The following is a 56,812-nucleotide window of genomic DNA, read 5'->3' as shown; positions in this document are numbered from 1 at the left end:
TCGCCGCGACCACGGTCTTGGCGACCAGTAGCACCTGGTCCCGCTCGCTCCCGGCTCCCCGCACCGCGCGCCGCAGATAGTCGGCTTGCTCTGTGGCCGCCGACCAGATCCTTCGTACCGCTTCCATCCCTCTGGGCAAGATCGACCACCTCCGATGCGCGCCTGCCCCGTCAGCTGCGCTCAACGCTCAAATCCGGGTCGCAAAGGGCCTCCAGCCTTCAGGGAGCCGCGAGGGGAGGCTCGGACCCTTTGCGGTCCTGCTCGATCTCGGCCCGCTCCTCCGCGATCTCCCGGGTCAGGAAGAAGTTCAGGAAGGTTCGTATCGCCGCGATGGCAGCCAACTGCCGATCTCCTTAAAGCTGGGGGCGACGGCGGTGCGCATCACAGCACCCGCGAGCTGGAACTCCAGTCCCAGAACGAGGGAGCGCCCAGGCTCAACCGGATCTTGTTGAACTCACCGATGAGCGATCGCCTGCGCAGACCGGTCGAGGCGAAGCGGGCGAACGCCTACAGCGCACCGGTGAAGATGATCAGTGCGCCGGCGGCCTCGACCAAACGGACGAGCCATCCGATCAGCTCCTGGACCCCGGACTCGGACAGTAGCTCTATGGGCAGCGTCATCGCGCCCGTCTACCCGGCCGCAGCCGTTGCACGGGCGATCCGGGGCACGAGACTCAGCGTGTCGTTGCCGTGGCGCAGGACGACGTGGTCGTGTTCGTAGGCCACCACGCAGGACGTGGGCGATTGGCCGGCCCAGACCAGGAATCTTGAGAGGCGAATCAGGGCTTCTCAGCTCGACGTGCGGTCTGAGAAATGTTGGGCCAATTTGGTCTGATCCTCCGAAGATCGACGCTCAATCGGCTGGGGCGCACGGGTCAGGGCAGGTGCCGTACCTCAAGCAATCGCTGCGGCTCGCCGGCGAGCCGCAGCGAGACCGGAGGTACGGTGCCCAGTACTGCTCTTTCTCTGACCACGCTGCCCGGCGGCCTGGTGGCTCTGCCGGGCGTTTACCAGCCGCAGGCGGACACCAGGCTGCTCGCCGCGGCACTCGCCCATGAGGACCTCGGGTTCCATACTGAGATCTTGGAGATCGGTACGGGTACCGGCGCCCTGGCGCTGCACGCCGCGACCAGGGGTGCCCGGGTCACGGCGGTCGACGTGTCCTGGCCCGCGGTGGCCACGGCCCGGCTGAACGCCTGGCTTCATCGTCTTCCGCTACGTGTTCTGCACGGGGATTTCGAGGCTCGCACCGCGGGACGGCGCTTCGACGTCGTCTTCTCGAACCCCCCGTACGTCCCCGCCCCGGACAACCGACTGCCTTCGCAGGGGCCGGAACGGGCCTGGGACGCCGGACTCGACGGGCGCGCCGTCATCGACCGGATCTGCGCGGACGCCCCGGCCCTGCTGCGGCCGGCCGGCATCCTGCTCATGGTGCACTCGGGGATGTGCGGTGCCGAGAAGACCCTCGACCGGCTGGCGGGGGCGGGGCTGGCTGCTGAAGTCACGGCGACGGCATCCGTGCCCTGGGGCCCCGTCCTGCGGTCGCGACGATCCTGGCTGGAACAGCAGGGCCTGGCGGCCGAGGCCGAGGAGCGGGAAGAGCTGGTGGTCATACGTGCCCAGCGTCCCTGACCCATCCCGGTGCCCGGTCCCCATCACTGCCGAGGTCTGCCGGGTGTCCGTCGAACCGCAGGGCCCCGTGCTGGTCGAGGGCCCCGTCGAGGTTGTCCTGGACGACGGGACGGTGGCCCGGTCCGACCGCTTCATGGTCGCGCTGTGCACCTGCCGCCGCAGTCGCACGTACCCCTGGTGCGACACCAGCCACCGACGCCGCGAGAGGACCGCGACGCCGCCCGAGGTCAGGAACCCGTGATGACCCCACCCAGCCCGACCGTCACCGACGCCACCACCACGGCAGGCGCCGCCGGCCCGCGCCTCGTCGCGGGCCGGCGGCGGTGTACGCGCCCGGGGCCGTCCTGAAGGCGGACGGAAATCGCCGCTCCTGCCGTCTCAGCACCGCTGTGGCTGCGGGAGCGAGGGAGTTCGCACGGCGAGCAGGACGACGTCGTCCTCGGGCGCCGGTTGTGCCAGCCGGTTACTGATCCGGCGTAGCACCTCATCCAAGGGGCGGTTCCCGTGGCGGGCGAGCAGGGCGACGAGTTGCGCGACGGCGGTGTCCATGTCGTGGCCGCGGCGTTCGACGAGCCCGTCGGTGTACAGCAGGAGCGTCGAGCCCGGAAGCAAGGGCCGCTGGTGCTCCGTGCGGTCGAACGGCCCGAGCGACGGGTGGAGCAGTACGTCGTGTTCGAGCAACTGGGCCACATTCCCATCCGGAGTGCGGAGCAGGGGCGGCGGGTGACCCGCGTTGGACCAGGTCAGCGTCCAGTCGTGGCTGCCGTCGACGGGGTCGAGGCGGGCGTGCACCAGGGTGCCGCTGGTCTCCATGGGCAGGACCGAGCAGGCGGCGTCGAGGGCGGTCAGTGCGGTGGCGGGACTGTAGGGGGGATGGTCGAGGGTTGCCTGTCGAAGCATGCTGCGGACCTGGCCCATGATCGTGGCGGCGTGCATGTCGTGTCCGGTGATGTCGCCCACTGTGATGATGAGCGCTGGCGTCTCGCCGTCGGAGGCGGGGGCAAGGGGCAGGTGATAGGCGTCGTACCAGTCTCCGCCGATCATGTGGTCGTCCGCAGCCGGCTGGTACAGGGCGCTGATCTCGATGTGGTCGGTGAGGGGGAGGTCAGTGAGCATGGCGGCCTGGAGTTCCCGGGCGACGGAGATCCGCTCGTCCAGGTACAGGGCGCGTTCCACCGCCTGTGCGACGTATCCGGACGCGGCGGTGAGGGTGGCCCGCTCGGTGACGCCCACCTCGTGCCGCTTGGCCCAGCAGATCGCCAGGACACCCAGAAGCGCGCGACTGCCCCAGAGCGGCAGGCACAGCACCGTGGTGAAGCCCATGCGGTCGAAGAAGCGAACCGCCTCGGTGCCGTAGTCGGCAACCATCGCCTCTCGGTCGGGAACGAAAACCGCCCTCCGTTCTTTCATGGCCCGGGTGCTCGGGAACGCCGCGTCCACGGACAACGTGAGAACGCCCCGTTCCACCGCGTTCTCGATATCCGGGTCGGCAACCCGGTGCAGTTCGTCCTTGTCAGCGACCAGCAGACCTACGTACGACGGCTTCCCGACGCCGACGAACAGGTCCCGCACTCGTCGCCGGACGTCCTCCAACCCCGACGTCTGGGCCAGCTCCTCCGAGGCCCTCAGCAGCAGCTCGGCATGGTCCATCCCGGCCTGGGCTTGTCGTTCCAGACGCTGCGCATCGCTTCTGGCTTGCTCGGCGGCTGCCCGCGCGGTCTCCAGCACCTGTTGCGCGGACCGGCTCTTCGCCGACAGGACGCGCAGACGCAGCTCGGCAGAGCATGCCGCGGCCAGATCCTCCAGGTCGGACAACTCGCTCGGTTCCCAGGCCCGCGGTTCGTGGCCGATGGCACACAGAGAGCCCACGACGAGTCCCTCGGCGTCGGTCAGCGGCATTCCCGCGTATGCGATGACCCCGAGGTCCGTGACGGCCGGATGGGTGCGGAGCCGATCGTCCGCGCGGGCGTCCGGCACCACCAAGGGCTGCCCGCAGGCCACCACGTACCGGCAGAGCGAATGAGACAACGGCAGTGCGCGCCTTTCCGCCCAGGGCTCTCTCAGGCCGACCAGTCCGGGCAGGATCTGCCGGTCCTCCGCGACCAGAGAAACGAAGGCCACCGGCACGTGGAGCAGTCGGGAAACCAGCCGGGCGAACCGGTCCATCCCGGTATCGGAGGCAGCCGTCAGTCCGGCCCACCGCAATGCCCGCTGCTGGGCGGCGCTGCCTGCGTCAGCCTCCGTTGCTCGGCCCTGCTCAGGCATGTGCCCTCCGGTCCTGCTCGTCCCGAGGCCCTCAACGGCATCGTAGGGCAGCTGCGGGCTGCCGGTCGCGTCATGCCGGCGGCGGCAAGCACGGGAGGTGCCTGTGGGCCGACTGCCGGCTGCTCGGACGGGTAGACGCGAGGCAGTGGGGTGAGTCGGAAGCGGCCCGCTCCAGCCTTTCGGCGAAGGGCTTCCGTATGTGTGCCTTGGTGACCGTGCCGATCCGCAGCGTCGGCCCGGTACAGGCCGGCCTGCCGCTGGCGAGCAGCCGGATGACGATGGGCGTCGAGGAGGAGTTCCTGCTCGTGGACCGGCGCACGGGTATGCCCATGGCCCGGGGACCTCGCGTCGTTGAAGCCGCGGCGCCGCTCCTGGGCGAACAGGCGCAGACGGAGTTCTTCGGACCACAGGTCGAGGTGTGTACCCGTCCCACGGCGACACTGGCCGTGCTGAGGTCCGAACTGGCCTTGCTGCGGAGGGTGATGGCCGAGGCCGCGGCCGGCGAGGGGTGCCTGCTCGTCGCCACCGGCACTCCCGCCGTCCCGCCGGGGCGCCCGCTGACGGTGACCCCCGGCGAGCGCTACGAGCGGATGGCCGCCCGGTGGTCCTCCCTGGCGGGTGGGTACGACGGAATGGTGTGTGGTTGCCACATCCACGTCGGTGTGTCGGGACACGCCCAGGCGCTCGCGCTGGCCAACCACATGCGCCCTTGGCTGCCGACGCTCCAGGCGATCGCCGCCAATTCCCCGTTCTCCCTGGGCCGGGACACCGGCTGGGCCAGTCACCGTTCGGTCGAGTGGGCACGGTGGCCGGGCGTCGGCCCCGCGCCCCTGCTCGACGAAGCCGGTTACGAGCAGCTCGCCGGCCGCCTGGTCCGCACCGGCACCCTGCTGGACCGCCGGATGATCTACTGGCACGCCCGCCCGTCCGAGCACGTACCGACGCTGGAGATCCGCGTCTGTGACGTCACCGCCGACCTCGACGTGGTCGTGCTGCTCACCGCCCTCGTGCGAGGCCTGGCCACCTCACTGCTGCCGGACATCGGCAACGGACGGCCGCCCCGACCGGACTCGACACGACCTCTTAGGTGGACGGTGGGACGATGAGAAGACCAACGGCAGACGCGCCGGCACCGATGCGCGCCTTTCCCGAACAAGACAGCAGGCCAGGCCATGACTAAGCAGCCGAAGCCGTCCCAGCCGAAGCACGGCAAGGGACCGAGCCCCCACGAGGGCACCAAGCAGCACGGTTGGTCTCCTGACGTGGACGAGACCCGTCAGCAGAAGAACCCGAGCGCCCATCGTTCCTTCCACCCGGACACGTACGCCCCGGACAAGGGCCCCGGACGTACGGTCTCCAAGGAAGAAGCCGGGAACCCCCACGGCAAGCCGACAAAGAGCCACGGCACACGAGGTGAGGACCAGGGCAAGGGCTCCGAGGAGAAGGGCATGCACGACTTGGGCCCCCGCGGTCGGTCCCAGCGGCCCAGCGGAACGAAGGATGCGTCGGCCACGACGGGCGTGGACCCCCAGGATCCGCCTGGCAAGCGCAGCGCCGGGTAGCGCCGCTCGACATGGCCGGCGAGTGCGCCGTGCACTGTGAAGCCGCACTTCCCCTCTAGCGCTGAGATCGCGCTGTCGACGGCACGAGGCGGCTGCGGTAGTCCTCCGAGTCCGATCGTCTGTTACCCGAGAAGGACCTGCTCATGGCCGTACGAAACCAGCTCATTCACCGTTTGCCACCGGCCGTCTGGACGGTACTCGCCGACCCGAGCTGCTACGGGGAGTGGGTGGTGGGACCCTCCGAGTCCACGCCACTTGATCAGGCCTGGCCCGAAGTCGGCTCCCAGCTCCTCTACACCGTGCGCCTGGGCCCGTGGTCGACTGAAGGGGTCACAACAGTCAGGCACCAGGTGGCAGGCCGTGAGCTTGAACTGGAGGCGGCTTTCAAGGCTTTGGGCACGGCGAGGATCTTCCTACAGCTCCGGCCGTGGGGCGAGGAGACCTTGGTCGTGTGCGACGAGCACCCCCTGCGCGGCTTGGGCGGAGCTCTTCACAACCCCGCCGTCGAGGCCCTGCTGCAGCTTCGGCACAGGGGGATGCTGGCCCGCTTGGCCAAGATCGTGGAGCACCGCGACCAGGCCGAGCACGCTTGACGGGCGATGACCGCGAGAACCTGTCGGTGCGGCACCGGCGAAGTGCGCCGGTGCGATGGCTGCGATTGACTTGGCTCTTGCCTTTGTGGAGGCGGACATTGGGCGTGACGCAGCGATGATGGTGGCTCGTTACGTGGTCGTCTTTCTGCGCCGCTCGGGTGGGCAGTCGCAGTTCAGCGCCCAGATGCGAGCCCAGATCGCAGAGCGTCCGGTGTTGCGCGAGGTTCAGCAGTTGATTGCCGATCACCCCGACGCGGACCTGTCCGTGGAGCCGTCGGCTCGCCGGGCGAACCTGCGAGCAGCAGCGCGCCTTGGCCGATGGACGGCGACGCAAGCAGCTCCAGCTCATCGGCGCGCCACATCACAGGCTCGCCGGGCTCGCGCCACGCCAGGCCCTGGTACCAGTCAGGCATCGCGACTCCTTGCAGGACGGCGGCGACCCCGGTCCCGTTCCAGCCCTGCGGGCCGATCCGCTCGGATCCCCGCCGCTCGATGCGCACCCACCCGCCTCGCTCCGTACGGCTGCCCAAGGAACGGCGCTTGCGTACCAGCGCCTGCCGATCCAACCGCACGTGCAGAGCCTTCTCCACCCGCTCCAGCACGTCTTCTACCGGCTGTCGGCGCAGATCAACCTGGGCAGCAACGGGTGGGGATCCAGTCAAGACGACCTCCCGGCGGACGGATGGCCGTAGCAGGAACAGGCTCGCCGGTGGGATCGGCCGTCGCTGCAGTGTGGGCGTCAACTGATGCCCCATCAATGAGCGTTGACGGCTTCCAGCCCATCCCGAATTCCGAGCCGCCCGGGCTGTGACCCGTGGGCAGGCCGGACACCCTGCGGTCCTCCGCAGCGTCAGTCCGACGCGGCGGTGAAATGACATGCCGTCAGAACGTTTACATCTAGTCCGGGGTTGCGTTCAATTTTCGAGTCTGGAACTGTCACTCGAGTAACTCACCCCCCTCACAGCGGACTTCGGAGCGCACGCCCCCGGGCTTCACTGCCCGGCGCCTTGCCTCGGCGCGGCGATACGGACGAAGTGCCTCCCTTTGCGTGCTCTCTGCTCGCGGCTACGGCCCACGGAGGGCACCAGCCGCTTCATCAGGACAAACTGGGAGACCAGGCAACAGTGAAACGCACGAGCACCCTCGCCCTGACCGCAGCACTGCTCGCTTCATCCGCCCCGCTCGGCCTCGCCACCATGGGAGCCGGTACGGCGCACGCCGCATCCCGCACGTACTTCGTCAGCCCCAGCGGCAACGACAGCAACTCGGGCACGTCCACCCAAGCTCCCTTCCGGACCCTCCAGAAGGCCGCGGACAGCGTCGAGCCGGGTGACACCGTCTCGATCATGAACGGCACGTACTCCGAGCGTTCTGCGGGGTCGAACGTGCTGACCATCAAGCGCTCCGGCCGCGCCGGAGCCCCCATTACCTTCACCGCCCATCCCGGCCACCGTCCGGTGATCCACCCGGTGAAGGCGTGGAACGGCATCGGCGTCTACGGCGCCTCCTACATCTCCATCAAAAACCTAGAGGTCAAGGGCAACAACGGGGCCCTCACTCTGGCCGGAGCTGAACGGGAATCGAAGAAGGGCGACCCCACCTACAACACCAACTGCATCTCCCTGGAACGGGACCGGTCCACGGGTGCGCTGTCGCACCACGTCGAGGTGACCGGCAACGAGGTGCACGGTTGCGCCGGCGGCGGCATATCGGCCATCGACTCCGACCACGTGACCATCTCCGGCAACCACGTGCATGGGAACTCCTGGTACGCGGTGTACGGAACCAGTGGCATCTCCGTCCTCACCCCGCGCGACGTAGGCGGCGGCGACGCCGGTACGTACAAGATCCGCATCACCGGCAACCGCGTCCACGACAACGAGACCAAGATCAAATGGGAGAAGTGCGGCTGCTACTCCGACGGCAACGGCATCATCATCGACACCCTCAAGGGCGACGCCGATCACCCCGCCTACAACGGACGCGTACTGGTCGCCAACAACCTCTCCTACGACAACGGCGGCTCCGGCATCCACTCCTACAAGAGCCAGCACGTCGACATCGTCCACAACACGGCCTACGGGAACGGGCGCAGCACCCGCATGGAGAGCTACGCCAACATTTTCGCCCATGACAGTACCGATGTGCGGCTGCTCAACAACATCGCGTACGGCCGGCCGGGGCAAGCGACGAACAGCAAGTCCCGCAATGTGGACGTCACCTACGACTACAACGTCTACTTCGGCGGTAAGGCCCCCGAGGTCCAGGGCCCGAACGATGTCATCGCCGATCCGAAGTTCGCCAAGGCGGGCACCGGGGCGGACGCGGACTTCCGGCTGAGCGAGGGCTCCCCGGCCGCCGGCTCTGGTACACCGTTCGCCGCCGTCACCACCGACTTCACCGGAGCCCGCCGAGCCGTTGGCACGCCCGACCGGGGCGCCTACGGTTTCGGCGCCAAGAGCAGCGACGTCCCGGGAAGTGCCTCCGACGCCTCCTCCCCCGGTCGGCAAGAGGACACCCCCGCCGGGAGCGGCCAGTCCGCCGGAAGTGACCCCGCCACCTCACCGGGCGGGCAAGCCGGCGACGGCACCGATGGCGTCTCTGGGCTGAAGCCGCACAGCGGAAGCGGTCCGCTCGCAGAGACGGGCGGCTCCAACCCGGCACTGCCGCTCGGCATCGCGGCGGTGGTCCTCGCCCTCGGCGGCGGGCTCCTCTTCGTGGCGCGGCGCAAGCGCTCCTGATTCCTGCGGATCACTCGGAGCGCCAGGACGTGGTGCCGGCCCCGCCGCCTCTCCAGGGGTCGGCACCACCGCGCCCGCCGGACCCGCACTCACGAGCCCGGTTCGCCGAACGGACTTCGGCCCCTGGCAGACTGGCCACTATGGCGGCGGCAAGGCACCGGATCGAAGTGGCGGCACTCACAGGTGATCCTGTACCCGACCCCCCGCGCGTTGCCTGGCGCAAACAGATGAGGCAGCGCGTATTGGACGCCGCTCGCGACCTCACGTGCGAAGCCGGCTGGGACCAGGTCAGCCTCTTGGCCGTCGCTGTCCGCGCCGAAGTGTCGCGCCCGTCGGTGTACAAGGAGTTCGGCAACCGTGCCGGCCTGGGCCGTGCGCTGGTAGTCCGTGAAACCCAGCAGTTTCTGGCGGGTGTGGCCGATGTCCTCTATCCGGGCGTGCCCGATTCCCATGCCTGCCTCCGGGTGGCCATCCTGTATGTACTTCAGGAGGCCGACAACCAGCCCCTCATAAGGGCCGTCATCACAGCCGCCCGAAAGGGCTCCGACAGCCTCCTGCCCTACCTCACCGCCCGAGCGGACCCGATCTTCGATGCCGGTCAAACCCTCGTCCAGGGCTGGCTGGCCACGCGATACCCACATCAGCACACAGAGTCCGTGCAGATGGCCGCGGACGTCATCGTCCGCATGACCATCAGCCATCTCATCCTGCCGACCGACGAACAACACCTCACCGCACAAAGACTGGCGACTGCAGCCCTGAAGCTGCTGCAGTAAGTCGACCTGCAACGGGAGCGGCGGGGCGTTGTCCCGAAGGCGGTTCGGCACCGGGCAGTCCGCCAGACCGATCATCGGATGGACTCGCGGGAAAGAGTGATCACCCGACGCTCCCAACAGCAGCCCAACTCCCATGAACTTCGAATCGAGGACGCCAACGGTCTCACCGACGCGAGCATCACCCACCGGTGCCGATTCGGCAGCCGCACGGGCACTCGGCGTCACCGGATCACCTCCTGCTCGCGCTGGCGGCGAGCCGCGACCCCCACGGGCAGGCCGTCCCGCAACACCACGGCTTGCGACGGGGCCAGATCCAGGAGGGTACGAATCGCATCGTTCGCTCAACTCGGCGAGCGAGGTGTGCTGGTGTCGTTGGCTCTGCACCGACGGGAGATGCTGATCGTGCTGTTGATCGGCTGTCACAGCGGATCGCCACGCTCGCGGACAGCCAATGAATGCGTTGGTGTGCCCACTCCTGAGTTGGGCCTTGGTCCCCGACCGGGCGGCGCGTTCGAAGCGATCGACGAGCGGATCACCCGGATGCGGATGGGGGTCACTCGCCGTGGAGAAGGAGGCCGAGGCCCTGTCGCGCCGATGGCGGCTGCCCGTGGCGGCGGGCCGGATCCCCAACCTCCCGGTCCCGGGCCGAACCTCGGCAAGAACCAGGGCCTCGTCAGCACCCTCGTCACAGCACAGCTGACCGGAGAACCCCTGCGTCGGCGGGCCGCGCCGAGGACGACGCGCGACGACATCTGCGCGCGGGACTGCGCACGGATGGCTGTCGCGCCGATGGATGCCGTGCGTCCCCGCACCCGGGGACGCGTACGTCTGCAAGATCCTCGCAGACCGGGCGGAGAGCGGCCGTGTCCGGGACGGGGTCAGGCCTTCGGGACGGTGTTGATGTGGTTGATGCCGGTGTTGTAGAAGCCGTCCACCGTCTTTTGGACGTCCGCCTGGGACACGGCCTCGTCGGCCTTGAAGTAGACCCAGTTGACCTTCATGTCCCATGTGCGCGGGCCGCTTGCGAAGGGGAGGTCGACGAACCAGTTGCTGAAGTGGATGTCCATCTTCTCGCGCGGGACGTACTTGCCGGAGCTGGTGAACAGGTCCTTGCCGTCCAGCGAGTAGGTGACCTTTCCGTCCATGGCGGTGATCATCAGGGTGTGCCAGCCCTCGAGGCGCTGCTTGAGCGTGTGGTTGACCCGGTCCGGCGGATCGGCCTTGTACCAGCTGACGTTGTCGAGCCGCGGACCCGTCGAGCCCCAGCCGCCGTTCGGCAGGTACTCGAAGTCGAGTTCGCTGTAGTCGTCCGAGGCGTCCGAAGGGGAGATCGGGAAGAAGGTCTGGACGACGTGGTCGCCGTTGCGGCCGCTTGTCGGCCTGTCGCTGAAGTGGACCCGGGCGGCGAAGGTCCCCGTGAAGAGGTTCTTGCCGGTGCTCTGCACCTCGACCTGCCTGGTGCCCCGCTCGGTGCCGTCGGTGGAGGACTGCAGCTGTAGGACCCTGCCGCCCTGGGCGGTCGTGTCGGAGGGGAAGCCCGCGCCGGTGGTGGACCAGGTGTTCTTGATCCCCGGGCCGCCCCCGTCGGTCCGGACCTCCCACCCGTGGGCGGCGAGCGAGGGGTCGTCGGGGCCGCTGTAGTGGAAGTTGTCGAACAGGGTTCCCGGCGGTCCGGACGGGGTCGGCGAGGCGTCGGCGGCGGGCGCGGCGGCATCGTCGACCGGGCCACCGGAACACGCCGCGAGGACGCACAAGAGGGCGGGAAGCGTGAGCGCGGTCCACGCGCGACGACGAGAGATGCGGCGAGGCTGGCTCACAGGGACTCCTTGGGGCGTACGAGGCGGTTCTGGACACGCCCTCTTGCATGGGACCGGCAGCTGATCCGACGAGGGCGACATCCTAAGGCTCCGGCGAAGGGAGTTTGGCTGAAACTAGCTCCTACCAGTCCCGGCCCGTGCCCGGCGACCGTAGGGCGGGCCTACTGGCCGGTACCGGCAAATGGCGTTTCGATCCGGTCACGGCGCCTGGATAGATTGGTCTAAAGAGATATATCGGGCCCAATTCGGCACGGGTCGATGCGCTAGCGTTCGCCCTGCGATCCGGTGGTCTACGTACCCTGCAATGGAAGGCCTCGCAAGGTGCGCCCAGTTATCAATTCCAGCCAGCATGGATCGACGCACCCCATGGGGTCTGAAATGTCCGACTCGGGCCTTGATGTGCCCGCTCCCGCACCGGTGTTCGTCGACGAGTCGGGTCTGCGCGGTCGCCTGCTGCGTGGCTTCGGCTGGCCGGTCTCCGTCGTCGGCGCCGTCCTGGCGGTCGCCATGGCGAGCAGCCTGGTCGGTGTGCAGGCGGACGCCCCGGCGATGGGCGTACCCGCTCAGCCCTCACGGTCGCCCGTTGCGTCACGCACCCCCGTGCCGCCGCTGTCGTCCACCCCGTCGTCCCCGTCGGCCGCGTCGCCCGCGCCCCTGACGGTCGCGCGGTCCGCGACACCCCGGACGAAGGACCCGGCCGCCACGTCGAAGGCCGCGGCAACCCCGTCGAAGACCGCAGCCGCCATCACGAAGACCGGGGCGACACCGAAGCCCGGCGCCACCGCGCCGCGCGGGGCGAAGCCTTCGGGCCAGCCGGCCAAGCAGCCCTGATCACCCGCACCACCATCTCCAGGAGCGTCATTGTCCCGCCACCAGCGCCGCCGGCAGTCCCTGCTGAGGCCGCGCCGACTGGCCGCGCCGCCGTTGCGCTTCTTCATGCCGCTGTCCCTGCTGGCCTGCCTGCTCGCGCTCCTCGTCCTGCGCGGCCTCGCCACCAACGAGGCGTTCCACGACTCCCGGATCGCGATCTCGGTCGACAAGGACACCGTGCCGCAGAGCCTGCTCAAGGGCGGCCCGGTCATCGACGCGCGCGGCGCCAAGAACGAGCACCCGGTGAGCTACCACATCCCCGACCGGACCGCGGTGCTGAGCTTCGACGACGGTCCCTCGCCCGAGTGGACTCCGAAGATCCTGGAGGTGCTCGCGTCCCGCAAGGTCCGGGCGGACTTCTTCGTCACCGGCGCGATGACCACGCGCAACCCGGAACTGATCCGACAGATCGTCGCGGGCGGCCACGAACTCGGCGTGCACACCTTCACCCACCCCGACCTGGTGTACCAGTCCCACGCCCGGATCAGCTGGGAGCTCGCGCAGACGCAGCTGGCGCTGGCCGGCGTCGCGGGCGTCCACTCCGCTCTGTTCCGCCCGCCGTACTCCTCCGACGCGACCGCGATGGACGACTGGAACTACCCGGTGATCAAGTACGTGGGCGCGCGGGGCTACCTCACCGCGTTCATCGACCGCGACACCGACGACTGGAAGCGCCCCGGCGTCGACGCGATCGTCAAGGCCGCGATGCCCGCCAAGCCGGGAGCCGGCGCGCTGATCCTGCTGCACGACGCGGGTGGCGACCGCACCCAGACCCTCGCCGCGCTCGTGCAGATCATCGACAAGCTGCAGGCCGACGGCTACCGCTTCACCACCATCTCCGACGCCCTCGGTGCCTCCAGCGCCACCGTGCCGGTGGACGGATTCCAGCTGTGGGCGGGCAAGGGATTCATCTGGGCCACCCAGGTCGCCGTGCACACCCTGCCGGTGCTGGTCGGGCTGCTGGCCGTCGTCGGCTTCCTCAACTTCGGGCGCTTCGCGCTGATGATCGTCCTGGCACCGATCCATGCCCGCCGCTCCAAACGGCGCGACGCCTGGGGGCCACCGGTGACCGAGCCGGTCACCGTACTGGTCCCGGCCTACAACGAACGCGAGTGCGTAGCCAACACCCTCCGCTCCCTGGCCGCAGGCGACCATCCGATCGAGGTGATCGTCATCGACGACGGCTCCACGGACGGCACCGCGGACATCGTGGAGGAGATGGACCTGCCGTTCGTGCGGTTGATCCGCAAGGCCAACGGTGGCAAGTCCACCGCGCTCAACACCGGAATCGCGGCCGCCTCGCACGACATCATCGTGATGATGGACGGCGACACAGTCTTCGAGCCGTCCACCGTGCGAGAGCTGGTCCAGCCCTTCGCGGACGCGGCGATCGGCGCGGTCGCGGGCAACGCCAAGGTCGGCAACCGAGAGAGCCTGATCGGCGCCTGGCAGCACATCGAGTACGTCCTCGGCCACAACCTGGACCGCCGGATGTACGACGTGCTGGGCGTCATCCCGACGATCCCCGGTGCGGTCGGCGCCTTCCGCAAGGAGGCCCTGCGGCGGGTCGGCGGGATGAGCGACGACACCCTCGCCGAGGACACCGACATCACCATCGCCGTGCTCTGCGACGGCTGGCGGATCGTCTACGCCGAGCACGCCCGCGCCTGGACCGAGGCCCCCGCCAGCCTCCAGCAGCTCTGGTCCCAGCGGTACCGCTGGAGCTACGGCAGCATGCAGGCGATGTGGAAGCACCGCGGTGCCGTGACCTCCCGCGGCCCGGCCGGGCGCTTCGGCCGGCTCGGGCTGCCGCTGATCGTGCTGTTCGGTGTGGTCGCCCCGCTGCTGGCGCCGCTGGTCGACATGTTCCTGCTGTACGGCGTGCTGTTCGGGGACGCCCCGATCACCCTCACCAGCTGGGGCGGCTTCATCCTGCTCCAGGCCGCACTGTCCTGGTACGCCTTCCGGCTCGACCGCGAGAAGCCCTGGCACCTGATCAGCCTGCCGATCCAGCAACTGGTCTACCGGCAGCTCATGTACATCGTCCTGTTGCAGTCCGCGATCACGGCGATGACCGGTGGCCGACTGCGCTGGCAGAAGCTCCGGCGCACCGGTGAGGTCGCCGTGCCGGTGGAGGCCTGACCATGCACGCGTCCACCGGACTCGACCGCAACCGGGACACCATCCAGCTGAGAGTCCCAGCCGCGCTGCGGGCCGAGCCGAATCCGGAGCCACAGGAGTCGGAGCCGCATGAGTCGGTGCCGGCCTCGCACAAGGGCGGCCGCGACCGCTATCTCGACCTGCTGCGTGCGCTGGCGCTGGCGCGAGTGGTGCTCTACCACAACTTCGGCTGGTTCTGGCTGCCTCTCGTCTTCCCGTCGATGGGCGTGATGTTCGCCCTGGCCGGCGCACTGATGGCCCGCTCGCTCAGCCGTCCCGCGCTCGGGGTGGTCCGCGGCCGACTGCGCCGGCTGCTGCCGCCGATGTGGCTGTTCGGTGCCGTCATGATCGCCCTCCAGATCCTCGCGGGCTGGGGCCCCCAGGCCGAGGGCCACCCCACTTGGTGGTGGGCCAAGCTGGCCTTCTGGATCCTGCCGTTGAGCACCCCTCCGTACGCGGACGAGCTCTCCGGTTTCGGGCTCGTGGAACACACCTGGGCCGCGCAGGTCATCGTCCCGCTCTGGTACCTCCGGGCCTACCTCTGGTACGTCCTCTTCTCGCCGCTGCTGCTGCGGGCACTGCGACGCTTCCCCGTGGCGACGCTGTCCGCCCCCCTGGCGATGGTGATCGTCATGAACGCGCTCTTCGCCGACCAGGAGTTCGTCTACGGCCGGGTCTGGGAGACCGCCAACGACTTCGCCACCTTCGGTGCCTGCTGGATCCTCGGCATGGCCCACCAGGAGGGGCTGCTCAGGAAGATCCCGCAGTACGTACTGCCGTCCGTCGCGCCGCTGATCATGGTGGCCGGCTTCTGGTACCTGCAGACCCGTCCGGTCGATCCGACCGTGGCAACCGACATCGAGTCCTGGCCGATCGCCCAGGCCCTGTGGTCCGTCGGCTTCGTCGCCATCCTGCTCCACGTCAGCCCGTCCTGGGAGCGGTGGCCCCGGCCACTGGAACGCTGGAACGGCCTGGTCAGCCTGCTCAACGCACGCGCCGTCAGCGTCTACCTCTGGCACCAGGCCGCCCTGGTGGCCGCCGTCCCGCTGATCGACCCGCTCTGGAGCGTCCCCTTCGTCTACGCGAACTTCCAGTGGCTGCTGGCCAGCCAGTGGTTCACGCTGCTGGTGGCGCTCCCGCTGATCGGGCTGCTGGTGCTGACCTTCGGCTGGCTCGAGGACGTGGCCGCCAAACGCTCGCCGCGGCTCCTGCCGTACCCGCGCCGCGGACGGGGCAGGCGCCGGGCGGCCGGCTGACGGGGCCGCCGACCGGTGCCGACCGCACCCGGACGCCGTGTTCTCGGTGCGCCCGCAGCTGCTGACCGGGTGACGCGAGGGGGACCGGGAGCGTCGCGGATCAGGCTCCGTTCACCAGCCCACGCCGACAGCGCCGACATCCGTGATGTCGGGAGGGCGAAGTGGGCGAGTGATGACCTTCACTCCCCGGCAGGACCGGTCGGTCGTCGTGACCGGCGGAACGCGCGGCACCACCACCTGATGCCCGTGCGGTGCGTCAGCTCTGTGCGGTGTCGTCGCTCGCCTGCTCGGCGGCCTCGGCTGCGCGTGCCTTCTCGCGCATCTTGCGCACCAGCTCCGCCTTCTTGTCGGCGGCACCCTGGCGGTCGAGGTTGCGGTGCGGGCCGTTGTTCTGGCGTTCGGCGCGGGACAGCTTCTTGCGCTGGCCGCCGCCCTGGCCCACGGGGTTGTTGATGTTCTTGCTGTCGGTCACGGGTTCTCCCGGTGGTGATGTGAAGTGATCTACGGACTCATCGGTGGGGGACGGGCGGCGGCGTCCGAGGACGCCGGCAGGGGCCCATCACGCCCTCACTCGTAGATCGGCCTCTGGAAGAACATGACAAAGACGGTACCCGGTTCCGCCGGCCCCGCGCGCCAACCCTTTCGCCGCCCCGGCGCAGGCCCCTCCTTCGGCGAGCGCGCCTGCGCCAACGCGGGCAGCGCCGGGAACACGATCACCGAGCCCTCCTCGCCGCGGGCAGTCTCAGGCGCTCTGCCATCGGGCCAGGCGGCGGTCGGCCTTGCCCAGCACCGTGTTGATGGCGTGCACCGCCGAGTCGAGTCCCAGCGAGACACCGGGCCCCGCCCGCCGCTCACCCCGTTGGTGCCGTCGCGCTGGTCAGCTGGTCGTGGGCGGGGTTTCCGGGTCGTCCTTGCGGTCGCGGTCGTCCTTCGTCGCCCCGGGTGACTCGTCCTGCGCCGGGCCGATGCGGATCTCGAACTCGCCCGCGTACTTCTCGTGGCCCGCGATCACGGCATCCTCCATCGCCTCCTCCGCGAGTTCGACCCGGACGATGAGCGGGTCCTTGCGGAGGTCCCGCAGGAGGGCCCAGCACATGCCGATCATGACGAGGACGAAGGGGGCGGCGACGAGGATCGTCAAGTGCTGCAGACCCGCGAGGGCGTCGCCCTTGCCCTCCCCGACCAGCAGCATCACGGCCGCCACACCACCGGTCACCACGCCCCAGAAGACGACGATGAACCGGGCGGGTTCGAAGGACCCCTTCTGGGAGAGGGTGCCCATCACGATCGACGCCGCGTCTGCGCCGGAGACGAAGAAGATCCCGACCAGGACCATCACGAGCAGGCTCATCACACCGGCGATCGGGAACTCCTGGAGCACGCCGAAGAGCTGTGCCTCGGGCGTGGTCGCGTCGCCCAGGTCCCCCTGCTCCTGCAGCCGCATGGCCGTACCGCCGAAGATGGCGAACCAGACCAGGCTCACGGCGCTCGGCACCAGGATGACACCGCCGATGAACTGGCGGATCGTACGGCCCCGGCTGATGCGGGCGATGAACATGCCGACGAACGGCGTCCAGGAGATCCACCACGCCCAGTAGAAGACCGTCCAGCTGCTCAGCCAGTCGGCGACGTCACCGCCGCCCGTGGACGCCTCGGTGCGGCCGACCAGCTGGGGCAGCTCCTCGAAGTACGCGGCGAGGGAGGTGGGGATCAGGTCGAGCACCAGGATCGTGGGGCCGACGACGAAGACGAAGGCCGCGAGGGTCACGGCCAGCACCATGTTGATGTTGGAGAGCCATTGGATGCCCTTCTCCACGCCGGAGACGGCGGAGAAGACGAAGCAGACCGTCAGCACGCCGATGATGGCGACGAGCAGCCCCGTCCCCGCTTTGCTCAGCCAGCCCACCTCGTGCATGCCGCTGCCGATCTGGAGCGCACCGAGGCCCAGGGAGGTCGCGGAGCCGAACAGCGTGGCGAAGATCGCCAGGATGTCGATCACCCGGCCGGGTGCGCCCTCCGCCCGTTCCTTCCCGAGGAGCGGGACGAAGACGGCGCTGATCGTCTGCCGCCTGCGACGCCGGAAGGTGCTGTACGCGATGGCCAGGCCGACCACCGCGTAGATGGCCCACGGGTGCAGTGTCCAGTGGAAGAGCGTGGTGGCGAGTGCCGTCTGCATGGCGTCCGCCGCGTCGGCGGGGTCGGTGCCCGGCGGGGGAGTGGTGTAGTGCGCGAGGGGTTCGCTGACGCCGTAGAACATCAGGCCGATGCCCATGCCGGCGCTGAACATCATGGCGACCCAGGAGACCGTGCTGAACTCCGGCTTCTCGTGCTCCTGGCCCAGCTCGATCCGCCCGTACCGGCTGATGGCGAGCCACAGCGCGAAGACGACGAACCCCGAGGCGGCCAGGACGAAGGCCCAGCCGGCGTTGTGCATCAGGCCGTTCAGCAAGGTGTCGGAGACGCTCTCCAGCGTGCTGGTGGCCGTGACTCCCCAGAGGACGAATCCGAGGGTCAGCACGGCGGTGACTCCGAAGACCACCCGGTCGGTGACGGGCGCCGCGTCCTCGTGCGGATGGGCACCGGGCAGAGCCGCCTTCACGGGCAGCCGCAGCCGCTGCCTCCGTTTGCGCTCCTCCTGGGACACGGGCGGCACCTTTCACGAACTTCGACCGATTTGGCCTCGTGTATCCCGTATCACGACGCGCACACCTGCCCCGGCACCAACAGGCCTCTACCGGGTGCCGCTGTCCGACCGGTTGCGCCGCACGGGTGTCGCGGAAGTCCCCGGAGCACCCGCATGCCGACCTGATCCAGTGAGGTCCACGCCCTAGCGGGGGTACCTCCCGCGGGCCGTGCTGAGTATCTCCCCGGTCTGGGCGGAGCGGAGGGGGCCCGGGCAGGCGTGGCCGCCCCAGTCGCGGCCGCCCATGCTGTGGATGCCGAAGCCGCGGCCCAGCGGTGTGGAGGCGGGCTCGAGGGGCCAGCCGTGCTGGGCCATGCCCCAGGCGTAGATGCGGGCGACGGAGTCCACCTGCTGTGCGGTGAGCGGCCGGCTCGCGAATCCCGAGGTCTCCACCGAGAGCCACGACGGGTTGCCGGTGCCCTGCGCCCAGGCCCGGTCGTGAGCGGAGACGTACTGTTCGATCTCGCCGGACTGTGAGACCCAGAAGTGCGAGGAGGACTGCACCGCCGGGTCGCTGAAGCGGCCGTGGAGCGAGTTCTCGCCCTCCTGCACGTGTAAGACCAGACCCCGCATCTCCCGGATGCCGCCCGGAGTGAAGTTCACCGCCAGCGGTTTGCGGATGGCGTCCGGCATCCATGCCTGGCCGGGTCCGGGGGGTTTCGCGGGGGGTGGCTCTGTCGCGCCGGCCTCGTCCGGTGCCGCCTCCGTCCGGCCGCCGGCCCCGGGGCTGCCGTCGAAGCCGACGACGCCGAAGGCGGTGGCGATGAGTCCGCTGCTCGTGCAGACCATTGCGGTGCGGCGCGACACCAGCCGCGGCTTCGGCCTCGGTTTGCGGTGGGTCACGCGAGCGGCGCCCTGGCTATGGCCCGTCGGGAACGGAGCATCGGTGGGTCCTTTGCTGGACTGACGTTCTCCAGCGGAATGCTTCCCGACCATTAATGTCGGAACGAGACCAAATGATGACCGTTTCGTGACAGGCGGAGGGGCGCCTTCCCGTAGCCCGGGCCGATGGCCGGCTCGTCGTGCCGAGGTCAGGTGAGGGTCGCCGCCCCGAAGGAGACGTCGAAGCGGTCGCACCAGATGGTGACGCTGCTGTAGTCGGCCAGGTTCACATCGGCCGGGATCTCGTAGTTCTGGTCGCCCTTGTTGCCCTTGAGCTTGCCGAGGCTCACGTACTTGCCGTCGTCGAAGACGCGCCAGCCCGCGACGCCCTCCTTCACCGGGGCATCGGTCAACCAGACGCGCAGATCAGGGCCGTTGCTGGTGTCGAGGTTCTCCAGGCGCAGGGTGCGGGACCCGTCGGCGAGGCGGATCAGCTTCGCCGTGCCCGTGGTGGTGTGCTCGTGGCTGATCAGGGCGCCCTGGGCGAGGGTCTGCGGGCCGGCGGCCGGGGGACCGGACGCCGCGCCGCCCGCGGAGGGCTGCTGAGGGGCGGCCGCGCTCGGCAGCGCCTCGCTGACGGTATCGTCCCGCCACAGCTTCCACGGCTGGAACCAGTACGAGCCGATGCCCAGCACCAGCACCACCACCGCCGCGATCAGCACTCCGAGCCACATCCGACCGCGCCGCTTCGTATCCACCACTGCATCCCCACTTCATCACCGGTCCGCTCACCGGCCCGTTCACCGCAATTCAACGCGGCGGTGGCCCGTGGTGCCAGGTCCGGCCTGATGACGAAGTTCTTACGTCCTCTCCGGTGGGTCCGGAGAAAGGGTGACAGGATCTGTCGGGTCTGGCTCGGACGATGGATGCATGAGCAACGAGGACATGACCATCCAGAACGCCGCCCCCGGCCACCCGCAGGGTCCGCTCGCCGGCCGGATCGCGCTCGTGGCGGGAGCGACCCGCGGTGCCGGCCGCGCCCAGGCCGTCGAGCTCGGCCGGGCCGGCGCGACCGTGTACGTCACCGGCCGCACCACCCGGACCCGAGCCAGCGAGGTCGGCCGGACGACCGAAACCATCGAGGAGACCGCGGAGTCGGTCACCGCGGTCGGCGGCACCGGCATCGCGGTGCCCACAGACCACCTCGACGAGGACCGGGTCCGCGCCCTCGCCGACCGGATCGACCGGGAACAGGGACGGCTCGACATACTCGTCAACGACCTGTGGGGCGGCGAGCACCTCCTCGCCGGCTCCGTCTTCGGGAAGAAGAGCTGGGAGACCCCCCTCGCCGACGGCCTGCGCATCCTCGAACTCGGCGTGCGCTCGCACGTGATCACCGCGGCGCTGCTCCTGCCCCTGCTGATCCGTTCCGACGCGCCCCTGCACGTGGAGGTCACCGACGGCACGGCGCGCTCCAACCGCCGCTACCGCGAGAACATGTACTACGACCTGGCCAAGAACGCGCCGATCCGGCTCGCGTTCGGACTGGGCCAGGAGCTGGCGGAGTACGGGGGCACGGCCGTCGCCGTCTCGCCGGGTTTCCTGCGCTCGGAGCAGATGCTCGCGCACTTCGGGGTGGGCGAGGAGAACTGGCGCGACGCGATCGCCCAGGAGCCGGCCTTCGCCGTCGCCGAGTCCCCGCGCTACCTGGCCCGCGGCGTCGCCGCGCTGGCCGCCGATCCCGGCCGGGCGGCCCGCTGGAACGGGAAGTCCACCTCCAGCGCCGAACTCGCGAGGACGTACGGGGTGCGGGACGTGGACGGCAGCCGCCCGGACGCCTGGGCGTACTTCGAGGCCGCCGCCCGCGGCGGCGGGGAGGTCTCCCCCGAGGACTACCGCTGACCCCGCGCCCCCGACGCCTCTCCCGACGCCGCCTCCTTCGGTTCCGGCCGGTAGAGGGCGGCCAGGGCTCCCGCGCGCTCACGGAAGCGGGCGCGCAGGGAGGCCGGGGCGAGCACCTCGACGTCCGCGCCGAGCCGGGCCAGCTGGTCGTAGGCGACGTCCTCGGATTCCGCGGGCAGGGCGAGGGTGACCAGGCCGTCGGCGTCCGGGGCGCTCGCCGACGCCAGCGCGTCCTCGACGGCGGCTCCGTCCACCACGGCCGGCAGCCGGCCCAGCCCCCACGAGGTCAGCCGCACCGTGACGGTGGTGCGCAGCAGGGCGCGGGCGAACTCGTGCGAGCGATCCTGCCAGTGTGCGGCCAGGTCGAAGTCCGCATCCCGCACGAACACCTCCCGGTCGCCGGGGGCGGGCGCCAGGGCCGTGACGCGGTCGACGCGGTACGTGCGCCAGCCGCCGCCGGGTGCGTCGCCGTTCCCGTTTCCGGCCATGTCCCCGGCCATGTCCCCGGCCCGGTCGCGCAGACGGGCCACCACGTACCAGGTGCCCGCCTTCAGGACGAGGCCGTACGGCTCCACCACCCGGGACACCGCGGAAGCCGGCGAGCCGTCCCGGCCCGGCCGGGCGTAGGACAACTCGACGATCCAGTCCGACCACACCGCACGGGCCAGCTCCGGCAGCAGCTCGGGCGCCGACGGATCGCGGAACCAGGCCGGGGCGTCGAGGTGGAAGCGGCGTACCGACGCCTCGGCTGCCGCGCGTACGGACGGCAGGAGAGTGGCCGTCAGCTTCAGCCGGGCGGTGTCCGCCGCGTCCGACAGCCCCAGGTCCCGCAGGGCCGACGGCAGCCCGGACAGGAACAGGGTTTCCGCCTCGGTCGGATGCAGGGTGGTCAGCCGGGTCCGGTAGCCGGGGGCCAGGTGGTAGCCGCCGGTACGGCCGCGCTCCGACCGGACGGGGATGCCGGCCTCCTGCAGGGCCTGGGCGTCGCGGATCACCGTCCGCTCGGAGACGTCCAGTTCGCGGGCGAGGGCGGCGGCGGTCAGGCCGGGGTTCGACTGGACGAGGAGGGCCATACGGATCAGGCGGGCGGCACGCATGCCCCAAGGATCACGGACACGGCGGACGAAAGGCCCCACCCCGTCCGCCGCGCACCGCGCCGGCATGATCGGCGGCCGCGGGCGGGAGCGTCCGATGGACGAACCGGAGGGCGACCGAGCGCGGAGGCTGCCAGACGTGCCGGTCGTCGTACGGCCAGGCGTAGATCGGGGCCCCGTCGCGGACGCAGCCGAGCAGGCCCGGCTCCGAGAGCTCGTGGGCCGACCACTCGTAGAGCTGTTGCAGGCGCGGAACGATCATCCCGAAATCGAGGAGGCGTCCGAACCCGATCTCCCGGTCGAGGTGGGACTGCACCGTGCCGCGGAGCGGGTACTCGGCGGGGAGCACGCGCGACAGCTGCAGGAAGATCCCGGTCATGCCGAGCCGCGGATCACCGAGGAACGGCGCGAGCGGACGCAGCGGGCCCAGTGAGAGGCGGGGCGCCGCGACGAGGGTGTGGGCGTAGAGCACGCGGCAGAGGACGACGTTCATGAAGAACCGCTCGACCTCGTTCTCCGCCTCCGCGAGGCCGCGGTTCTCGAGGTACGCGGCGACCACACTCCCGTTGTGCGCCCGGTACCAGGCCCGGGCGGTGGGGCGGTCGGCGAACGACCGCCAGAGGTCGACCGCGGGCGAGGAGGCCGGCCCGGGCAGCCCGCCGCTGAGGCCCACGGCCTCGCAGCCGTCGCGGAGGATGCGCTCGTTCACCGCACGCCACCACGGACTGCCGGGCCGGTCGCCCGACGCGGGCCGCAGTACGCCCCGCCGTAGCTGCCAGCCCATGAACGACATCGCGGCCCGGCGGAACGGCAGGTGCCGGGGCGCCTTGCCGAAGGGGCCCGAGTAGCAGCGCCTCATCAGGGCCGTCCGCCCGGCGGGGTCGTCGCGGACCCGGGCGACCTGCCGTGCCGCCCACACCGCGGCCGTGACGTCGGACGTCATGCCCACAGGATGCCACGTGGCCGGCCCCCGGCACCGGACCGCGCGGGCGGCGCGGCTGTGGTTCCGCAGCCCCGGCCAGCTGCCGGGGCCACGTGACCGGGGTACGGTTCGGGGCCGTCCCCCACCGAACGGCAGGGTGTCTCCGACTGGTACGACCCCCTGCCCGCGTTCCACGGTAGTCGCGCCCGCTTGCGGCTCGCCGCCGAATCCCCGTCCGGACGACGACGGCCCGGCCCTTGACCCGTGTTCGATGGCCGGGCCGTCGGCCGAGGGGGTCAGGCGCGGCCGGTGACCCCGTACGCCCGCGCGAGTGCGCCCACCGTGTCGGCCATGGCCCGGCGCAGTGCGGCGGGCGCGACGACCTCCACGTCCACGCCGAGCCGCAGCAGTTCACCGCATGCGTGCATGGTGCTCTCCGTCGGTACGACCGCTTCCACCCATCCGTCCCCGCCGACGGCGGTAGCGGTGGCGTCGACCGCCCGCACCACCTCCGGTGCGACGTTGTCGGGCAGGCGCCGGCGTCCTCGCGGGGAGAGGCGGATGGTGGCCGTGCCCGTGTAGCGGCGTGCCTCGAAGTCCGCGAGGTAGGAGGCCCAGTACGCGCCCAGCTCGAAGTCCCGTGGCCGGTCGAACCGTTCGTCGCTCAGGGTCGCGTCGAGAACCTGGGCGACCCGGTAGGTCGCCGCCTTTGCCGCCGCCTTTGCCGCCGCCTTTGCCGGCGCCTTTGCCGGCGCCGTCGCCGTTCCGCTCTCCGTGGCGGCCACGACGTACCAGACGCCGGACTTGAGGACCAGGCCGTAGGGCCGGAGGCGGCGGGACACCTCCTGCGGTGCGCGCCAGCGCCGGTAGCGCGCCTCCACGACCCGCTGCGTGAGCGTCGCGTCGACGAACAGCGGCAGGTACGGGGTCCGCTCGGGCTCCCGGTACCAGCCGGGGGCGTCCACGTGGAACACCGTCGCGGTCCGCGCCGCTTCCTCCCGCGCTCCCGCCGGCAGCGCGGCCAGCAGCTTCAGCCGCGCCGCCGACACCTCCGCCGCCAGCCCCAGGTCGGCGGCCGCGTCCGGCAGCCCGGCGAAGAGCAGCGCCCGCGCCTCGCCCTCGGTCATCCCGGTCAGGCGGGTGCGATAGCCGCCGAGCAGCCGGTAACCGCCCCCGCGCCCGGGCTCCGCACAGACCGGTACCCCGGCGCCCTGCAGCCGTTCCACGTCGCGGTAGGCCGTCCGCACGGACACGCCCAGCTCCTCGGCGATCGCCCGGGCGGACATGCGGCCACGGGATTGCAACAACAGCAGGACCGACAGCAGGCGACCGGCAGACATGTGCCCATTCTCCGCGGAAACCCTGACAGCACCTGGCACGCCCGCGGCCTACCGTCAGTGCGACCCGCCCCGCCCCGCCCCGACCCGACCCGACCCGACAGAACGCAACAGAGCAGACAGGAGCCCGTCGTGCCACCGATCGACCCCGCCCGCCCTCTCGCCGTGATCGAGCTCCGCCAGTACACGCTGCGTCCCGGCCGGAGGGACGACCTCATCGAACTCTTCGACCGGGAGCTGGTCGAGTCGCAGGAAGAGGCAGGGATGGCCGTCCTCGGCCAGTTCCGCGACCTCGACGACCCGGACCGCTTCGTCTGGCTGCGCGGGTTCCCCGACATGGCGGCACGGCGCGACGCGCTCACGGCCTTCTACGGCGGCCCCGTCTGGGCACGGCACCGCGCCCGGGCCAACGCCACCATGACCGACTCCGACGACGTCCTCCTCCTGCGCCCCCTGACGGACGACAGCGGCTTCCGCGCCGCCCCGTCCACGAGGCCCCGACCCGGCACACCGGCCCCCGAGCGCTTCGTGTCCGCCACGGTGTGGTCGTTCCCGCCGGGACGAGCCGACGGGATCGCACTGGTCAGGGACGGCCTCCTGCCGCTGCTCCGCAGCACGGGAGCGGCGCCGATCGCCGCGTACGCCACCGAAACGGCACCCAACACGTTCCCCCGACTGCCGGTCCGCACGGGGGAGAACACAGCCGTGGTCCTCACTTCCCATCCCGACGAAGAGGCCCACCGCCGGCACCTGGCCGCCCTGCGTGCGCACCCCGTCGCGGGGAACGAGGTCCTGCCGGGCATCGAGCGGGAACAGACATCGGACCCCCGGACCCTGCGCCTGGCGCCCACCGGCCGCTCACTCATCTGCTGACGGCCCGGAGGGGCGGCGAAGGTCCGCGCCGCCCCTCCGGGCCGCCACGGACTCGGCGCATCCTTGTTGCACATATATTGCAGGTGTTCAATACGGGCAAGAGGAGTGGGCGCCGTGGGCGGACCGGTGGTACTGGGGATCGAGTCGTCGTGCGACGAGACCGGGGCGGGCATCGTGCAGGACGGCAGGCTGCTCGCCCACGTGGTCGCGACGAGCATGAACGAGCACGCCCGCTTCGGCGGTGTGGTGCCGGAGATCGCCGCCCGTGCCCACCTGCACTCCTTCAACCCGGTGGTCCGCCGGGCCCTCGACCGGGCCGGGCTGCGGATCGGCCGGATCGACGCCGTCGCGGTCACCACCGGCCCCGGGCTGTCCGGGGCCCTCCAGGTGGGGCTGGCCGGGGCCAAGTCCGTGGCCTACGCGGCCGGGGTGCCCCTGTACGGAGTCCACCACCTGGCCGGTCACGTCGCCGCCGACACCCTGGAGCACGGCCCGCTGCCCGAGCCCTGCGTGGTGCTGATCGTCTCCGGCGGCCACACCTCGCTGCTGCTCGTACGGGACCTCGTGCGCGAGCCGATCCTCCACCTCGGCGACACCCTCGACGACGCGGCCGGGGAGTGCTTCGACAAGGTCGCCCGGATCCTGGGCCTGCCGTACCCGGGAGGCCCCGCCATCGACAGGGCCGCCCGCAGCGGCAACCCGAAGGCCGTGGCGTTCCCGCGCCCGCTGACCCGGCCGGGCGACGACCCGTACGCGTTCTCCTTCTCCGGCCTCAAGACGGCCGCCGCCCGCTGGGTCGAACGGCACGTCCAGCGCGGTGAGGAAGTCCCCGTCGCCGACGGTGCGGCCGCCCTCCAGGAGGCCGTGGCCGACGTGCTCACCCGCAAGGCCCTCGCGGCCTGCCGCGCCTACGACGTGAAGACGCTGATCGTGGTCGGGGGAGTGGCCGCGAACTCCCGCGTCCGCGCCCTGGCGGAGAAGCGGTGCGCCTCGGCCGGGATCGAGCTGCGCGTCCCGCCGATGACGCTGTGCACCGACAACGGCGCGATGATCGCCGCGGTGGGCGACCTCCTGGTCCGCGCCGGTGCCGAGCCGGCGCCCCTGGACGTGTCGATCGACCCGTCCGCGCCCCTTGAGTACGCCGCGCTGGCCCCGCTCGCCCGGCCGGCGGTCCGGATCGCCTGATCCCGCCGACCGGGCCGCGACGCTAGGTCCTGTCTCCCCTGACAGGCTATGGGCGCCATTCCTGCTGGTAGGCGGGGTGTTCGGCGTATGACTGGGCAAGGACTCGCAGCGCGTATGCCAGGCCGGCCGAGCGGGAGTCCGAGGGGTCCATGGCCTTGTAGTCGTGGGCCAGTTGCTCGGTCAGGTCGAGCATGGGGAGATGGCTGTCGAGAAGAGCCTCGCCGCCCAGGGTGTCGGCCACGTAGGCATAGGCGTGATTGTCGTCCATGATGCGTGCGACGAGGAACTTCACAAGATCGTCCATGTGGTCATCTTCGCGGGCAAGGTGCTTCGGCGGTCAAGCGGCTGTCCAGATGAGGATGGCGGCGAGGTGTCGTGCGGCCTGTCCCGGCGGAGGAGAAGCACCTGCCGGGCGGTGCGTTCGATGAGGGCGCCGTAGATTTCGGGGCGCCGGGTGCGCATGAGACCGAAGTCGGTGTCGAAGTCGGGGTCCAGTAGGTTGCCGAGCGACTCGGCTACCGGCCCCACAGCGCCGCGCGCCGGCTGCGCCGCGCCAGCACGGGGGCCGTCGGGCTGTACCTGCCCCAGACCGCGACGCGGCTCGACTACTACATGAACCTCGCCTTCGGCGCCGTGGCCCGCGCCCAGGAGGAGGGCCTCGACGTCGTCCTGCTCGCCGCGGCGGCCGACGGGCCCGGCCGGTACGCCTCACGCGTCGACGGCCTCCTCGTCATCGACCCCGAAGCCGACGACGCGGCGGTGCCCGCTCTCCTCGACGCCGGCGTCCCCGTCGTCACCGGCGAGCGCTACCTCGGCCCCGCCCCGACCGGAGCCGTCGTCCGCGACAACTCGGCCTCGCTGACCGCACTCCTCGACCACGTGCGGGCCCGGGGCGCCCGCCGGCCCGCGCTGCTGGCCCCCGCCGGCACCTCGGCCTGGGCCGCGGCCCTGCACACGACCGCCGGGAGCTGGGGCGAGGAGCACGGCACCCCGGTGGCCATCCACCCGGTTCCCTTCGCCGCCACGGCCGGCGAGGCGGAGCGAGCCACCCTGGCACTGCTGTCGGAAGACCCCTCGATCGACGCCGTCGTCTGCGCCCCCGACGGCGCGGCGCCGGGCGTCCTGCGCGCGGCCGCCGCCCTGGGCCGCACCGTCGGAGCGGACTTCCTCGTCGCCTCCTGCGTCGACGGCACCGCGACCCGCAGCAGCAGTCCGCCCATCACCGCGGTCGACCTGCGCCCGGCCGAGTACGGCCGCGCCTGCGCGGACCTCCTGTGCGACATCCTCGCCGGCCGCACGCCGGCCGACGCGGCCCGCCGGCACGAGTGGAGCCTGGAGACCCGCGCCTCGACGCTGCGCGAGGGCTGAGTGCGGGGGCGCCACTCGCTCAGGCGCGGGAAGTGTCGTTGTGAGGGGGCGTGTTCACGATGCCGAACGGCACGTGGACGCTGGGGGTGGCCGGCGCCGTGCCGTTCAGGTGGGCGACCTGGTCGTCGAAGAAGATGTGCGGATCGAGGGTGCTCATCACGGCGGCCTTGTCGATGCCGCCGAGGAAGAACGCGTCGTTGACCCGCAGCCCCCACCGCTTGAGGCTCCGCACGGCACGTTCGTGCGCGGGCGCGTCCCGGGCGGTGACCAGGGACACGCGGAGCCGCAGCTGGTACGCGGGGTCCGCACGGCGCTTGTCCTCCTCGCGGCGCTGGATCCGGTTGATGCCCGCGAGGAACTCGCTCAAGGGGCCCGGGTCGTGCGGGGTCGTCACGTTGAGGACCTCGTGCGCGCGGAAGCCGTCGATGCCGACGTCCTGGAAGATCCGCTCGGAGGAGTCGCCCGCCAGTACGCCGTCGAAGTCGAAGGCGATCCGGAGTTCGCGGTCGTCCTCGTCGTCGACCCGCGCCGTCTGCAGGACGTGCCCCGCGGGCAGCCCGTCGGCCACCGCCGCACGGACGTCCGCCCCGTCGGCCGACAGGAACAACGACATGTTCAGGGCGCGCATGAACCGGTGTGCCGACCGGCCCTGCCGGAAGACGGCCCGGCTGATGGGCAGCCCGTGCGCGGCGATCGAGCGCATGACGCGCAGGCCGCTGTCCGGGTCGTTGCGCGAGAGGATGATGACCTCGACCAGCGGGTCCGAGGGGTCCGCGAGGTCGTTCAGCGACAGCAGGCGCCGCACGAAGGGGAAGGCCACGCCCTTGGCCAGGACGTCGTCCACATGGGCCTCCTGGTGGGCGCGGTACGCGTCCTCGCCCTGCTCCCGGAAGACCGCGTCGCAGTCGGCCAGGTCGAACAGGGCGCTGGAGGCGATCCCGATCACCAGGCGGTCGGACAGGTCGTACTTCATGACGCCCCCTGCTGGCACGTGCGCGACATCGGGATGATGATCACCCGTTCCTCCATGCCGAAAATACATGCCCTCTCGCGCCTCCACCGGCCGCCGGCTCGTGAGCGGGCTGCAGCGGTCGTACGGTGGTCAAGGCGACCGGAACCGGCAAGCACGGCCAGGAAGCCGTCGCGCTCTGCGCCGTCCGGTCGGGTACCGCACACCGAGAGCAGGTGCATCCCCTTGCGCACATCAACTCGCACGTCGACCCGTATCGCCGGAGTCCTCACCGGACTGGCACTCGCCCTCGGCGGCGCGGCTCTGGCCGCCCCCGCCGCCCACGCGGACGTGACCGCCTGCATCAACCAGGTCGAGCGCGAACTCCAGGGCGGAGAAGCCCCGGACTCCGTCCGCATGGCTTGTTACGTCGGCCTCACCGGCGAGCACGAACAGTGCGTGACCGGTCTGACCGCGAGCGGTGTCACGAACGGGACCGCGGTCAGCGCCTGCCGGGTGGCCCCGCAGTAGTCCTCCCCGCTCGCCGGGTTCGGTCGGCGGCCGGATGCACCACCTCGACGCCCTGTTCGCAGCGCTTCGACCGCGGCGACCGCGGCCCCGCACGACCCCGCGGCTGCGGAGTCCGCCACCGCCCGCTGACCCCGGTCCGTCAGTGCAGTTGGCGGCGGACCAGGGTGTGGAAGAGGCCCGTCGGGTCGGCGAGGAGTTCGGCCGGGGTGCCCTGTTGGACGATGCGGCCGTCAGCCATGGCGATCACGCGGTCGGCGTCCATGACCGTGGACAGGCGGTGGGCGATCACGAGACGGGTGGTCCGCAGCGCGCGGGTGGATTCGATGACCACGCGCTGGGCCTCGTTGTCCAGCGCGCTCGTGGCCTCGTCGAGGAAGAGGACGCGCGGTGTGCGGATGAGGGCCTGGGCGATCATCAGGCGTTGGCGCTGGCCGCCCGAGACGGTGCCGCCGCCGTCGGACAGGATGGTGTGCATGCCCATCGGCATGGCCTTGATGTCCTCCGCCAGGCCGGCCATCGCGGCGGCCTCCCACACCTCGTCGAGCGAGAACGTCCCGGCGCCGCGGATGCAGTCGAGGATCGATCCGCTGAGGGGCTGGGCGTTCTGCAGGACGACGCCGCACTGGCGGCGCACGGCCGCCTGGTCGAGCGCCGCCAGGTCCTGGCCGTCGTAGAGCACGCTGCCCGACACGGGTCTGTCGAAGCCGATGAGCAGCCGCAGCAGCGTCGACTTGCCGCAGCCGCTGGCCCCGACGATCGCGACGAACTCGCCCGGTGCGACGCGGAGGCTGACGTCGGCGAGCACGAGCGGGCCGTCGTCGGCGTAGCGGTAGGAGAGGTTCTTGGCCTCGAGGGCGCCGGTCAGCTCCCCCGGCCGGGTGCTGGAGCGGGCCACCTCGGGGGTCTCCCGCAGGACCGGCTCGATCTGCTCGAACATCGGCAGGACCGCGGCGGCCGAGATGAGCGCCCCGGTCAGCTGCGTGACCGACGAGAGCAGCATCGTCAGCGCGGTGCTGAAGGTGAGGAACTCGCTCGCGGACATGGCGCCGCGGGCCGGTCCGGCCAGCAGCACGAACATCACCAGGGTGCACAGCGGCAGGTATACGGCCCCGAGGACCGTGATGACGTTCTGGATCCGGCCGATGCGCTGCTGCAGGTCGCGGGTACGGGCGAACTCCCGCGCCCAGGCCGCGTACGCGAAGCTCTCGGCCGCGGCGACGCGGAGCTTGGGCAGGCCGCGCAGGGTCTGGAAGGCCTGGTTGGCCAGCCGGTGGCCGAGCGTGTTCAACCGGCGCTCGTAGCGCAGCTGCCACAGCCCCAGACCCAGGAAGACCACCGCGACGACGACCAGCATGCCCAGCGCCGCCAGCGCCAGCGGCACGCTGTAGAGGAGCAGCAGCACCAGGTTGACCACGCCGACCGTGCACGCCTGCACGCAGACCGGGCCGATGCCTGACAGGACGCGGCGGATGGTGCTGATGCCCATGGCCGCGCCGGCCAGTTCGCCGGTGGAGCGGCCCGCGAAGAACGTCGCCGGCAGCCGCAGCAGCCGGTCCCACACCGCGGGCTGCAAGGTGGCCTCGATGCGGCCCTCCATGCGCAGGAGGGCGGTGTTCTGCAGCAGCATGAAGACGGCCGCGACGATGCCGGCCGCGATCAGGGCCAGCCCGGTCTGCACGATGAGGCCGTTCTCCGCCTGCGGGACGAACCGGCCGAGGACCTGGCCGGTGGCGATCGGCACCAGTGCGGCCAGTACCACCGAGACCAGCCCGCCCAGCAGCAGGCTGCGCAGCTCGGGGAGGGTGCCGCGGACGGTGAAGCGGAGCAGCGCCGGCAGGCCCACCGGCCCGTCGGGCAGGGGGCGGTACAGCATCACGGCGCGCGGTTCGAAGGCCGCCTCGTTGGTCCTCCCGACGCGCTCGCGCGTGCCGGCGGCGGGGTCGACCGCCTCGTAGCCGCCGCGCCGCCACAGCAGGGCGACGGGTGTGCCGTCCCTCTCGCGGCGGCCCACCAGCGGGCCGCTGTTCTCCCGCCACCAGCGCCCGGCGAGCCGGACCGGGCGGGTGCGGATCCGCGAGGCGAGCGCGACGCGTTCGACGGGATCCAGCTGCTCGGACGTGCTGCCGCCCCGGTTCGGCGGGGACAGGGCGATGCCGGCCGCGCCGGCGACGACCCGGCACGCGGCGAAGGTCGCGTCGACGTCCCCGCCCCGCCGGGGATCCCGGCCGGAACCGGCGATGGACGCCAGCAGGGTCCGGTCCGCCTGGGTACGGGCGGCGCGGCCCGCCTCGATCCCGGCGGCCGTACGGTCCTCGTGGTCGCGCTCCAGCTGCTCGATCCAGCCGTCCAGCGCGTACAGCAGCCGGTACTGCTGGTCCACCATGCCCTGCCACATCGCCGCGTCGACGAGGAGGGTGCCCACCGCCTCCGCCTCGTAGACGGCGCCGTACCGGACGCTGCCCGGGGCGATCGGCATCCACAGGATGTCGTCGTCGGCCCCGCCGTGCCCGGTGGTGGCCGCGCCGTCCAGCGGTGCCTGGTACAGCACGCGCAAGCCCCGGCCGATGCCGCGCGCGAAGGCGTCCTCCAGAGGGCTCGGCCGGCCTGCCGCGGTGCCGGCGGGGCTGTACTGGCCTTCGTCGGCGTGCCACGCCCCACCGCCGAACGCGCCCGCGTACTGCGGATGGTGCGGGTACTCCGGGCGCTGCAGCTCGCGCAGTTCGATGCGGCGCAGCAGGCATCCCTGCAGCGGCCGCCCGACCAGGGTGTGCTCGGGGCCCTCGGCCGGACCGAGCAGCAGCGTGCCCGGCTCCAGCCGGCCCAGGAAGTGCCAGTGCCCTGCCTGCGCGGCGTCCACAGCGAACAGGTCCAGCTCGCCCTGTACGACCAGCCACAGGACCAGCGGGCCCTCCAGGGACAGGCTGCGTACGCCCGTGCAGTCGACGGGCCTGCCCAGGGTGCCCAGGGCCTCCACGACCGGGTCGACGGGGGCAGGGGTGTGCTGCGGGTGTGTCACCTCAGTGCTCCTTGACCAGCAAGGCGTACGCGCCCTGTGCGGCGACCAGGTGTTCGTGCCGGCCGCGCTCCACGACCGTGCCCCGGTCGAGTACGACGATCTCGTCGCTGTCGCGCACCGTGCTCAGCCGATGGGCGATGACCACACAGGCACAGCCGCGGCGGCGCAGGTTGTCGATGATGACCTGTTCGGTCACCGCGTCCAGCGCGCTGGTCACCTCGTCGAGAACCATGACGCTCGGGCGGCGCACCAGCGCCCGCGCGATCTCCAGGCGCTGGCGCTGGCCGCCGGAGAAGTTGCGGCCGTCCTGTTCGACGCGGCTGTGGATGCCGCCGGGGCGGCGGGCCACCACCTCGTAGACGGCGGCGTCCTCCAGGGCGGCGACGACGGCCTCGTCCTCGATGGTGGGGTCCCACAGCGCGACGTTGTCGCGGACGGTGCCTTCGAAGAGGAAGACGTCCTGGTCGACGAAGGAGACGGAAGCGGCCAGTGCGCCGCGCGGGATGTCCTCCAGCCGCATCCCGTCGATGCGGACCGCCCCCGCCCAGGGGGTGTGCAGGCCCGAGATCAGCCGGGAGACGGTGGACTTGCCGCTTCCGGAGCCGCCGACGAGCGCGACCTGCTGACCGGGTCCGACCGCGAGCGAGAAGTCCTGCAACAGCGGCGGATCCAGCGGGCTGTAGCCGAAGGTGATGCCGTCCAGCTCCACGTGCCCCTTGAGGCGCCGGGTGGAGGCGGCGGGCTCGCGCCGGGCGTAGACCGGGTCGACCGGGAAGTTCTCGACGTCGCCCAGGCGGGCGACGTCGGCCGCGAAGTCCTGGATCCGGCCCGCGACGCCGCCCAACCGGGAGATCGGCGCGGTGAAGCTGGTGACCAGGGCCTGGAAGGCGACGAGCAGGCCCACCGTGAGATGGCCCTCCACAGCCCGCAGGCCGCCGATCGTCAGGATCAGGGCGCTGTTGAGCGCAGCCAGCGTGGGCGCGACGATCGCCAGCCACGCGCTGGGCACGCCGAGCCGCTGCTGGACGTCGAGGGTGACCGCGTGCTGTCCGGCCCAGCGGCGGAAGAAGCCGTTCTCGCCGCCCGTGGCCTTCATCGTCTCGATGAGCTGGAGCCCGCCGTACGACGTGTTGGTCAGCCGGGCGCTCTCGGCGCGCAGCTTCCGCGTACCGGTGGCCCTCAGCCTGATCGCGATCCGCAGGGCGACCACGTTGAGCAGCGCCACGGCCACCCCGACGAGGGTGAGCTGCGGATCGTACGTCCACAGCAGCACCGCGTAGAGGACGACGACCACGGCGTCCACGCCGGCGGCGGACAGGTCGCGGGCGAGGGTCTCGGCGACGGCGTCGTTGGACTGGAGGCGCTGGACGAGGTCGGCCGGGTTGCGCTGCGCGTAGAAGGCGACCGGAAGCCTGAGCAGGTGCCGGAAGAACCGGGCACTGCCCAGGGTCGAGGAGATGACGCGACCGCGCAGCAGGTTGGCCTGCTGCAGCGCGGTGAGGGTGGCGGTGAGCACGAGGGCGACGGCCATCGAGGCGAACAGCACGCCCAGCAGGGACGTCTGCTGCCCGATGAGGAACATGTCGATGTACGTGCGGCTCAGCGCCGGCACCGACGCACCGACGGCGACCAGGAGGAGGCTGGAGACCACGGCGGCGGCCATGGTGCCCGAAGTGCCCCGCAGGCGGGCCGGCATGGTGCCCAGGACGCCGGGCCTGCGGCCGCCGCGGCGGAAGCCGCCACCGGGCTCGAAGGTGAGGACGACACCGGTGAAGCTGGTGTCGAACTCGTCCATGGGGACGAACCGGCGGCCCTTGCCGGGGTCGTTGACGTACACGCCCCTGCGGCCGAACCGCCGGGCGGTGCCCTCGTAGACGACGTAGTGGTTGAACTCCCAGAACAGGACGGCCGGGCCCCGGACCTCGGCGAGCGCGGCCAGGTCCATCTGCATGCCCTTGGCCTTCAGCCCGTACCCGCGGGCCGCCTTGAGGAGGTTGCTGGCGCGGGAGCCGTCGCGGGAGACGCCGCAGGCGATGCGCAGTTCTTCCAGGGGGACGAAGCGGCCGTGGTGGCCGAGCACCATCGCCAGGGCGGCGGCGCCGCACTCCACCGCCTCCATCTGCAGCACGGTGGGGGTGCGTACGGGCCGGGGCGTCCGCCCCCTGGGGACGGGTGCCGGCGGCCTGCGGCGGGCGCCGCCCTTCGGTTCGGGGCGCCGGCGCCGGCGCCCGGCGGGCGGGAGCTGCGGTGCCCGGCGCGGTGCCCCTGTCTGCGGCGCGCTCACGGCAGGAGCCAGTCGACCGGGCGCTGCGCGGCGAGGTGGACGGCGCCGCTGACCGGCGTCCCGGAGTCGACGGCGTGCGGAGGACCGTCCGCGGAGGACCACCGGTAGCCGGACGTGGTGGAGGAAGAGCGTTCGAGCCGTACGACCACGGCCACCGGGCTGCCGTGGCGGGAGAACTGTTCGGCGAGGCCGCCGTCGCCGAGGAAGCCGGCGATCTGCGCCTGCGTCAGGGGTGCGCGGCCGACCTCCGTGACGCGCCCGCGCAGCATGCCGAACTGCTGCCGGGGGACGGACTGGACGCTCAGGTCGACGGTGGCGCCCACGGGGATCGCCGGGCCGCTGCCGCCCGGCACGTACAACACGGCCACCAGCGGGTCCTCCGGATCCTTCACACGTTCCACGGTGGCCACGTCGGCACCCGTGGCGACGACCGAGCCCACCTTGGCCACCAGGGTCGTCAGGCGGCCGCCCGTCACCACGCGCACCGGCCGTTCCCCCTGCTCCGTACGGACGTTGAGCAGGGGCGCGCCGGCGGCCAGCGACTGGCCCTCCTCGGCGAGGACCGCGGTCACCTGTCCCGCGACGGGGGTCTGCAGGACGTAGACGCCCTCGGCCCGGCTGAGGATGCCGGGTGCGCTGAGCTTGGACGACACGGTGCCGGTGAACGCCCAGTAGGCCGCGGCAACCATGACGGCGATCGTGACGGTCAGGACGAGCCGCCCCTGCGGGCGCGCGAAGCGAACGGGCAGATCGAGCTCTTCGGGCGATTGCAGCTTGGAAAGAGCCTTTTGGCGAAACTGCACGGACCATTCCTTCGACTGCATGCGTATCGGTGGGGCACGGGGACAGCCGTGAACCCCGGAGCCGTGGGGGATGCTCCGGGGTTCATCGGGATTTCCCGATCAGAGACCGGCGCGACCGGTGTTCACCGAAACGCCGGTGACGCCGGTGACGAGGCCCGGGACGTGGGAGACGATGCCCGTCGCGGCCTGGACGGTGTCGAGGGAGCCCACGACGCCCACGAGGCCGCTGACATCGCTGGTCACGGCGCCGGCCAGGCCGCCGGAGACGCTGATGATGCCGCCGGAGACGGCGTCCAGCTCGGTGTCGTCGATCTCGCGGGTCTCGATGTCGTTACGCATGGCGCGCACCTTTCATTGGGGGGAGGAATTCACCGCAGGGAGGCGGGCGGCCCGAATCCCGGACCGCGGTGCCTGATTGCTGCGATGCGCACGATCAAAGCACGCGAACGGGGTACCCAACCAATCCCGTTGACTGCCCATCACGGGCGGGCGATCACCTCCGGTGACGGACGTGCAGCTTGATTCACCGAATGGTGGCGACTTCTTCACGAGATCGAGTAACAGATACGGGCCGCGCACTGCTTACACGGAATCAAACGGACGAACCATGTCAATGCGGATGGGGTATAACCGGCATTTCGGTGAGCGGGAGAGGCCGCCTGTCGAGATCGGGGACACGGTGTGCAGGTTTCCGCAGGGCGCGGGCGGTGATGGGCCCGTCACGTCCGGTGGGCATGCGGAAGGGGCCGGGTCGTCGGTGGACGACCCGGCCCCATCGGCGGGCCTGCTGCGATCAGACGTACGGCTACTGCCAGTCGTCGTCCCAGGGCGGCGGATCCATCTCGTCCAGGTCGAAGGGCGGCTCGTCGTGCTCCGGAGCCGCGGACCGCACCGCCGGCGCGGACGCCGGGCGCGCCGGACCGGAGGGAGCCGGAGCGGCGGACTCGGCGCCGGGCGCGGAGGCGGGGCCGGGAGCACCGGTGCCGCACCCCGCCAGGGTGTCCAGGACGCCCTCGGCGTACTTGGCGAGCTTGGCCTCGCCGACGCCACCGATGGTGCCCAGCTCCTCCACCGTGGCGGGCAGCCGCGTCGCGATCTCCCGCAGCGTGGCGTCGTGGAAGACGACGTACGCCGGGACGCCCTGCTCCTTCGCCGTCTCGGCCCGCCAGGCGCGCAGGGCCAGGAAGACCGGCTCGGCCGCGGCCGGCAGGTCGACCGGCACGCGGGCGCCCTTCCCCGAGCGCGACCCGGACTCCTTGCGGGACGGACCGGCCGGCGCCTTCTCCTTCCGCATCGGGACGCTGCGGCGGCCCCCCAGCACCTCGCCGCTGTCCTCCGTCAGCACCAGCGTGCCGTAGTCGCCCTCCACGGCCAGCAGCCGCTGCGCCAGCAGCTGGCGCACGACGCCCCGCCACTCCGCGGCGCCCAGGTCCGCCCCGACGCCGAACACCGAGAGTGCGTCGTGGTCGAACTGGATGACCTTGGCCGTCTTCTTGCCCTGCAGGATGTCGATGATCTGGCCGGCGCCGAACTTCTGCCGCCGCTCCTTCGCCAGCCGCCACACCGTCGACAGCAGCTTCTGCGCGGCGACCGTCCCGTCCCAGGACTCGGACGGCGTCAGACACGTGTCGCAGTTGCCGCAGGCCGTGCCCGTCTGCCCGAAGTACGCCAGCAGCCGCACCCGGCGGCACTCGACCGTCTCGCACAGCGCCAGCATGGCGTCCAGGTGCATCCCGAGCGAGCGGCGGTGCGCTTCGTCGCCCTCGGAACCGTCGATGAGCTTGCGCTGCTGGACCACGTCCTGCAGGCCGTACGCCAGCCACGCCGTGGCCGGCTCGCCGTCGCGGCCGGCGCGGCCCGTCTCCTGGTAGTAGCCCTCGACCGACTTCGGGAGGTCGAGGTGCGCCACGAAACGCACGTCCGGCTTGTCGATGCCCATGCCGAAGGCGATCGTCGCCACCACCACGACCCCCTCCTCCCGCAGGAAGCGCGCCTGGTTCGCCGCGCGCGCCCGGGCGTCCATGCCGGCGTGGTACGGCACGGCGTCGATGCCCTGCTCCACCAGGGAGGCGGCGGTCTTCTCCACCGAGGCCCGGGAGAGGCAGTAGACGACTCCGGCGTCCCCGGCGTGCTCGGTCCGGATCAGCTCCAGCAGCTGCTTGAGCGGGTTGTTCTTCCCGACGATGCGGTACTGGATGTTCGGCCGGTCGAAGCTGGCGACGAAGTGCCGGGCGTCCTCCAGACCGAGCCGCGCCACGATCTCGGCATGGGTGGCCTCGGTGGCCGTCGCGGTCAGCGCGATCCGCGGCACCTTCGGCCAGCGCTCGTGCAGCATCGACAGGGCGAGGTAGTCGGGCCGGAAGTCGTGGCCCCACTGGGCGACGCAGTGCGCCTCGTCGATCGCGAAGACCGACACCTTGCCCCGGTCGAGCAGCCGCTGGGCGCTCTCGGTGCGCAGCCGTTCGGGGGCCAGGTACAGCAGGTCCAGCTCGTCGGCGAGGAAGGCCTGCTCGACGGCCTGCCGCTCGTACGGGTCCTGCGTGGAGTTGAGGAATCCGGCCCGTACCCCGAGCGCGTTGAGCGCGTTCACCTGGTCCTGCATCAGTGCGATCAACGGCGAGATCACGACGCCCGTGCCTTCTCTGACCAGCGCCGGGATCTGATAGCAGAGCGACTTGCCGCCGCCGGTCGGCATCAGCACGAGCGCGTCGCCGCCGCTGATCACCTGCTCGATGATCTCCTGCTGCTCGCCGCGGAAGGAGCTGTATCCGAACACGCGGTGCAGGACTTGCAGAGCGTCGGAAGTCTCGGGGGAAGTGTCCGGAAGGGCCATCCGTGAAGCCTAACGGCACCCGCCGACACGCCGGGTCCGCCCGCCGGAAACCGGCGGGCGGACCCGGCGTACGGGAGGGCCGGGACCCGGGCCGTCAGGGCGTCGCCGAGCAGGCAGCTCAGGCGCCCGGCGGGCGGGGATGGAGGCCGGGGCCGACGGAGGGGCCGGCCAGAGGGGTGGGGGAGAGGTCGCTGGACTCCTCACCCGCCTCCAGGAGCGTGTCGGCCGCACCGACGATGAGCGGATCGGGTGGACCCACCGCCTCTTCGTCCTTCCGGTCGTAATCCATGCGCCACAAGAGGCTGCGGATGGCTTCCAGCCTTCCCCGCCGCTTGTCGTTGCTCTTCACCACCGTCCACGGTGCGTGGTCGGTGTCGGTCGCACGGAACATCTCGACCTTCGCGGTGGTGTAGGCGTCCCACAGGTCCAGGGAGGCCAGGTCCATCGGGGACAGCTTCCACTGCCGCACCGGATCGACCTGCCGGATGGCGAAGCGGGTGCGCTGCTCGGCGCGGGATACCGAGAACCAGAACTTCACCAGCAGGATCCCGTCCTCCACGAGCATGGCCTCGAAGGCCGGGCACTGCCGGAGGAACAGCTCGTACTGCTCCTGGGTGCAGAAACCCATCACCTGCTCGACGCCGGCGCGGTTGTACCAGGAGCGGTCGAAGAAGACGATCTCACCGGCCGCCGGCAGATGGGCGACGTACCGCTGGAAGTACCACTGGCCCGCTTCCCGCTCGGTCGGTTTGTCCAGGGCCACGATCCGTGCCCCGCGGGGGTTGAGCCGCTCGGTGAACCGCTGGATCGTGCCCCCCTTGCCCGCCGCGTCCCGGCCCTCGCAGATCACCACCACCCGGGCCCCGGTGTCCTTCACCCAGCGCTGCAGTTTCAGCAGCTCGATCTGCAGGATCCGCTTGGTCCGTTCGTACTCCCTCCGCCTGATCTTGCGGTCGTAAGGGTAGTTCTCCTGCCACGTACGGATCGCGGCGCCGGACGAGTCCAGCAGCACGGGCTGCTCCGGCCTGCGGTCGTCCACGCTCAGACCGATCAGCAGATTCTCCGCCTCGGACCTCGGTGTCTCTCGGTCTTTCATGCCAGGCCCCTACCCACGCAATGCGACTCTACGACGCCGGTCCCGGCACCCCGAGCGGGGTGCCGGGACCGGCGTCACGGACGGGAAAGATCAGGCGGGGCGGCCACCGAAGGGGGCGCCGGTGCCGTAGTACGTGCCCAATTCCTCCCGGTACCCGGCGTTGCCGAGGTGCTGGTCCCGGTGGAACTCGGGCGCATCCTTGATCTGTTCCTTGGTGCGTCCCACGAAGACCTTCTTCTCCTCGGGGTCGATCCGGACGACCGTGCTCGCCGGCAGCAGGACCTCCTTGCCGAAGATCCAAACGCCGGTGTCGACCACCAGGTAGGCGTCACCGACCTCGTCGGAGTGCTTGTCGACCTTGCCGATGCCGCCGTCGGTCGCTTCGACCTTGTAGCCGGTCAGATCGGTGCCGGCCAGGTGGCCCGCGGTCGGCTGGTAACTCCACACATGTTCAGTCACGCGAAAACAACTCCTCGGTCAATGGAGGACGGCGGGGAAATTCCTCTCCGTCGATCCTCTTTGTTTCCGTACGTCGTGCGGGGCGGGGTCCTGCGTTTCCGCCTGGACTTCGCCTGCCCGCCTTTCACCACTTCACGCACCCGGATCAATATGTGCCGGACCCGACGGCCGAACTCTTTTCTGCCGGCTACCAGCGATACCAGCGGGCGCTACCGCTCTTGGGGCGGGCGAAGAATCCGATCAGCCACAGGATCAGGACCGCGACGGCCACCCACCAGAGGATCTTCACCGCGAAACCCGCGCCGAAGAGGATCAGGACCAGCAGGAGAACGAGAAGCAGGGGAACCATATTTATCAACCTCCGAACCGCCGCCTGCCCGGCTGCACAGAGGCCATTCGCCGGATTCTCATTTCTTTCCCAGGGGGAGGGGGCGTCCGGAGGGACCGCCTTGCGCCGTACGGCTGTACCGACCGCTCGGCGACGCACCTTTCGGGCAGGAGAAGCACCATGGAAAGCAATCGCGACATGGACCCGGAGCACCAGGTGCCCGACGGCGTCGACGAGAAGACGCTGCGCGCCCTGGGCGCGCTGTCGAAGGCGCTGGAGACCACGGAGCGGGCCCGCGGACACCTCTACGGGTTCCACCAGCTGACCGGGACCGCCGACTTCGAGCTGGGGGATGCCGTCCGGCTCCTGCGCGAGGCCGGCCACGAGGAACAGGCCGCACGGGTCGAGCGCGAATCGTGGGCCGCAACGTGATTCCGGGCCACTGGACGTTCCAGATCATCGAGGCCTACGACGCCACCTACCACCAGCCCTTCGCCGCGATGGAACGCGACATCGTCGAGGAGTTGGCCGGCGGTCGACAGCACCTCCTGGAGGCTCGCCTCAAGGCGATCCGCCGCACCCACGGCCATCCGGACCACACCGCCACGCCATGAGCACGAGGGAAACGGCCCGATCAGTCACTCGCCGCTGAGGGCGGCGGGGAAGCGGTCCCATGCGCGGTGTTCGCCCAGCGCGCGGGTCAGCCCCTCGACGGTCGCCGCGCCGTCGTCCCCGACGGCGATGCCCGGGTCGTCCGCGCCGATGCCGCACGTTTCGAGCAGGTGCTCCGCCCCGTTCCAGCCGCCGACGGCCTTGCCGTGCCGGTAGGCCTCGGTGACGAGCAGCAGCACGCGCGGGTCGGGGGCTTCGGGGGGCCGGGCGGTGCCGGCCTTGGCGTCGCGGGCCCCGTAGGCGTCCGCGCCGGCCTGGGGTACGCCGACGAGCAGGAGGGCGTCGAACTCGACGGAGCGGGCGGTGGCGAAGGTCCGCTGGACCGCGATCGGCTCGCCGGCGCCGTCGAGGGTGCCACCGGTGGGGGCGACGACGAGGGGCACCATGCCTGCGTCGAGGACGGCCCGCCAGGCGGACCGCACGCCGTCCAGGTCGGCCGCGTCGTCGGCGACGATGCCGATCACACGCCCGTCCGTCGGCCAGGTGCCGCCCATTTGGGAGAGCGCGGGGCTGGAGCCGGCCGCGACGAGCGGGACGGTGGCGGCGGGGGCCGGCAGCCCGAGGCCGGTGGCGACCTGTCCGCACAGCTCCGGATCGATGTTCGCCAGGACCTTCAGGGTGCGTTCCTTGACGGCCTGCTCGTGGCACTTGCTCAGTTCGAAGGTGTAGGCGGCGACGATGTGTTCGCGTTCGAGCGGGGTCATGCTGAGCCAGAAGAGGCGGGGCTGGGTGAAGTGGTCCGAGAACGAGGAGGGTGCCTCGCGGACCTTGCTCGCCGCCGGAACCTCCACCGGCGTCTCGATGAAGGCGCTCATGTCGGCTCCGGCCAGGAACGGGCAGCCGCCGTCGAGGCTGTTGGGCCGGTAGGGCGCGACCCCCGTGTGCACGGCCGTCTGGTGCATGCCGTCGCGGAGCATGTCGTTGACCGGCGCGTGAGGCCGGTTGATCGGGATCTGACCGAAGTTCGGCCCGCCGAGCCTGCTGATCTGGGTGTCGAGGTAGGAGAAGAGCCGCCCGGCGAGCAGCGGGTCGTCGGTCACGTCGATGCCGGGTACCAGGTGGCCGGGGTGGAAGGCGACCTGCTCGGTCTCGGCGAAGTAGTTCTTGGTGTTGGCGTTCAGCGTCATCAGCCCGATCGGCTGAACGGGTGAGAGCTCCTCGGGCACGATCTTGGTGGGGTCGAGGAGGTCGATGCCCTCGAAGGTCTGGTCGGCGGTGTCGGGGAAGACCTGGATGCCGAGTTCCCACTGGGGGAAGGCGCCGGATTCGATGGCGTCGAAGAGGTCGCGGCGGTGGAAGTCGGGGTCCATCCCGCAGATCATCTGTGCTTCCTCCCAGACCAGGGAGTGCACGCCGAGCCTGGGCTTCCAGTGGAACTTCACCAGCACGCTCTCGTCGGCCGCGTTGACCAGGCGGAAGGTGTGGACGCCGAACCCCTCCATCATCCGGAACGACCTGGGGATCCCGCGGTCGGACATGTTCCAGAGGGTGTGGTGGGTGGCTTCGGTGTGCAGGGACACGAAGTCCCAGAACGTGTCGTGGGCGCTCTGCGCCTGCGGGATCTCACGGTCCGGATGCGGCTTGCCCGCGTGGATGACGTCGGGGAACTTGACCGCGTCCTGGATGAAGAACACCGGGATGTTGTTGCCGACCAGGTCGAAGGTGCCCTCGTCGGTGTAGAACTTCGTCGCGAAGCCACGGGTGTCCCGCACGGTGTCCGCCGAACCGCGGGAGCCGAGGACGGTGGAGAACCTCACGAACACGGGCGTCTGGACGTCCTTGGCGAGGAACGCCGCCTTCGACACCTCACCGGCCGCCCCGTAGCCCACGAAGACGCCGTGCGCGGCGGCGCCGCGTGCGTGCACGACCCGCTCCGGGATCCGCTCGTGGTCGAAGTGCGTGATCTTCTCGCGCAGATGGTGGTCCTGGATGAGGACCGGACCGCGCGCCCCCGCCTTCAGCGAGTGATCGGAGTCGGGCAGACGCGTCCCCTGCGCCGTGGTCAGGTACGCGCCGCTCTGCGCTGCGCGCGCCTGCTCCGCTCCCGTCGGCTGCCCGGTCGGGCTCACCGTGGCGGGGCCGTCCTGGTCGGCCTTCGGGGGGAGTGGCTCGACGGGCTTCGTCGGCTCGATCAGAGGCGGCGACTCAGGGCCGGGCGCACCCGGCAGCTCGTTCTTGGCGGTGTCCTTGTCCTTGGCGGAATGCTGCTTCGTCATGATCGTTCTCCTTGGGGACGCCGCCGCCGATGTGAAGCGGCAGGTCAGCTCGCCGGGTACGACGCGGCCTTGAGGCGGCGGGCGAGGTGGGCGGTGTTCGCGGCGAGGGCGGCCATGGTCTGTTCGGTCGGCAACTTGGAGCTCGAAGGCGCGGGGGAGGGGGACAGGACGCAGACGGGCGCGACAGCGCGGAGCGGGGTGTGGCTGCCGGGGTTCATGGGGTCCGGCTACCCGCACACCCGCCCTCGATGTCGCGAGCGATGCGATTCATTCCCCTTTTGTCAGCGGTGCGCGGCTCGGTGGCCGAACCAGCGGCCTCGATCACGGGGTGTCTCGGCCACCGGCGCACTGCTCTCGGCGCGGGCGTCGGCGTCGTCGCGTTGCTGGATCAGGTCATCGTGCTCGCGGTCCGCGACGGCCGCCTCCCGGCGTGATGCGCGCCGTCCCTGTCGGGATTGCGCTGAGCGACGGGCCGAACGGCGGGCGCCCATCATGACCAGGGTCAGGCCCAGGAGGGCTACGGCTCCGACGATGATTCCGGTCAGGAAGAGGGATCCGGTCGAACCCGTGGCGTGGTAGCCGAAAATCGAGAAATCACCGCCGGCGCCGAGTTGGTGCCCCACGCCGGTATTGCCGAATACTCCGGCCAGGCCGACGACGGCAGCGGCGATCAGGATGATGAGTCCGAGGATGAGAATCATGGAACTGCTCCTTGGATCCGTGCCCGGACAATCTGCCGGGCACGGCTTGCGCCTACCCCGGTTCCGAACTGCCATGCAAATGGTGATTTCTCGCCGGAAGCAGGGAAATTCAACGGATCTCGGGGCGCACGGCCCGGGGCTCGGGCAGCCCGATCGTGCCGCTCAGCCGGGTGAACCGTCCGCCCCGGTGTCGGCCGTTGCCGAAAGGCAGGGTCCGCTTCGGGTTCCAGGCCGCCGAGGGGACCAGTTCGGTGAAGGGTGGGACGATGACAGGACAGCGGTAGAGGCGCGTGTACCCGTGCGCCCATCCCGAGACAGAGGCAGGCCATGCCATGACGAAGCAGCCGAAGCCGTCCGAGCCCGCCCGCGGCAAGGGCGCGAGTCGCCACGAGGGCACCAAGCAGCACGGCTGGTCGCCGGACGTGGACGAGACCCGTCAGCAGGACAATCCGAGCGCCCACCGTTCCTTCCACCCGGAGAAGTACGCCCCGGACAAGGGTCCTGGTCGGACGGTTTCCAAGGAGGAGGCGGGAAACCCCCACGGCGAGCCGGTGAAGAGCAGGGGCGCGCGCGGGGAGGACCAGGGCAAGGGTTCGGGAGAGAAGGGCATGCACGACCAGGGTCCCCGGGGCCGGTCGCAGCGTCCCAGCGGTTCGAAGGACGCTTCCGCCTCGACGGGCGTGGACCCCCAGGACCCGCCCGGCAAGCACGGCCGCGGGTAGCGCGGTCCGGGCGGACGGCCGGGTCCACGCCGCTCGATCAGCACCGGCCGGACGTCGGGCCCCCGGCTGCGCCACACCGTGCGGACCGGGCCCTGGTGCACCGCGGGGCTCTTCCTGACGCGGTGGTGGTTCGGTGCGGGACCCGAGGGGCTCGTCGTTGTTCGAGATCGATCACTTCCCTGTGGAACACGAAATCTATCTTCGCCAGAGTAGACATGTGGTGGTGTCCTGGTTATGGTTTCTCCCGTAGCGCGGAGAGACAGCAGGCTCGACAGAGATGAACTGCCGGGCGAGCAGTCAGAGAAGCAGTGGCAGTACGTGCGCGGTCCCCGCGAGGGGAGAACGGAGGGGCGAACCGCCATCGGGATCGCCCGGGCGGAGGTCTTGAGCCCGGGTGCCGCAGGACATCGACAGTGAGGTCGTCTCCGGTCAAGCAACCGCGATCCCCGCAGGCCCGACGCCTTTCGAGTCGGGCAGGCGGAAACAGAAGGCCGGCCCCGTACTGGCGTCGGCAGATGGTGTAGAAGTTCCCTCGGGGCCCTGGTGCCGTACGGCGCCAGGGCCTCCACATGTTTCAGAGAGAGGTGCAATGACAGCAGAGAATCCGACAGGCCCGCTCGGCGGGCACCTGGACGACGACGACTACCCCGCCTACACCATGGGCCGTGCCGCCGAGATGCTCGGCACCACCCCGGGCTTCCTCCGCGCCATCGGCGAAGCGCGCCTCATCACGCCGCTCCGCTCAGAGGGCGGCCACCGCCGCTACTCCCGCTACCAGCTGCGCATCGCGGCCCGCGCCAGGGAGCTCGTCGACCAGGGGACCCCCGTCGAGGCGGCCTGCCGCATCATCATCCTCGAGGACCAGCTCGAGGAGGCCCAGCGCCTCAACGACGAGTACCGCCGTGCCGCCGGGTCGTCCGGTCCACCGACGGCGGACTGAGCCGAGCGGGCCCGCCGTTCCCGGCGGCCCGTGCGTCCGGCCGTGTCCCGCCCGCCGGCTGTCGTCATCCGGAAGTTCCCCAGACGCCCACGCCCATGGTGTGGGCGTTTTTGCTGCGCGATCCGCTCCGCCGGAAACGTGGAGCCCGGGCTGCCAATATCTGTCGCGGCGGTGCGAGGATTTAGCGGTCCATGCGGAGAGGGTTTTTGGTGCGGCGGCCAGGGTGAATTGATTTCACGTACGCGGACCGCTACGGCGTGCTATTGTCGATCTCAGTTGCAGTTGTGGTTCCCAAAACTCAAGTGCGTCCACAGTCGGTCTTCGGGTCGCATGGGGGCACTCTGTATTTCCGGGTTTGATTTCCGGCCGGGGCATCATCGCGGCGACACGGTGTCCGTCCATTGCGGATGCCGGTGTACTGCCCCAAAGGAGATTTGACATGGCATCCGGTACCGTGAAGTGGTTCAATGCAGCAAAGGGTTTCGGCTTCATCGAGCAGGATGGTGGCGGCGCCGACGTGTTCGCCCACTTCTCGAACATCGCCGCACAAGGCTTCCGTGAGCTGACCGAAGGCCAGAAGGTCACCTTCGACGTCGCGCAGGGCCAGAAGGGCCCGACGGCCGAGAACATCGTTCTCGCCTGACGCTCACGCACCATTTGTAGCTGGGGCCCGCATCCCTCGGGGTGCGGGCCTCAGCTGCGGACACTCTCCCGCAGCGGTTCACCTGCCGGTCACCTCCGCTCGACGGCACCTCAATTCGTGCCCGCGTCGACGCAGATATTCTGCGGCCCAGGCTCGATTTCTCATTCCATTCGGTCCGTTCTTGCGATTCCCCGCGATGTTCTTCCGCGGCGGAAATTCCTTGATGCGTGCCGTATCAAGGAAGGTTCTGAATGAACCCCACACGTACCAACCGTTCGTCCCGCAACCCGCGCCGCACCGGCGGTGCGGGTTTCGCATATGCCGCCGGCTCGGGTCGTAGCAGTCGCCTCGGTTCGTCCGCCCCGAGCCGTTCGGGAGGTCCGAGCCGTTCGGGCGGCTACGGCCGGCGGTCCGCCGCGACGCAGGGTGAATTCGCCCTGCCGAAGACGATCACGCCCGCACTGCCGGCCGTCGAGGAGTTCGCGCACCTCGACATGCCCCCCGAGCTCCTCGCCGCGCTCACCGCCCAGGGAGTCTCCGTCCCGTTCCCGATCCAGGGCGCGACCCTCCCGAACACTCTGGCGGGCCGTGACGTCCTGGGCCGCGGCCGAACCGGATCCGGCAAGACGCTGGCCTTCGGTCTTGCCCTGCTGGCCGGTACCGCCGGGCAGCGCGCCGAGCCCCGCCAGCCGCTGGCGCTGATCCTGGTGCCGACCCGTGAGCTCGCCCAGCAGGTCACCGATGCCCTCGCCCCCTACGCCCGTGCGGTCAAGCTGCGTATGGCCACCGTCGTCGGCGGCATGCCGATCGGCAGGCAGGCGAGTGCGCTGCGCGGCGGCGCCGAGGTCGTCGTCGCCACCCCCGGTCGGCTCAAGGACCTCATCGACCGCGGCGACTGCCGGCTGAACCAGGTCGCGATCACCGTCCTGGACGAAGCCGACCAGATGGCCGACATGGGCTTCATGCCCCAGGTCACCGCCCTCCTGGACCAGGTCCGCCCCGAGGGCCAGCGGATGCTCTTCTCCGCCACCCTCGACCGCAATGTCGACCTGCTGGTCCGTCGCTACCTCACCGACCCCGTGGTCCACTCCGTGGACCCCTCCCAGGGCGCGGTCACGACGATGGAACACCACGTACTGCACGTCCACGGCGCCGACAAGCAGCGGATGACGACCGAGATCGCGGCGCGCGACGGCCGAGTGATCATGTTCCTGGACACCAAGCACGCGGTGGACCGGCTCACCCAGGACCTCCTCAGCAGCGGAGTACGCGCGGCCGGCCTGCACGGCGGCAAGTCCCAGCCCCAACGCACCCGCACCCTGGCCCATTTCAAGACGGGACACGTCACCGTCCTGGTCGCCACCAACGTCGCCGCCCGCGGCATCCACGTCGACAACCTCGACCTCGTCGTCAACGTGGACCCCCCGACCGACCACAAGGACTACCTCCACCGCGGCGGACGCACCGCCCGCGCCGGGGAGTCCGGCAGCGTCGTCACCCTCGTCACCCCGAACCAGCGCCGTGACATGACCCGCCTCATGGCCGCCGCCGGCATCACCCCGCAGACCACCCAGGTCCGCTCCGGTGAGGCAGCGCTGAACAGGATCACCGGCGCCCAGGCCCCCTCCGGCGTCCCCGTGGTCATCACCGCCCCGGCGTCCGACCGGCCCAAGCGCGGCACGGCCCCCCGCGGCCGGCGCGGCTCCGCTTCGGCCGCCCGGCGCGTCACCGGGCGGCGGACCTCCGTCGACGCGGCGGCCTGACACCACGTGATCCGCACCCTGACCCACCTCTGCAGGAGGCACCTTTTGACGCTGGTCCAGATGCAACCCCGCACGGCCGTCGCCGACCCCGGGCACCGGGCGGCGGACGACGCCCAGGAGACCGCCTCACCCCAGGTCTCCGACGACATGACGGTGGAAGTGGCCCTGTCCGTCATGGCCAGTGCCCGTGCGCGCCATCTGCGGGTCTGCGACGACGACGGCCTGTGCACCGGGGTGGTGACCCCGGCCCAGCTCGCCGCCGTCCGCGACGGCGCCGCGTACACGGACCGGGTCCGGCTCCGCGACGTCCTCGGTGACCGCGCGCCGGCCACCTTCCCCGTGACCATGACGGCCGGGGCCGGAATGCGCCACCGCCGACTTGACGCCCTCCCCGTCGTCGACGGACAGAGCAGCGCTCCGGGCGTCCTCGCCCTCGCCCGCTGACCGCTCCCCCCGCCCCGCGTGCAACCGTCCCGATTCCTTCTCCCTGTGAGGCCCCATGCGCTGCGTCATCGCCCGCTTCCCGTTCGATCTCACCAAGAGCGGCGTCCTGGAATCGATGAAGGGCATCAAACCCGAGCCGGTCCTCGGCGAGTCCGTGACCATCGGCCGCCGTACCTACCCCGTCAAGCAGGTCGGTCAGGTCATCACCCGCCAGGACCGCCGCGACTTCAGCGCCGGCGAAGTCGTCCGGGCCATGACCCAGCTCGGCTTCACCTGCCGCGGCATTCCCCGGGCCGCCGCGCCCACGCGCGTCCTCACCCCTCTGCAGCAGGCATCCGCGATGCTCGGCACCCCGGTGGCCGTCTGAGCGGGGGACCCGTTTCCGGCGGCAGCGCCGACGACTCCAGCCCAATGAACAGGACGACCGGATGGACATCCTCCGCAGGAACAACGTAAAGGTCATCGGATCACCCGGCAGGCAGGTGGTGGTGCTGGCGCACGGGTTCGGCTGCGACCAGAACATGTGGCGGCTCGTCGCGCCCGCGCTGGCCGGGGAATTCCACGTGGTCCTGTTCGACTACGTGGGTTCGGGCGGCTCCGATCCATCCGCGTGGAGCGACCAGCGGTACATGTCGCTGGACGGCTATGCCCGTGACGTGATCGAGGTCTGCGAGGCCCTGGACCTGGAAGACGTGGCTTTCGTAGGGCATTCGGTCAGCTCCATGATCGGAGTCCGCGCGGCGGCCGTCGCCCCCGAGCGGTTCTCCTCCCTGGCCATGGTCGGTCCGTCACCGCGCTACATCGACGACGACACCTACCGCGGCGGCTTCAGTGCCGAGGACATCGACGAGCTGCTGGAGTCGATCGAGTCCAACTACCTCGGCTGGTCCGCCGCCATGGCGCCGGTGATCATGGGCAACCCGGACCGTCCGGAGCTGGGGGAGGAGCTGGCCCACAGCTTCTGCGCCGCCGATCCGGCCATGGCCCGCGTATTCGCCCGCACCACGTTCCTCTCCGACAGCCGCGGCGACCTGAAGTCGGTGACCGTGCCGACGCTGGTGCTGGAGTGCGCCCAGGACGCGATCGCACCGCGAGAGGTGGGCGCCCACGTCCACGCGGCCATCCCCGGAAGCCGCCTGGTCACCCTGGACGCAACGGGTCACTGCCCCCAGCTCAGCGCCCCCGAGGCCACCACGTCGGCCATCCGCACGTTCCTGCGGGAGCTGCGGTGATGGGCCGCACGGCCCAGAACCCGGAGCGGCCCGAGGGCGAAGAGGAGGCCACCAACGCCGTGTTCTCGTCGCTGCTGGAGGACACCGCCGAGGAACTCTACGAATCCGCCCCCTGCGGATACCTGTCCACCCTGATGGACGGCACCATCGCAAGGATCAACGGGACGCTCCTGGGCTGGCTCGGCCTGACACGCGAGGAAGTCGTGGGCCGCAAACGCCTCACCGACTTCCTCACCGTCGGCGGCAGGCTCTACCACGAGACGCACTTCGCCCCCCTCCTGCGCATGCAGGGAAAGATCAGCGAGATCGCGCTGGAACTCAAGGCGCCGGGCGGCCGGCGACTCCCGGTCCTGGTCACCTCCACCCTGAAGACCAGCAGCGACGGCGAACCGATACTGATCCGCACCACCGTCTTCGACGCGCGACAGCGCCGTGCCTACGAAGGCGAACTGCTCCGCGAGCGCCGGGCGGCGGAGGAGGCACGCCGCCGCGCCGAATCCGACCGGGAACGCCTCCGGGAAGCACTCGCGGTGCTCCAGCAGAGCCTGCTCCCGGCCGCCCTGCCCCCGGTGCCCGGAATGGAGGCGGCCTCCTACTACCACACGGCCTCCGTCGACCGGCTCGGCGGAGACTTCTACGACTTGTTCCCCCTGGACGACAAGCGGTGGGCGTTCTTTCTCGGTGACGTCTGCGGCAAGGGCCCCCAGGCCGCCGCCGTGACCTCCCTGGCCCGCTACACCCTGCGTGCCGCAGCACTCCACGACCGCGACCCCACAGCCGTGCTCACCACCCTGAACACCGTCCTCCACGAGCGGTTCACGAGCGGGGACCCGCGCTACTGCACCGCGATCTTCGGCGTGCTGGAACCCGACACCGCCGCCGGAACGGTTGCCGTGCACCTGGCGTCCGGCGGCCATCCCCCCGCACTCGTCGTGCGCGCCGACGGCCGGGCCGACTACCTGCCCACCCCCGGCGGCCTCCTCATCGGAATCCTGCCCCACCCCCACTTCACCCCGGCCGGGACCATCCTCGGCCCGGGCGACACCCTGCTGCTCTACACGGACGGCCTCACCGAAGCCCGCGTCGGCACGAACCGCGAGCTGTACGGGGAGGAAGCCCTGCGGGCCTTCACCGCCGGCATCGCCCAGGCCGGGGCACATGAGCTGGTCACAGCCCTCACCGGCCTGCTGGACGGCTTCGGCGAAGGCCTGGACGACGACACGGCGCTGCTCGCCCTCGGCGTGCCCCGCCCCCTCCCCGTCGCGCGAGAGTACGATCCGACATGAGCGCCCTGACGATCACCATCCGAGAAGCCGGCCCCGGCCCCGTTCTGGAAATCGCCGGCGACCTCGACTACGACCAGGCCCCCCGCCTCCGACAGGCGGTGACGACCCTCAGCCTGGAACCAGGACAACGCCTCGTCCTGGATCTGTCCCGCATACGGTTCTGCGACTCCAGCGGTATCACCGCCCTCATCGTCGCCCGGAACCACGCCGTCGCCGCCCAGGCCGACATCGTCCTGGCGGCCGTGCCGGACAACACGATCCGTATCCTGCGCATCGTCGGTCTCGACCGGGTCTTCACCATCCACCCCGATCTCGACTCGGCCACAGGACACCGGCCGACCACCTGAGGCGAGGCCGGGAGAAATCCGGGCACCGAGCCGCACGTTCATCGCGCGCTTCCGGGTAGGCGCTCCATGGGCACCTCCGGCACTCGCAGCTCCAGTCATCCGCCGCCGCCCCCCAGGTACGGAAAGTGGCCTCTGATCATGAATTCCTCGCAGACGGTGAGGCCGCCCCCGCCCCCGCCCGGGCGCGCGGAGCCGGGAAGCGACTTCGCCCGCCTCTCCAGGAAGATCCAGGCGGCAGGCCTCATGCGGCGGCGCCCCGGCTACTACGCGTTCCGCATCGCCGCCGTCACAGGCCTCTACCTCATCGGCTGGACGGCCCTGGTACTGATCGGCGACAGCTGGTGGGCGCTCGTGACCGCCGCGTTCCTCGCCTTCGTGTTCGGCCAGGTGGCGCTGCTGGCGCACGACGTCGCGCACCGTCAGGTCTTCCGGCTCCGAAAGCCCAGTGAGCTGTGCGGACGCATCGCCGGGAACCTCGGTATCGGCATGGGCTACGGCTGGTGGCAGGACAAGCACACCAGGCACCACGCCAACCCCAACCACGAGAACCTCGATCCCGACCTGGATCCGGACATCTTCGTCTGGACACAGGACCAGGCCCGTGCGGCCACGGGACTGCCGCAGCTCCTGGGCCGACACCAGGCATTCCTGTTCTTCCCGCTGCTCACACTCGAGGGCTTCAACCTGCACGTCTCCGGTGTACGGTCGCTGGCCGACCCCGGCCTCAAGGACCGCGTGTGGGAGGGAGTGCTCCTCTTCACGCACGTCGCGCTGTACCTCGGTGTGCTGTTCGTGGTGCTGTCGCCCGACAAGGCGATCGCGGTCCTCGTCGTCCACCAGTGCCTCTTCGGCGTCTACCTCGGCTCGATCTTCGCCCCGAACCACAAGGGCATGCCGGTGCTGAAGGGCGCCGACCGCCCGGACTTCCTGCGGCGCCAAGTGCTGACCTCCCGCGACGTGCGGGGCGGGCGCATCACCGACGTAGTGCTGGGCGGCCTGAACTACCAGATCGAGCACCACCTCTTCCCGAGCATGCCGAGCCCGCACCTGCGCCGGGCCCAGGCCATCGTCCGCAGCCACTGCCGGGAACTGGGCGTCAGCCACCTGGAGACCAGCCTGGTCGGCTCCTACCGGCAGACCCTCGCCAGTCTCCACGACGCCGGCGCCCCGATCCGCCGTCGACCGGGCCGGCCCCGGCTCACGGGCGGGTCGCGTGGATGATCCAGGTCGCCGATGCGTAGCGGACGCCCTCGGCGGTCTCGTGCGCGGTGAGGGTGGCCCTCAGATCGTCGACGGCGCGACGTCGGCCGTCGTCGTCGAGACCGTCGAGCATCCAGCCGTGCAGGCCGAGCGTGAACCGCTCCGCGTCGGCCGCGTCCTCACCGAACCACATCTCCTCGCCGTGCGGCTCCAGCCGGACGTCCGTGAATCCGGCGGCGCCGAGAACGGCCCGTACCCGGTCGGGATCGGCCAGCGAGAACGGCCCGGGGGCGTCCGGCGGCGGCCCGGTCATCGGCCGTCCGGCGGCCAGGGCACGGGTGAACGCGAGGAACCACTCGTTGCCCGCCGCCTCCTGCCAGACCAGCTGCACGAGGCGTCCGCCCGGCCGCAGCGCACCGCCGATGTTGCGGAACGCGGCGACCGGATCCGCGAAGAACATCGTCCCGGTGCGGCTGACGGCCACGTCGAACGATGCCGCGGGGAAGGCGTGGACCTGTGCGTCGCCCTGTACGAACTCGGCGTTGTCCGTCCCCTCGGCCACCGCCCGCTGCCGTGCCACCCGCAGCATCTCCGCCGACAGGTCCACGCCCAGTGCCCGGCCGCCGCTCGCCCGCCGTGCCGCGGCGCGGGTGGTCTCGCCGGTGCCGCAGCCGACGTCCAGCACCCGGTCGGCGGCGGCCACGTCGGCCGCGGCGAGGAAGTGCGCGAGATAGGGGCGGATCGCGCGGTCGAACCGGTCGGCGTGCTCCGCCCAGTACGCGCCTTCCCGGCCGTCCCAGGCGCCCGCCTGCTCGGCGTTCGCGGGATCGACCCTAAGAGTGCTGCTCACGGCCACCACCTCCTGTGCTTTCGGACCGACGGTCCGGACCGTCAGGCGAGTGGCAGGCTCTGTTCGGACCAGACGGTCTTGCCTCCCATGGTGTAGCGGCTGCCCCAGCGGTGCGAGAGCTGGGCGACGATGTACAGGCCGCGGCCGCCCTCCTCGGAGCTCCGCGCGCGCCGCATCCTCGGCTGTGTGTTGCTGGAGTCCGAGACCTCGCAGGTCAGGGTGTCCGCCCGGATCAGGCGGAGCCGGACCGGGCCGCCGGCGTGGCGGATGGCGTTGGTGACCAGCTCGCTGACGATGAGCTCGGTGCTGAAGGAGAGCTCGTCGAGGTCCCAGGCGGTCAGCTGGGCCAGGACGAGATGGCGCGCGTCGGCGACGACCGCCGGGTCGGGGTCGAGCAGCCACGTCGTGATCGAGTCGGCTTCCACCGCCCGGGTACGGGCCAGCAGCAGGGTGACGTCGTCCCGAAGCCTGCCCGGTGGCAGGCCTGCCACGATGTCGTGCCGGGCCTCGCGCAGCGGCCGGCCGAGCACGTCCGAGCGCAGCAGCCGGTCCGCCAGGTCGCGCATGCCGTGGTCGATGTCCCCTTCTCCGCGTTCGATGAGGCCGTCGGTGTAGAGGGCGAGGACGCTTCCGGGCGGCAGCTCGCGTTCGACCGGTTCGAAGGGCCAGCCGCCGACCCCGAGGGGCGGGCCGGGGCTCAGTTCGACGTACTCGACGGTTCCGTCCGGGCCGACCACGGCCGGCGGCGGGTGGCCCGCGCTCGCCATGACGCAGGTCCGGGTGACCGGGTCGTAGACGGCGTACAGGCAGGTGGCACCCGCCGGTCCGGAGGGCAGCGGAATGCCCGCGTCGCCGTCGTCCGGGTCGCCGTTCTCCGCCTCGGAGGCGAACTGCAGGACCATGTCGTCCACGTGCGCCAGCAGTTCCTCGGGTTCCAGCTCCAGGTCCGCCATCGCGCGAACGGCGCTGCGCAGGCGTCCCATCATGGCCGTGGCGTGCAGCCCGTGACCGGCGACGTCCCCGACCACCAGGGCGACCCGGGCCGACGACAGGGGGATGACGTCGAACCAGTCGCCGCCCACTCCGCTGTCCGCGTCGGCGGGCAGGTAGAGGCCGGCGGCTTCCAGCGCGGGCTTCTCCGAGGTGGCCGGCGGCAGGAGGCTGCGCTGCAGTCCCACTGCGGTGCGGCGTTCCTTGGTGTACCGCCGCGCGTTGTCGACGGCGACGGCCGCGCGGGCGGCGATCTCCTCCAGGAGGGCGAGGTCGTCCTCGTCCGGCGGTGCGGCGTCCCCGGTGCGCCAGAGCGTGAGCCTGCCGAACCTGATGCCCCGCGCGCACAGCGGAGCCGTCATCGCCGAATGCGCGTCCGGGACGGTCGTGGCCCATTCCGGGGGCGCGCCGTGCCCGGAGCCCGGGGGCGGGTCGCCGAGGCCGGTGACCAGCTCTCCCCGGCACTCCCGCGCCCCGGGGGCGGCGAGCGGCGCCGCGAACTGGGCCGTCCCCGTGCGCAGGGCCTCCGATTCCGTTCCGGCGACGGCCATCCGGATCAGGGGCAGCGTGAGCTCCCCGTCGGCGGGCGGTTCACCGCCGGTCAGCACGGTCTCCGCGAGGTCCACCGCGACGCAGTCGCCGAACGCGGGCGCCAGGACCTTCACCAGGTCCTCCACGGTGCGCAGCACGGACAGCGAACCGCCCAGCGCTCCGGTCGCGCGGTACAGCAGGTCCAGGCGGCCGCGCGCGCGTTCGTGGTCGGTGACGTCGGTGAACACCGCCGCCACCCCCATCGGGTGTCCCTCGGGTTCCTGGAGCCGGAACGCCTGGATGGTGACGATCCGGCCGCCTCTGGGGTCGTCGAGGGTGCGTACGGTCGCGTTGAAACCGACCAGGGGGGTGCCGCTGCGCACGACGTCCCACAGCCGGTCGTCGATGGTCCGTGCGTCCTCGGCCCACAGGAAGTCGGCCAGCCGCCGGCCGCGCAGGTCGACGGGCACCCCGGTGTACGGCAGCAGGTGCGAGTTCGTCCGCAGCAGCCGCAGGTTCCTGTCGAAGACGGCCAGGCCCACCCGGCCCTGCAGGAACAGTTCGTGCGTGAAGGCGTGGTCCTGCCGCCACCGGGCTACCAGGTCCAGGGCCGCACCGAGTACGAGGAACCGGGCCGTGTCCCCCCGTGCGCCGTCGTTCAGCGGGAGGACGCGGAAGCCGATCTCCAGCTCGCCGCCCGAGCCGTGGCGCAGTGTGGCACGGCCCTCCCAGCCCTCCCGGCCCTGCGGATCCCCGGGCCTGCCGCACTGGGCCAGCACCGCGTCCCAGCCGCCCGCGTCCGCGAGGAGGTCCCGGGCCGGCCGGCCGCACACGTCGGCGGACCGCCGCTCCAGGAGGGCCTCGGCCGCCGCCGTCCAGGCGACGACCGTCCCGGTGCCGTCCAGCAGTGCCGCGGCCGTGTTCGTGACAGCGAAGGGATAGTCCTGGTTGCTCTCGGTGGCGCGCATGCGTGCCCATCTCGTCCGCCGGTCCCGCTGTTCTCATGCTGGCCGATGTCCGCGGCGGGAGCCAGAGGCGTTGCGCCGTCCGGTGCCGGGTCCGCCGGGGCGCGTTCCGCTCCTGCGCAGGGGAAGGACCGTTTCATCATCCCGCCGATCGGGTTCGGGTGGCGCCATGGCGGGGGAGGCCGTGCCTGCGGCCCCGCCATGGCTCGGATGACGGCCCCGAATCCGGCCCGGGCGGTCAGTTCACGCGTTCGACGCGGGCTCGTCGGATCAGGTTCTTGCCGGGTTCTCGTACCTTGTCGAAGGCTGCGTTGTTGAGGAGGACGCAGCTGCCGGAGGGGCCGTTGACGGTGACGGTCGTGGCCTGGCCGTTGTCGAGGTTGGTCACCTTCAGCTTCGTTCCGACGGGGAAGTTTCCGCTGGTGGCCGCCGGCGGACCCGCTTCGCCCGACAGGGTCACCGTCGACCCCGGGCACACCACCTGACCGGTGGCGGGCGGTGCCTGGGCGCCCGCGGCGGCGGAGGGGCTGGCAGCCGTGGCCGGCGCGTTGCCGCCGCCCACGCGTTCGACGCGGGCTCGTCGGATCAGGTTCTTGCCGGGTTCTCGTACCTTGTCGAAGGCTGCGTTGTTGAGGAGGACGCAGCTGCCGGAGGGGCCGTTGACGGTGACGGTCGTGGCCTGGCCGTTGTCGAGGTTGGTCACCTTCAGCTTCGTTCCGACGGGGAAGTTTCCGCTGGTGGCCGCCGGCGGACCCGCTTCGCCCGACAGCGTCACCGTCGACCCCCGGCACACGACGTCGGGGACGGAGGCGTTGCCGGTCGCCACGGTGGCGATGACCCCTCCGGTCACCAGGGTTCCCGTGGTGACGGAGAGCACGAGCTTCTTCATAAAACTCATCGTTCGTTTCCGGGACATGGACACTCCTCGATCCGATGGACGCTGTCTCCCTCGTCCTGCATACGCCCGAGGTCGCGCGCGGGTTCGGTTCTTGTCGCTGCATTACAAATCCGGCGGTGGGGAGGGTTCGCGTGCTCTCGGGCGCATGCCGCGCATGGTTCGAGGCCTGCGGAGCGCGTGCGAAGTCGCAGGTGGAAGGTGCGCCGCCCGGGGTGGTCGAGGCGGGTGCGCTCGCGGTGGCGCCCTCGATCGGCG

53 protein-coding genes and 2 pseudogenes (1 of these 55 only partly in view) are annotated in these 56,812 nt (G+C 71.0%); 26 read left to right on the top strand and 29 right to left on the bottom strand.

The features are described from left to right. From OHA91_RS04920 to OHA91_RS04910, 3 genes are all read right to left on the bottom strand, one after another. Window positions 1-139, bottom strand: partial view of an FUSC family protein gene (locus OHA91_RS04920; protein ID WP_328738685.1) — the start only. It extends 1,013 nt beyond the left edge of the window; the window shows 139 of its 1,152 coding nt (coding positions 1-139); it begins with the start codon at window positions 137-139; its stop codon lies beyond the left edge, outside the window. A 79-nt stretch (window positions 140-218) separates the two neighbouring features. Next, window positions 219-341 (bottom strand): DUF1622 domain-containing protein, encoded by a 123-nt coding sequence (locus OHA91_RS04915; RefSeq protein ID WP_266494876.1) that lies wholly within the window; start codon window positions 339-341, stop codon window positions 219-221. After that, on the bottom strand, window positions 308-382 hold the full coding sequence (locus OHA91_RS04910; protein WP_266496878.1) for a hypothetical protein: 75 nt from the start codon (window positions 380-382) through the stop codon (window positions 308-310). The genes OHA91_RS04915 and OHA91_RS04910 overlap by 34 nt, the downstream gene beginning before the upstream one ends. 563 nt (window positions 383-945) lie before the next feature. On the opposite strand from OHA91_RS04910, the gene OHA91_RS04905 reads away from it, so the two are divergent. Then, entirely contained in the window at window positions 946-1,632 is a 687-nt protein-coding gene (locus OHA91_RS04905) for a HemK2/MTQ2 family protein methyltransferase (RefSeq protein WP_328738684.1), read from the top strand. A 22-nt stretch (window positions 1,633-1,654) separates the two neighbouring features. Continuing rightward, complete coding sequence (locus OHA91_RS04900) at window positions 1,655-1,873, top strand: CDGSH iron-sulfur domain-containing protein (RefSeq protein ID WP_408059227.1); 219 nt, start codon at window positions 1,655-1,657, stop codon at window positions 1,871-1,873. Between the two features lie 137 nt (window positions 1,874-2,010). On the opposite strand, the gene OHA91_RS04895 is transcribed toward OHA91_RS04900, so the two are convergent. Continuing rightward, window positions 2,011-3,798, bottom strand: coding sequence for a GAF domain-containing SpoIIE family protein phosphatase (locus OHA91_RS04895; protein WP_328738682.1), 1,788 nt, complete (start codon window positions 3,796-3,798; stop codon window positions 2,011-2,013). 314 nt (window positions 3,799-4,112) lie between these two features. On the opposite strand from OHA91_RS04895, the gene OHA91_RS04890 reads away from it, so the two are divergent. From OHA91_RS04890 to OHA91_RS04860, 5 genes are all read left to right on the top strand, one after another. Beyond that, window positions 4,113-5,003 (top strand): carboxylate-amine ligase, encoded by an 891-nt coding sequence (locus OHA91_RS04890; protein WP_328738681.1) that lies wholly within the window; start codon window positions 4,113-4,115, stop codon window positions 5,001-5,003. 66 nt (window positions 5,004-5,069) lie between these two features. Next, window positions 5,070-5,459, top strand: a complete 390-nt coding sequence (locus OHA91_RS04885) for a hypothetical protein (protein ID WP_266494889.1) — start codon at window positions 5,070-5,072, stop codon at window positions 5,457-5,459. 143 nt (window positions 5,460-5,602) lie between these two features. Next, complete coding sequence (locus OHA91_RS04880; protein WP_266494892.1) at window positions 5,603-6,052, top strand: SRPBCC family protein; 450 nt, start codon at window positions 5,603-5,605, stop codon at window positions 6,050-6,052. Between the two features lie 1,124 nt (window positions 6,053-7,176). Further along, window positions 7,177-8,793 (top strand): right-handed parallel beta-helix repeat-containing protein, encoded by a 1,617-nt coding sequence (locus OHA91_RS04865; RefSeq protein WP_328738680.1) that lies wholly within the window; start codon window positions 7,177-7,179, stop codon window positions 8,791-8,793. A gap of 140 nt (window positions 8,794-8,933) precedes the next feature. After that, window positions 8,934-9,569 carry a TetR family transcriptional regulator gene (locus OHA91_RS04860; RefSeq protein WP_328738679.1) on the top strand — a complete coding sequence of 212 codons (636 nt, stop codon included), beginning with the start codon at window positions 8,934-8,936 and terminating at the stop codon, window positions 9,567-9,569. An 878-nt stretch (window positions 9,570-10,447) separates the two neighbouring features. Here the strand turns inward: OHA91_RS04860 and OHA91_RS04855 are convergent. Next, the gene (locus tag OHA91_RS04855) at window positions 10,448-11,386 is read right to left on the bottom strand and encodes a glycoside hydrolase family 16 protein (RefSeq protein WP_328738678.1); all 939 of its coding nucleotides are present in this window, start codon (window positions 11,384-11,386) and stop codon (window positions 10,448-10,450) included. Between the two features lie 366 nt (window positions 11,387-11,752). Between OHA91_RS04855 and OHA91_RS04850 the strand changes: the two genes are divergently transcribed. From OHA91_RS04850 to OHA91_RS04840, 3 genes are all read left to right on the top strand, one after another. Continuing rightward, complete coding sequence (locus OHA91_RS04850) at window positions 11,753-12,217, top strand: hypothetical protein (RefSeq protein ID WP_328738677.1); 465 nt, start codon at window positions 11,753-11,755, stop codon at window positions 12,215-12,217. Between the two features lie 93 nt (window positions 12,218-12,310). Next, on the top strand, window positions 12,311-14,398 hold the full coding sequence (locus OHA91_RS04845) for a bifunctional polysaccharide deacetylase/glycosyltransferase family 2 protein (protein ID WP_408059226.1): 2,088 nt from the start codon (window positions 12,311-12,313) through the stop codon (window positions 14,396-14,398). 2 nt (window positions 14,399-14,400) lie between these two features. Further along, a complete protein-coding gene (locus OHA91_RS04840; protein ID WP_266494907.1) occupies window positions 14,401-15,672 on the top strand; it encodes an acyltransferase family protein in 1,272 nt (423 codons plus the stop codon). Between the two features lie 256 nt (window positions 15,673-15,928). Here the strand turns inward: OHA91_RS04840 and OHA91_RS04835 are convergent, their stop codons facing one another. From OHA91_RS04835 to OHA91_RS04820, 4 genes are all read right to left on the bottom strand, one after another. Continuing rightward, complete coding sequence (locus OHA91_RS04835) at window positions 15,929-16,144, bottom strand: DUF6243 family protein (protein WP_328738676.1); 216 nt, start codon at window positions 16,142-16,144, stop codon at window positions 15,929-15,931. Window positions 16,145-16,549: 405 nt separating this feature from the next. Beyond that, a complete protein-coding gene (locus tag OHA91_RS04830) occupies window positions 16,550-18,325 on the bottom strand; it encodes a BCCT family transporter (protein WP_381621128.1) in 1,776 nt (591 codons plus the stop codon). Window positions 18,326-18,499: 174 nt separating this feature from the next. Next, window positions 18,500-19,198: a peptidoglycan recognition protein family protein gene (locus tag OHA91_RS04825; protein WP_328738675.1), complete on the bottom strand. Its 699-nt coding sequence runs from the start codon at window positions 19,196-19,198 to the stop codon at window positions 18,500-18,502. 188 nt (window positions 19,199-19,386) lie between these two features. Next, the gene (locus tag OHA91_RS04820; RefSeq protein ID WP_328741080.1) at window positions 19,387-19,911 is read right to left on the bottom strand and encodes a DM13 domain-containing protein; all 525 of its coding nucleotides are present in this window, start codon (window positions 19,909-19,911) and stop codon (window positions 19,387-19,389) included. Window positions 19,912-20,107: 196 nt separating this feature from the next. Between OHA91_RS04820 and OHA91_RS04815 the strand changes: the two genes are divergently transcribed. After that, window positions 20,108-21,079 carry an SDR family oxidoreductase gene (locus tag OHA91_RS04815; protein ID WP_266494919.1) on the top strand — a complete coding sequence of 324 codons (972 nt, stop codon included), beginning with the start codon at window positions 20,108-20,110 and terminating at the stop codon, window positions 21,077-21,079. Here the strand turns inward: OHA91_RS04815 and OHA91_RS04810 are convergent. From OHA91_RS04810 to OHA91_RS04800, 3 genes are all read right to left on the bottom strand, one after another. Then, entirely contained in the window at window positions 21,070-22,176 is a 1,107-nt protein-coding gene (locus tag OHA91_RS04810) for a helix-turn-helix transcriptional regulator (RefSeq protein ID WP_328738674.1), read from the bottom strand. The genes OHA91_RS04815 and OHA91_RS04810 overlap by 10 nt on opposite strands. Before the next feature lie 10 nt (window positions 22,177-22,186). Next, window positions 22,187-23,116, bottom strand: a complete 930-nt coding sequence (locus OHA91_RS04805; protein WP_266494922.1) for a hypothetical protein — start codon at window positions 23,114-23,116, stop codon at window positions 22,187-22,189. A gap of 275 nt (window positions 23,117-23,391) precedes the next feature. After that, window positions 23,392-24,435 carry a helix-turn-helix transcriptional regulator gene (locus OHA91_RS04800; protein WP_328738673.1) on the bottom strand — a complete coding sequence of 348 codons (1,044 nt, stop codon included), beginning with the start codon at window positions 24,433-24,435 and terminating at the stop codon, window positions 23,392-23,394. A 129-nt stretch (window positions 24,436-24,564) separates the two neighbouring features. Here OHA91_RS04800 and OHA91_RS04795 point away from each other — a divergent pair, with 129 nt between their 5' ends. Both OHA91_RS04795 and tsaD read left to right on the top strand, forming a co-directional pair. Further along, a complete protein-coding gene (locus tag OHA91_RS04795) occupies window positions 24,565-25,305 on the top strand; it encodes an NIPSNAP family protein (RefSeq protein ID WP_328738672.1) in 741 nt (246 codons plus the stop codon). Between the two features lie 114 nt (window positions 25,306-25,419). After that, window positions 25,420-26,490, top strand: a complete 1,071-nt coding sequence (gene tsaD / locus OHA91_RS04790; protein WP_328738671.1) for a tRNA (adenosine(37)-N6)-threonylcarbamoyltransferase complex transferase subunit TsaD — start codon at window positions 25,420-25,422, stop codon at window positions 26,488-26,490. 46 nt (window positions 26,491-26,536) lie between these two features. Here the strand turns inward: tsaD and OHA91_RS04785 are convergent, their stop codons facing one another. Next, entirely contained in the window at window positions 26,537-26,794 is a 258-nt protein-coding gene (locus OHA91_RS04785; protein WP_266494927.1) for a DUF6221 family protein, read from the bottom strand. A 194-nt stretch (window positions 26,795-26,988) separates the two neighbouring features. On the opposite strand from OHA91_RS04785, the pseudogene OHA91_RS04780 reads away from it, so the two are divergent. Then, window positions 26,989-27,858 (top strand): annotated as a pseudogene (locus OHA91_RS04780) (LacI family DNA-binding transcriptional regulator); the annotation flags it as partial. A 19-nt stretch (window positions 27,859-27,877) separates the two neighbouring features. Here the strand turns inward: OHA91_RS04780 and OHA91_RS04775 are convergent. After that, a complete protein-coding gene (locus tag OHA91_RS04775; RefSeq protein ID WP_266494930.1) occupies window positions 27,878-28,831 on the bottom strand; it encodes a 5'-nucleotidase in 954 nt (317 codons plus the stop codon). A 222-nt stretch (window positions 28,832-29,053) separates the two neighbouring features. Between OHA91_RS04775 and OHA91_RS04770 the strand changes: the two genes are divergently transcribed. After that, window positions 29,054-29,338, top strand: a complete 285-nt coding sequence (locus OHA91_RS04770; RefSeq protein ID WP_266494933.1) for a hypothetical protein — start codon at window positions 29,054-29,056, stop codon at window positions 29,336-29,338. A 139-nt stretch (window positions 29,339-29,477) separates the two neighbouring features. Here the strand turns inward: OHA91_RS04770 and OHA91_RS04765 are convergent, their stop codons facing one another. From OHA91_RS04765 to OHA91_RS04730, 8 genes are all read right to left on the bottom strand, one after another. Then, the gene (locus tag OHA91_RS04765) at window positions 29,478-32,354 is read right to left on the bottom strand and encodes an NHLP bacteriocin export ABC transporter permease/ATPase subunit (protein ID WP_328738669.1); all 2,877 of its coding nucleotides are present in this window, start codon (window positions 32,352-32,354) and stop codon (window positions 29,478-29,480) included. A gap of 1 nt (window position 32,355) precedes the next feature. Then, window positions 32,356-34,638 (bottom strand): NHLP family bacteriocin export ABC transporter peptidase/permease/ATPase subunit, encoded by a 2,283-nt coding sequence (locus tag OHA91_RS04760; RefSeq protein ID WP_328738668.1) that lies wholly within the window; start codon window positions 34,636-34,638, stop codon window positions 32,356-32,358. After that, entirely contained in the window at window positions 34,635-35,441 is an 807-nt protein-coding gene (locus tag OHA91_RS04755) for an HlyD family efflux transporter periplasmic adaptor subunit (protein WP_328738667.1), read from the bottom strand. Before OHA91_RS04755 ends, OHA91_RS04760 begins: the two co-directional genes overlap by 4 nt. A gap of 99 nt (window positions 35,442-35,540) precedes the next feature. Beyond that, a complete protein-coding gene (locus OHA91_RS04750; protein WP_266494942.1) occupies window positions 35,541-35,780 on the bottom strand; it encodes a hypothetical protein in 240 nt (79 codons plus the stop codon). A gap of 466 nt (window positions 35,781-36,246) precedes the next feature. Then, entirely contained in the window at window positions 36,247-38,274 is a 2,028-nt protein-coding gene (gene recQ / locus OHA91_RS04745; RefSeq protein WP_266494945.1) for a DNA helicase RecQ, read from the bottom strand. 118 nt (window positions 38,275-38,392) lie between these two features. Then, the gene (gene ppk2, locus OHA91_RS04740; protein WP_266494946.1) at window positions 38,393-39,370 is read right to left on the bottom strand and encodes a polyphosphate kinase 2; all 978 of its coding nucleotides are present in this window, start codon (window positions 39,368-39,370) and stop codon (window positions 38,393-38,395) included. Between the two features lie 90 nt (window positions 39,371-39,460). Then, the gene (locus OHA91_RS04735) at window positions 39,461-39,829 is read right to left on the bottom strand and encodes a PRC-barrel domain containing protein (RefSeq protein WP_266494948.1); all 369 of its coding nucleotides are present in this window, start codon (window positions 39,827-39,829) and stop codon (window positions 39,461-39,463) included. A gap of 187 nt (window positions 39,830-40,016) precedes the next feature. Then, window positions 40,017-40,178: a hydrophobic protein gene (locus OHA91_RS04730; protein WP_266494950.1), complete on the bottom strand. Its 162-nt coding sequence runs from the start codon at window positions 40,176-40,178 to the stop codon at window positions 40,017-40,019. A 159-nt stretch (window positions 40,179-40,337) separates the two neighbouring features. Between OHA91_RS04730 and OHA91_RS04725 the strand changes: the two are divergent. Further along, window positions 40,338-40,771: pseudogene (locus OHA91_RS04725) on the top strand (hypothetical protein). Window positions 40,772-40,795: 24 nt separating this feature from the next. Here the strand turns inward: OHA91_RS04725 and OHA91_RS04720 are convergent. The 4 genes from OHA91_RS04720 to OHA91_RS04705 form a co-directional block, all read right to left on the bottom strand. Then, complete coding sequence (locus OHA91_RS04720; RefSeq protein ID WP_328738665.1) at window positions 40,796-43,045, bottom strand: catalase; 2,250 nt, start codon at window positions 43,043-43,045, stop codon at window positions 40,796-40,798. A 44-nt stretch (window positions 43,046-43,089) separates the two neighbouring features. Further along, window positions 43,090-43,263, bottom strand: coding sequence for a hypothetical protein (locus tag OHA91_RS04715; protein ID WP_266494956.1), 174 nt, complete (start codon window positions 43,261-43,263; stop codon window positions 43,090-43,092). Between the two features lie 63 nt (window positions 43,264-43,326). Beyond that, entirely contained in the window at window positions 43,327-43,746 is a 420-nt protein-coding gene (locus tag OHA91_RS04710) for a hypothetical protein (protein WP_266494958.1), read from the bottom strand. Window positions 43,747-43,855: 109 nt separating this feature from the next. Further along, window positions 43,856-44,080 (bottom strand): hypothetical protein, encoded by a 225-nt coding sequence (locus OHA91_RS04705; protein WP_266494960.1) that lies wholly within the window; start codon window positions 44,078-44,080, stop codon window positions 43,856-43,858. Here OHA91_RS04705 and OHA91_RS04700 point away from each other — a divergent pair. The 10 genes from OHA91_RS04700 to OHA91_RS04655 all read left to right on the top strand — a co-directional run bounded on the left by OHA91_RS04700 (window position 44,079) and on the right by OHA91_RS04655 (window position 52,344). Continuing rightward, entirely contained in the window at window positions 44,079-44,468 is a 390-nt protein-coding gene (locus tag OHA91_RS04700; RefSeq protein WP_266494962.1) for a hypothetical protein, read from the top strand. The genes OHA91_RS04705 and OHA91_RS04700 overlap by 2 nt on opposite strands. Before the next feature lie 589 nt (window positions 44,469-45,057). Further along, entirely contained in the window at window positions 45,058-45,408 is a 351-nt protein-coding gene (locus OHA91_RS04695; RefSeq protein WP_266494964.1) for a MerR family transcriptional regulator, read from the top strand. Window positions 45,409-45,847: 439 nt separating this feature from the next. Further along, on the top strand, window positions 45,848-46,051 hold the full coding sequence (locus OHA91_RS04690; RefSeq protein WP_266494965.1) for a cold-shock protein: 204 nt from the start codon (window positions 45,848-45,850) through the stop codon (window positions 46,049-46,051). Window positions 46,052-46,302: 251 nt separating this feature from the next. Beyond that, window positions 46,303-47,814 carry a DEAD/DEAH box helicase gene (locus tag OHA91_RS04685; RefSeq protein WP_328738663.1) on the top strand — a complete coding sequence of 504 codons (1,512 nt, stop codon included), beginning with the start codon at window positions 46,303-46,305 and terminating at the stop codon, window positions 47,812-47,814. Window positions 47,815-47,859: 45 nt separating this feature from the next. Continuing rightward, on the top strand, window positions 47,860-48,258 hold the full coding sequence (locus OHA91_RS04680; RefSeq protein ID WP_408059152.1) for a CBS domain-containing protein: 399 nt from the start codon (window positions 47,860-47,862) through the stop codon (window positions 48,256-48,258). Window positions 48,259-48,313: 55 nt separating this feature from the next. Continuing rightward, window positions 48,314-48,625, top strand: a complete 312-nt coding sequence (locus tag OHA91_RS04675) for an SCO5918 family protein (protein ID WP_266494971.1) — start codon at window positions 48,314-48,316, stop codon at window positions 48,623-48,625. Between the two features lie 61 nt (window positions 48,626-48,686). Continuing rightward, on the top strand, window positions 48,687-49,490 hold the full coding sequence (locus OHA91_RS04670) for an alpha/beta fold hydrolase (protein WP_328738662.1): 804 nt from the start codon (window positions 48,687-48,689) through the stop codon (window positions 49,488-49,490). After that, on the top strand, window positions 49,490-50,776 hold the full coding sequence (locus tag OHA91_RS04665) for a PP2C family protein-serine/threonine phosphatase (protein ID WP_328738661.1): 1,287 nt from the start codon (window positions 49,490-49,492) through the stop codon (window positions 50,774-50,776). Before OHA91_RS04670 ends, OHA91_RS04665 begins: the two co-directional genes overlap by 1 nt. Then, the gene (locus OHA91_RS04660) at window positions 50,773-51,123 is read left to right on the top strand and encodes an STAS domain-containing protein (RefSeq protein WP_328738660.1); all 351 of its coding nucleotides are present in this window, start codon (window positions 50,773-50,775) and stop codon (window positions 51,121-51,123) included. The genes OHA91_RS04665 and OHA91_RS04660 overlap by 4 nt, the downstream gene beginning before the upstream one ends. Before the next feature lie 138 nt (window positions 51,124-51,261). Continuing rightward, a complete protein-coding gene (locus OHA91_RS04655; protein WP_328738659.1) occupies window positions 51,262-52,344 on the top strand; it encodes a fatty acid desaturase family protein in 1,083 nt (360 codons plus the stop codon). Here OHA91_RS04655 and OHA91_RS04650 read toward each other — a convergent pair. From OHA91_RS04650 to OHA91_RS04640, 3 genes are all read right to left on the bottom strand, one after another. Continuing rightward, complete coding sequence (locus tag OHA91_RS04650; RefSeq protein ID WP_328738658.1) at window positions 52,322-53,173, bottom strand: class I SAM-dependent methyltransferase; 852 nt, start codon at window positions 53,171-53,173, stop codon at window positions 52,322-52,324. The genes OHA91_RS04655 and OHA91_RS04650 overlap by 23 nt on opposite strands. 41 nt (window positions 53,174-53,214) lie before the next feature. Further along, window positions 53,215-55,662: an ATP-binding SpoIIE family protein phosphatase gene (locus OHA91_RS04645; protein ID WP_328738657.1), complete on the bottom strand. Its 2,448-nt coding sequence runs from the start codon at window positions 55,660-55,662 to the stop codon at window positions 53,215-53,217. A gap of 235 nt (window positions 55,663-55,897) precedes the next feature. Next, window positions 55,898-56,548: an RlpA-like double-psi beta-barrel domain-containing protein gene (locus tag OHA91_RS04640; protein WP_328738656.1), complete on the bottom strand. Its 651-nt coding sequence runs from the start codon at window positions 56,546-56,548 to the stop codon at window positions 55,898-55,900. Between the last annotated feature and the right edge of the window lie 264 nt (window positions 56,549-56,812).

The sequence above is a fragment of the Streptomyces erythrochromogenes genome, from assembly GCF_036170895.1.
Classification (GTDB): domain Bacteria; phylum Actinomycetota; class Actinomycetes; order Streptomycetales; family Streptomycetaceae; genus Streptomyces; species Streptomyces erythrochromogenes.
The sequence above is the reverse complement of the archived record's forward strand: the minus strand, read 5'-3'. Positions and strand labels throughout refer to the sequence as shown.

Coding starts and splice junctions, on each gene's coding strand:
- OHA91_RS04715 (WP_266494956.1), bottom strand. CDS start 43,263: ATGAACCCCGGCAGCCACACCCCGCTCCGCGCTGTCGCGCCCGTCTGC.
- OHA91_RS04805 (WP_266494922.1), bottom strand. CDS start 23,116: ATGACGTCCGACGTCACGGCCGCGGTGTGGGCGGCACGGCAGGTCGCC.
- OHA91_RS04750 (WP_266494942.1), bottom strand. CDS start 35,780: ATGCGTAACGACATCGAGACCCGCGAGATCGACGACACCGAGCTGGAC.
- OHA91_RS04775 (WP_266494930.1), bottom strand. CDS start 28,831: ATGAAGTACGACCTGTCCGACCGCCTGGTGATCGGGATCGCCTCCAGC.
- OHA91_RS04690 (WP_266494965.1), top strand. CDS start 45,848: ATGGCATCCGGTACCGTGAAGTGGTTCAATGCAGCAAAGGGTTTCGGC.
- recQ (WP_266494945.1), bottom strand. CDS start 38,274: ATGGCCCTTCCGGACACTTCCCCCGAGACTTCCGACGCTCTGCAAGTC.
- OHA91_RS04700 (WP_266494962.1), top strand. CDS start 44,079: ATGACGAAGCAGCCGAAGCCGTCCGAGCCCGCCCGCGGCAAGGGCGCG.
- OHA91_RS04840 (WP_266494907.1), top strand. CDS start 14,401: ATGCACGCGTCCACCGGACTCGACCGCAACCGGGACACCATCCAGCTG.
- OHA91_RS04660 (WP_328738660.1), top strand. CDS start 50,773: ATGAGCGCCCTGACGATCACCATCCGAGAAGCCGGCCCCGGCCCCGTT.
- OHA91_RS04670 (WP_328738662.1), top strand. CDS start 48,687: ATGGACATCCTCCGCAGGAACAACGTAAAGGTCATCGGATCACCCGGC.
- OHA91_RS04710 (WP_266494958.1), bottom strand. CDS start 43,746: ATGATTCTCATCCTCGGACTCATCATCCTGATCGCCGCTGCCGTCGTC.
- OHA91_RS04800 (WP_328738673.1), bottom strand. CDS start 24,435: ATGTCTGCCGGTCGCCTGCTGTCGGTCCTGCTGTTGTTGCAATCCCGT.
- OHA91_RS04665 (WP_328738661.1), top strand. CDS start 49,490: ATGGGCCGCACGGCCCAGAACCCGGAGCGGCCCGAGGGCGAAGAGGAG.
- OHA91_RS04685 (WP_328738663.1), top strand. CDS start 46,303: ATGAACCCCACACGTACCAACCGTTCGTCCCGCAACCCGCGCCGCACC.
- OHA91_RS04655 (WP_328738659.1), top strand. CDS start 51,262: ATGAATTCCTCGCAGACGGTGAGGCCGCCCCCGCCCCCGCCCGGGCGC.
- OHA91_RS04705 (WP_266494960.1), bottom strand. CDS start 44,080: ATGGCATGGCCTGCCTCTGTCTCGGGATGGGCGCACGGGTACACGCGC.
- OHA91_RS04640 (WP_328738656.1), bottom strand. CDS start 56,548: ATGAAGAAGCTCGTGCTCTCCGTCACCACGGGAACCCTGGTGACCGGA.
- OHA91_RS04815 (WP_266494919.1), top strand. CDS start 20,108: ATGAGCAACGAGGACATGACCATCCAGAACGCCGCCCCCGGCCACCCG.
- OHA91_RS04695 (WP_266494964.1), top strand. CDS start 45,058: ATGACAGCAGAGAATCCGACAGGCCCGCTCGGCGGGCACCTGGACGAC.
- ppk2 (WP_266494946.1), bottom strand. CDS start 39,370: ATGAAAGACCGAGAGACACCGAGGTCCGAGGCGGAGAATCTGCTGATC.
- OHA91_RS04810 (WP_328738674.1), bottom strand. CDS start 22,176: ATGCGTGCCGCCCGCCTGATCCGTATGGCCCTCCTCGTCCAGTCGAAC.
- OHA91_RS04880 (WP_266494892.1), top strand. CDS start 5,603: ATGGCCGTACGAAACCAGCTCATTCACCGTTTGCCACCGGCCGTCTGG.
- OHA91_RS04645 (WP_328738657.1), bottom strand. CDS start 55,662: ATGCGCGCCACCGAGAGCAACCAGGACTATCCCTTCGCTGTCACGAAC.
- OHA91_RS04730 (WP_266494950.1), bottom strand. CDS start 40,178: ATGGTTCCCCTGCTTCTCGTTCTCCTGCTGGTCCTGATCCTCTTCGGC.
- OHA91_RS04675 (WP_266494971.1), top strand. CDS start 48,314: ATGCGCTGCGTCATCGCCCGCTTCCCGTTCGATCTCACCAAGAGCGGC.
- OHA91_RS04895 (WP_328738682.1), bottom strand. CDS start 3,798: ATGGACCGGTTCGCCCGGCTGGTTTCCCGACTGCTCCACGTGCCGGTG.
- OHA91_RS04720 (WP_328738665.1), bottom strand. CDS start 43,045: ATGACGAAGCAGCATTCCGCCAAGGACAAGGACACCGCCAAGAACGAG.
- OHA91_RS04885 (WP_266494889.1), top strand. CDS start 5,070: ATGACTAAGCAGCCGAAGCCGTCCCAGCCGAAGCACGGCAAGGGACCG.
- OHA91_RS04785 (WP_266494927.1), bottom strand. CDS start 26,794: ATGGACGATCTTGTGAAGTTCCTCGTCGCACGCATCATGGACGACAAT.
- OHA91_RS04850 (WP_328738677.1), top strand. CDS start 11,753: ATGGGGTCTGAAATGTCCGACTCGGGCCTTGATGTGCCCGCTCCCGCA.
- OHA91_RS04860 (WP_328738679.1), top strand. CDS start 8,934: ATGGCGGCGGCAAGGCACCGGATCGAAGTGGCGGCACTCACAGGTGAT.
- OHA91_RS04820 (WP_328741080.1), bottom strand. CDS start 19,911: ATGTGGCTCGGAGTGCTGATCGCGGCGGTGGTGGTGCTGGTGCTGGGC.